The organism is Streptomyces fulvorobeus, from assembly GCF_013167895.1.
Lineage (GTDB): Bacteria > Actinomycetota > Actinomycetes > Streptomycetales > Streptomycetaceae > Streptomyces > Streptomyces fulvorobeus.
Genome location: NZ_BLWC01000001.1, coordinates 6,048,409 through 6,105,711, shown reverse-complemented (window position 1 = coordinate 6,105,711; position 57,303 = coordinate 6,048,409). Strand labels below are relative to the sequence as shown.

Sequence of the window (57,303 nt, the reverse complement as noted above, 5' to 3'; positions counted from 1 at the left end):
TCGTCCCCCGAGAGTTCCTCTCCGATCATGTCCCGCGTCTGCGGAACATGGACGACTGTCCCCATGAGCCCTCTCCTCCGACTGCCGGCCCTGTTGTGCCGACCCGACCGCACAGTAGTTCGTGAAGAGGGATCAGAGCCATCCGCCCGGGTCCTGGCGTGAGCGCCGCGGGCCCGGGCAGCCGCGAAGGGGCCGCGCGCTCAGCGGTCATCGGCCCGCCGGGGGGGTTGACCGCACCGTGGAGGTGCGGTCCGGGGTGCGACCAGATCGCCACGCCCACCGCACCGCACACCGTGGCGGCGAAGGCGCCTGCCGCCGCCCCGCAGACCGCACAGGCGGTGGCGGGACGGCGGCAGGCGCCGCACGGGAGCAGGGGTGAGGGCGGTGTCTCCCGTTGGCAGACACCGCCCCCTTACCCGGCTTCCGGAGTGCCGGACCGGCCCTTCCACGAGGTCCCGCGCCGCCTGGGGTCAGTCCGCTGTGAGGCGGTCCGGCTCCAGGAGACGGAGGCGCGGTGACGTACGGTCCGGGTGGCTCCCGGTCAGCGGATCTCGGTGGTCCGGCTTTCCTTGCGCGCCGCACAGTTGGAGTTGTCCACCGACACGTACACGTTGGAGATGTGGCCGCCCCAACTCACGCAGTGGCCCTTGCCGTAGACGTAGCCCGGCCCCGCGTACGAGGTGAAGAGGCCGTCGTCACCGGCCGACGCCTCCGTGGCCGGGACGTAGATGTACGTGGACATGACCTTGGCAGTGCCCGGGTCGGTGCGGATGGTCGTGACGCAGTTCTTCCCGTTCGAGGAGTTGTACGTCAGGTAGACAGTGCCCAGCGAGCCCACGGCCACGGAGTTCACCGTCTTGTAGGCACTGCCGCACACGCCCTGCGGTGTGACGTTGGGCGCGGCAGAGGCCGTCGCGCCGAACACGGCGGTGGCGCCCACCACCATGGTGGCCAACGCCCCGACAGTCGCGATGTTACGGACACTTCCCATATTTCCCCCTTGTGTACCCGAGAGCGGTTTGCTCGCACTTGATATGACCCTCGAACGACACAGATGGTTGTACGGGGGTCCCAAAGAGTCGCCGGGGCGGGTGAGTTGCCACCCCGGCGGGCGGTGGGCGGCCCCGGCAGCCGAGGAAGGGGAGCGCAGGTCGGCCGGTCATCCCTCGACGCGGCCACCAGGGGTTCTTCTAGGCTAGGAGCATGCGGAAAACGATCCCCCTGACGCCCACCCCGCGCCTGCCTCCGCACGACCGGCTCCTCCTGGGCGAGACCCTGTCCGAGGCCGTGGACACCGCTGACCCCGAGGCGTGGGTCGACCTCGACCGTCGGATACGGTCGGCGACCGCACGTCCTGGCGGGGGCCAGCCGCGCGGAGCCGGGCTCCCCCAACGACGCGCCGACGAGCCCGGGGCCGGCGACTGGGCGGCCGCCCCGCGCTGGGACGAAGAAGCCCTGGACGTCACCTGGTCGCGGTTCCCGCCCTCCGAGCCGGAGAACGCGATCGTCCTCTGCCACGACCGGTGGCAGGCGCGTGAAGCCGCTCTGGCCTTCACCGCCGGGCGGCCGGCCCTCCTGCCTCTTCTTCTCACGCGGTGCGCCGACAGTCATCCGCGAGTGCGGGAGCGGGCCCGTCGCATGGCGGTCAGGGCCCTCGACGCGTCCGGATCATCGGCGTCGCGGATGGTGCCCCTGGCCCTGCGTCTGAGCCTGCGCCCCCACGGCGGCTGGGCACTGGAACACGTCATGGCCGCGGCCGGCCCGCTGCCGACCGGCCCGGCCGCCCTGATCCGCACCAGCCCGCTGCCGCCCGTCCGCGTACGGGCGGCGCGGCTCTGCCTGGAGCGAGGGCTGCTCACGGCTGCCGATCTGGCAGAGCTCGCCCTCGGGGCTCCCGACCGGGCCGTCCGGCACCTCTGCCTCGCCGCGCTGCTGGCCCAGGTCACCGCCGATGCGTCACGGCAGCTCCTGGCTCCCCTGCTCGCTGCCTCCTCCGCCGTGGCGCGGTCCTCCGGCGTCATGGCACTGCACCGGGTCGGCCGGGGCCGGGAAGCCGCGGCCCACCTGACCGACCCGTCGGCCCGGGTGCGTTCCGCCGCCCGTCTGGTGCTCACGATGGAGGGCGAGGACCCGCCGTCGCACTACCGCGCCCTGTGCGCGGACCCGGCCGCTCCCGGCCTGCCACCGGGAGCCGTGTTCGGTCTGGCCGAAACCGGGGCACCCGGCGCGACAGCTCTCCTGCGTCCGCTGGCCGCACATCCGGAGGGCCGGGTGCGCGCCGCCGCACTCGCCGCTCTCCTCATGACGGACACGCTCTCCCCCGACGAGCTGATGGCCGCCATGGAAGACCCCCACCCCCCTGTGGTGCGTACCGCCCGCAAAGCACTCGTCCCCTACGTGCTGCTCGTCCCCGAGACGTGGCTTGCCTCTCTGCTGGCGCCTGCACGCCCTCGTCACGTACGCCGGGCCGGACTCCGGCTGCTCTGCGCCCACGGCCTGGAGTTGCGTAAACGCCTCCTGGCCCCACTGGAGCTGGACGATGACCCCGAGGTCGCCCACGAGGCGCAACGCGCCCGCTACGAACCGCTGCCGCCGGACGGTTCCCACAGCTGACGCCTGGTCAGGTGGCGCCCGGCCGTGATTCCCGCGGTCCACCGTGAACCGGAGGCCGTACGCCCGGACTTCGGCCGGGCGGCATGTGAGACGCGCGAACGCAGGCGCAGGGCCGCCCGCCGGATCGACGTGGTGGAGCGGGGCGGCGTCGTGGCGCCCGGTATGACAGGCTCACCTGCACGTCGCCCCATGACCTCTCGCTCACCGCCGGCTTCACGGGGGAGACCACCAGCGGCGAGCCCGCTCTCATCGCGCGGAGCGATATCGAACAGCGGCAGCCCAGCGGTACGCGACAACTCAACACGTGAACCCAGCAGCGCCGGCACCCCAGTTGTGGGGTCAGCGGTGCACAGTTGCCCCGCCTCCGATGCCCCCATCCGATCGGGGTAACCGTACGGACAGTCGCCGCCCGTCGATGCCCTACCGGAAAAGGAACACGCTCATGCGCCTCTACGCCCAGACCCCGGCACGTCGGAGCCGCCAGCTCCTCGCGGACCTGATCGCGGCGGCCCTGATCTACGCCGCGGTGAGACTGGCCTTGGCCGTGCGCGACGCGATCATGCTGCTGGCCGATCCCGGCCGCAAGGCGGAAGGCGCCGGCACCAGTCTCTCCAAGGGGCTCGGCGACGCGGGCGACGCCGCGTCGAAGGTCCCGTTCGTCGGGGACCAGTTGCAGAAGCCGCTCAGGTCCGCCGCCGAGGCCGGAAACGGGCTGGCCGACGCGGGCCGTTCGCTCCAGGACGCGGTGAGCCACCTGGCGACGCTGACCACGGTCGCCCTCATCGCCATCCCGGTGGTCTTCGTGCTGCTGCTGTGGCTGCCCCCTCGCCTGCGCTGGATCCGCCGCAGCGGCGTCACCCGGCGGATCACCGAGGGCCCGGGCGGCGCCGATCTCCTCGCGCTGCGCGTCCTCACCGGCCCGCCCCGCGATCTCGCGGCACTGCCCGTGCCACCCGGCGGCTTCGCAGCGGCTTGGCGGCGCGGCGACGAACAGGTCATCGCCGACCTGGCGGCCATCGGCCTGCGGAAGGCGGGGCTGCGCGCCTGACGGACAAGGAGCGGACGGCACGTCCGGTCCTCACCGCGACAGCCGCTCAAGCCGGCCCACGGACAGACCGGGTGCGGGTGTCGGGCGACGGCGGCGGGGCGCTTCGGCGTCGCGTCCCACCGCCGTCACCGGCCCGGTACCGCGGCCGGTTCCGTCGTCACCGTCCTCCACGGCGACGACGGAGTCATGTCCGCGCGGCCCAGTCGGGCGGGCGCTGAACGCGGGCGCGCGCCGTCACACCGGGAACACGGGAGTCCGGCGCGGGAGGAGTGGGACGCGCCGAGCTCTGGTTGTCCCGTACAGGTCAGAAGGTAATGGCCTTTTCACCGGCCAGGAAGCCCTTTGACGCCAGAGATCGCAACTTTCTCCAGTGAAGGGACAAAGCGCCTGGACGTGAGAGCGAACTCCTCGGCAGGGAGCCCCAGGGAGCGGTGACATCGCCCTGGCGCCGAAGCGGACCGGCAGCCGAAGGGGAAACGGAGCCACCGTGAGGAAGCGCGACAGAACTTTGCACACTTCGGTGACAAAGTATGGACGGCTCCATCACAAGTCCCTACCGTGTCCGACGCGACGGTCCGTACTTCACGGTCCCCGTTCGCACTTCTCCGTGTCCGGGACGACGGCGCGCCCCGGCAGCGGTGGATCTCCCGCTTGCCCGAATCGTTCCCCGACTCCGGGGATCGAACTGGAGGTTACGTGTATCCACGGCTGTTCTCCCATCCGCTCGGCAGACGCCTGGCCGGCACCCTCGTCGCGTCGTTACTGACGCTCGGCCTGTCGTCCCCCGCCGTCACGGCCGCCCCGGCCGCTCCGTCCGCCGCCGCGCTCCCGCCGCAGCAACCCGGCGTCACCTTGCGCGTCTTCGACGTCCAGGTGCCGCTGAACGAGCTCTGCACCCTCAAGCCGGGGCAGACACCCAACGTCGACAAACTGATGCCGGTCATCGACTGGTCCACGGACGCCGACTTCGGCCTGGGCTCCAACTTCGTCTCGCAGACCATCGCCAACCTCAACGCCTCCGCTGCCGGGACCTACACCTTCCGGCTCACCAGCGACGACGGCTCCCGGCTGCTCATCGACGACAAACCGGTCATCACCCACGACGGGCTGCACGGCGCGGAGCCCAAGGACGGTACGGCCGACCTCACCGCCGGCCACCACTCCCTGCGCATCGAGCACTTCGAGCGCGCCGGCGGCCAGCAGGTGACGCTGGCGTGGAAGCCACCGGGCGCCTCCGGCTTCACCACCGTGCCGAACTCCGTCCTCAGCACCGACGCCGACGTCGTACGGGTGACCTCACCCGGCCGCAAGGAGTGCGAGGGAGGGGCCGACTCACCCGGCGACGGCCTGCCGCTGACCGGCGTGCACCCCAACTACACCCTGACCAACCTGCGGCCCAGCGGCTTCGAGCCGCAGGTCTCGGCGATGGACTGGCTGCCCGACGGCCGCCTGGCCGTGACCACGTGGGGCGGCAGCAACAACACGACCGGAGAGGTGTACCTGCTGAGCAACGTCACAGGGAGCACCGGCCCGGACAAGGTGACCTACAAGAAGGTGGCGTCCGGCCTCAAGGAGCCGATGGGCGTCAAGTACGTGGACGGCAAGCTGTACGTGTCGCAGAAGCACGAGCTGACGGAGCTCAACGACACCAATGGTGACGAGGTCACCGACCAGTACCGCCGGGTCGCCACCTGGCCCTTCGGCAACAACTTCCACGAGTTCGCCTTCGGTCTGCTGTACAAGGACGGGTTCTTCTACCTGAACCTGTCGGTCTCGATCAACTACGGCGGTGCGACGACGGACCCGCAGCCGGCGGCGAACCGCGGCACCACGATCAAGATCAGCAAGGCGACGGGAGCGGTCAGTTATGTCGCCGGTGGCCTGCGCACACCCAACGGCATCGGATGGGGCCCGGAGGGTGACATGTTCGTCACCGACAACCAGGGCGGGTGGCTGCCCTCGTCGAAGCTGGTCCACATCAAACAGGACCGCTTCTTCAACCACTACACCAACCCGGACGGCCCCTTCGACTCCAGGGCGGTGACCAAGCCCGTTCTGTGGCTGCCGCAGAACGAGATCGCCAACTCCCCCAGTACGCCACTTCAGTTGCAGAGCGGTCCGTTCGCCGGCCAGATGCTCTTCGGTGACGTGACCTACGGAGGCATACAGCGCGGGTTCCTCGAGAAGGTCGGCGGTGAGTACCAGGGCGCGGTGTTCCGCCTCACCCAGGGGCTGGAGGCCGGTGTCACCCGCATCAGCGTCGGCCCGGACGGCGCGATCTACGCGGGCGGACTCGGTGCGGGCGGCAACTGGGGCCAGGAGGGCAAACTCAGCCACGGGCTCCAGAAGTTGACGCCCAACGGGACCGACGCCTTCGACATCCGCGCCATGCGCGCCGTGCCGGGTGGCTTCGCCCTTGAGTACACCCAGCCGGTGTCGACGGAGACGGCGGTGAATCTGGCCGGCCGGTACAAGTTCAAGCAGTGGCGGTACGTGCCGACCGCCGCGTACGGCGGCCCCAAGGTCGACGAGGAGACCCTCACCGCGCAGTCGGCCACCCTCTCCGCCGACCGCAAGACGGTCACCCTGACGGTTCCGGGGCTCAAGGCCGACCGGGTCGTGCACGTGCGCTCGGCCCGCCCGTTCAGTGCGAGCGACGGCAAGCAGCTGTGGAGTACCGAAGCCTGGTACACGATGAACCAGCTGCCGGGCGCCACGTCCCGGACGGGTGAGGTGAAGGGGGTCAACGCCAAGTGCCTGGACGTGGACCACGGCGTAACCACCGACGGCACGAAGATCCAGCTGTGGACCTGCAACGGCAGCGCCCCTCAGCAGTGGACGGTTCCCGGTGACGGAACCCTGCGCGCGCTGGGCAAGTGCCTGGACGTGGACAACGCCGGAACCGCCGACGGCACGAAGGTCCAGCTGTGGACGTGCAACGGCACCGCCGCCCAGACCTGGCAGCCCCAGGCAGACGGCACGCTGCGCAATCCGCTGTCCGGCAAGTGCCTCGACGCGTCCGGAGGAGTCTGGAACGACGGTACGGCGGCCCACTTGTGGAGCTGCCATACCGGCTCCAACCAGAAGTGGGTGCTCCCGTGATGCCGACCCGCAGGGAGTGACGCGGGATGCGTGAGGGGCCGGGGGCCGGGACGATCCCGGCCCCCGGCCCCGGGTACCTGGGCGCCGGGCGCCGGGCGCCGCTCCTCGGTGAGCCGGCCGGGCGCGGGGGCCGCGGCTCCGGCTCCCGTTGCGGCGATCTACGCGCACGATCACGGCCTGCTGTGACTACTCAGGCGCGCGGGTTCGCGGAGCCCTCCCGTTCACTCGAAGAACTTGATGCTCCATCCGGTGTCGGTGTTCGGCCCGGGCACGTTGGCCCGGCTGTAGGTGGTGTTGCCCCACCAGGCGAACGTGCCGGTGTACCAGTACCGGTTCTCCCACGCGTACGGCGTTCCCTTCGGGACCGCGTGGAACATCAGGGGGAACCTCGGGCCGGCGGGCGGGCTGGTGTTGATGTCACCGTCGAGCAGGACGAAACTGTGGTGTCCCGGGCCGTTGACGTACAGCGTCGGGTCCCAGCCGGCCATCATCGTCGCGCGGTTCGACCCGAACAGGCAGCCGTTCGACTTGTACCAGTCCCACACGTGGGTCGGGTCGCCACCGGCCCGCAGGCGCAGGTCGGCCAGGCAGTACTGCTCGCTCCAGCTCCCGTTGGCCGAGTACACGATGTGCAGCTGGCCGTTCGGGTCCCTGATCGGCTCGGGCGCCTCGTTGATGAACGGGTTGCCGACCACCCGCTCCCAGCTCTCCCTGGGCTGCGAGATGACGTAGCGTGCGCCGGTCGTCGTGGTCGGGCCGCTCATCCGGGCGATGTAGAGGTTCTGCTCGACGTTGGTGTCACCGGCCCAGCCCGACCAGACGAACCAGCGCTGGCCGTTGAAGGTGAACGGGGCGCCGTCGATCGCCCACTTGTCGTCGGGCAGAGCCATTCTCGTCTCGCCGCCGTATCCGCCGGCCGCGTCGGAGGAGCTGATCACGTACATCCGGTGGGCCGCTCCACGGCCTGCGGCGAAGTAGATGTGGTAGCGGCCTCCGTCCCTCACGATCTCCGGGGCCCAGACCTCCCCCAGATTGCGGGTGTCCGACCAGACCTGCCGTGCGGGAGCCGAAGCCAGTGCGGCCGTCGATGAAGCCTGGCGCACGGCGATGCCCCCACCGGCCACCTGCACCGATACGTAGGTGCCCCCGACCCGGATAACGCTGGGATCGGCGGCCCGGAGAGCGGTCTGGCCCGCCTGGGCGGGATCGGCCCCCGACAGCGAGAGCACTGCGACTGCGACGCCGGACAGCACGAAAGCGGCGGCACCCAGAAGTCGGCGTGGAGTCTTCATGGTTCCCTCCCTCACGGGTTTTTACATCGATGGAAGAATGCCGTCCAAGAATCGTGAATGGTTATGGGCATGTCAAGAGAGGGGCTCGACGCAGGTGGCCGTGTGGGGAAGGCCGGGCAGCCGGCCGTCTCCGCACCGAGGTGGCGCCAGGACCACCCGGTGAAGGTCATCGCCCCGATGGCCCTCACCGCGACCTGAGGGCGCCTGCCTCCCGCCGCCCCCTCGGTGTCACCTCCGGCGCTCCTGCTCCAGCAGCTCGTCGAGGTCGGCGAGCCGGTCCAGCCCTCGCACCGCCTGACTCATCCGCCCGTTGCGTTCGAAGCGGTCACGGTGGCGGTGCAGCAGATTCCAGTACCCCGCGGTGAAGGGGCAGGCATCCTCACCGACGCGTACGGACGGCTTGAACCGGCACGGGCCGCAGAAGTCGCTCATCCGGTCGATGTACGCGCCGGCGGACGTGTAAGGCTTGGTGGTCATGCGCCCGCCGTCCGCGTACTGCGACATGCCCACCACGTTCGGGACCATGACCCAGTCGTAGCCGTCGACGAAGCTGCGGTGGAACCAGTCGGTGACGGCATGGGGGTCCCAGCCGCGTTGCAGGGCGAAACTGCCCAGGATCATCAGGCGGGGGATGTGGTGCGTCCAGCCTGTCGTCCTGACCTGCCGCAGGACGTGGGCGAGGCAGTTCGCGTCGGTCGCGTCCGGGGACAGCTCCGTGAACCACTCGGGCAGCGGCTCGTGGTGGCGCAGGGCGTTGCTCGCGCGGTACTCCGTGCCGAAGTACCAGTAGACGTGCCAGACGTACTCGCGCCAGCCGGCGATCTGCCGCACGAATCCCTCCGCGCTGTTGAGCGGCACGTCACCCGCCCGCCACGCCGCCTCCGCCCGTTCGGCGCACTCCGCAGGGTCCAGCAGGCCGAGGTTGAGCGACGAGGAGAGCAGGCTGTGGCTCATCGTCGGGTCCCCTGTGAGCACCGCGTCCTCGTAGGCTCCGAACGTGGCGAGCCGGTGCCCGACGAAGCGCCGGAGCGCGGCGAGTGCTTCGCGGCGCGTGGCGGGGAACGTGCGCGGTGCGTCCTCACCGACGAACTCGACGTCCCCGTCACGCGCCCAGCGGTCGAGGTCGTTCCGCACCTCGGCGTCGATGTCGTCCTCCTTGGCGCGATACGGCGCCGGCACCGCCAGCTCGGTGGCGCCGCGCGGCGGGGGCCGCCGGTTCTCGTGATCCAGATTCCATCGGCCGCCTGCGGGACGGTCCCCCTCCATCAGCAGGTCGTGCGTCTGGCGCACCCACCGGTAGAAGTCCTCGTGCCGCAGGTGCCCCGTGCCGTGCCCGTCCGCCCAGAGCTTGAACTCGTCGTGGGTCACGAGGAAACCGCGAGCCGGCAGGACACGTACGGAGGGCAGCGCGCTGACGAAGGCGCGGGCCGCGTGTGACGTGGGATGGTGCACGGTCACCGGCGCCTCCCCGACCGCCTCGCGCAGACCCTGGCGATAGGTGTCCGCCTTGACGTACCGCACGCGGTCGCCTAGTTCGGCGGCTCGGTGGCGCATCGCCGAGAGGACCAGGTGGGCCTTGGCACGGTGAAACGTGCGCCGGCGGAAGACGCTCCTGGCCTCGATCATCAGCAACGGCGCGTCCCGGCGCGGGCCGCCCCGTGCCGGATCGACGAAGTGCGGGCCGAGCTGGTCGCCGAACAGCCAGTGGACGGTGCCGGACGTGTCGGTCACCACGGGCCCAGTGCCGCGCGGGTGGTGAGTCCGATCCCTACGACGAGGACGAGGGCGGCGGTGGCGACGGGTCCGTAACGGGCCAGGCGCCTCACCCCCGTCCAGCGGTCGGCCGCGGCGGTGCGCATACCGGCTTCGACGCGGTCACGCAGGCGTACGAGCAGCAGCCCGGCGAGGGTGAGCGTGCCGGCCATTCCCAGACCGTACGCGACGACGAGGAGGACCCCGAAGACGGTGCGCCCCAGTGCGACGGCGCCGAGGAGGACGACGAGTGCGGAGGGGCTCGGCACGAGCCCGCCGGCGATGCCCATCCCGACCAGGCCGCCACGGTTGGTCCGGGCAGGCGAGGGGGTTGGCTCAGGGGGGTGAGGGTGAGCCGCGTGCTGTCTGGTCAGCAGTGCGACGGCGGCGGGTTCCTGCTCGTGGTGTGGGTGGCGGCTGCCGGGGAGGACCGGCGGTGACGCGTCGGCGCCTGTGTGGGGGTGTTCGTGCGGGTGGTGGCGGCCGTGGGCGAAGCCGTGATGGTGGTGGTGGCCGTGCCCGTGGTGGTGACCTGTCTTCCGGTCGAGCAGGCTGCCGCGCAGGAGCCACAGGCCGATCGAGGTGACCAGCAGGCCGCTGGCGATGCCGAGCCAGGTCAGGACCGTCTCGCCGGCCAGGTGCGTGGCCAGGGGCAGGGCGAGGCCGAGGATCAGTACCCCGGCGGTGTGGGTGACGGTGACCGTGGCCCCGACGGTGAGGGCGTCCCTGGGTGTGCCGCGGCGGCCGGCCAGATAGGCCGCCATGAGTGTCTTGCCGTGTCCCGGCAGGACGGCGTGGGACGCGCCCAGCACGATGGCGAGGGCGAGGGCGAGCAGGCCGACCGGGACGGTCAGTTCGCGCGTACCGACGAGCGAGGTGAAGGACGTGGAGATCCTGTCGGCGACGCCCGCGAGAGGGCCGGTGCCGCCGAGGCTGTCGCTGATCGACGTGGTGGCGCTGCCGTGGCCGGGCCCGGTGCTCACAGTCGCCGTCCGCCGGTCGGGCGGAGCGGCGAGCGGGTCCTCGGGATAGCGGCGCAGCTCGTCGGTCGGTGAATCGGCCGGCACGTCGGACGCGGTGAGCTGCACGCCGTCGCCGCGGGCAGTGATCTCCTGCCATCCGACGCGTCGTGTGTCGTAGGAGGTACGCAGCTCGACGGCGGCGGTGGAGCGGAGGCCGGCCGTGGCCGTCAGCGAGCACTCCAGGCGGCTGGTCTCCAGTCCGGCCTCGCCGGGATGGTGGCTCAGCGCGCTGCGGACCGGTGTCCACCGCAGGGGGCTGCCCCCTGCGGTCGCGTGCACCTGGCGGGCCAGCTTCGCGCAGTTGGCGGTGGCGTAGGCCGTGGACTCCTGTGGGGCGAGGCTGCCGTCGCGGTCGCGGTCGATGTCCGCGAACTCCTGGACGGCGGCGATCTCCGCCCGGTCCACGACCACCAGGGCGTCGACGCGGTCCGGTCGCAGGGTCAGCCCGGTGTGATGGTTGACGGTGAAGTTGCCAAGGGGGTGGGCGAGGGCTGCGGGCGCCGCGGCGCCGGTGAGGACGAAGGCGGTCACCGGGCCTGCCACGGCCCGCAGAAGAGTGCGGATCATGCGGTGTCGTCGATTCTGCTGAGGGCGCTGTCTGCGGCGGGAGCGTGCAGGGGATGAAAGCGCGGGTCGATGGAGAGCGCCCGGCGAAGGTCCTGCTGGGCCGGGGCGGTCCGGCGGAGCGCGTGGTGGATCATTCCGCGGTGGTAGTGGAACAGGGCGCTGCGTGTGCCGAGTGCCAGGGCCTGATCGGCCTGTCCGAGCGCTTCGGTGTTCCTTCCGGCGCGGTGCAGGGCCCATGCGTAGGCGTCGTGGACGGCGATGAAGGGCCGGGCAGCGAGGGTCGTGCGAGCCATGGTGACGGCCTTGCGGGGGTCGCCGTGGTCGGCTTCGAACAGGATGGCGTCGACGTCGGCGGGACCCCCGTTCGCCTCGCGGATCGTTTCCTGGGCGCGCAGGACCGCGTACTGCGCTTCGGCCTGCTCCGGTCGGCGCAGTGACTGGTGCAACTCGCCGAGGCCGAGCAGGTAGTGGGGCAGAGGGGCGATCGCGAGAGCGGCGGTGTAGTCGCTGACGGCCTGCCGGTGGTGCCCGAGGGCGGTGTGGGCGCGTGCGCGTACCTCCAGAAGCGCGCTGTCCTGCGGAGCCTCGCGCAGCCCGGCCCCGGCTTCGCGCAGCGCGGTGCGGTGCTCTCCGCTCTCCAGGGCGAGGAGCGCCAGATGCGTCCGGGCGAAGGACCTGTCCGTGGGGGTTGCCGCTGCCTTGAGGGACCTGGACATCAGTTCGCGGGCCCGGCGGCGGTCTCCGCGCAGCTCCCAGGTGTAGGAGGCCCTGGCGTAGGAGGCGCTGTCGGGTCGCAGGTCGACCATGCGCTGTACGGCGCGGTACGACTCGTCGTACCGCCCCAGTTGGGTATGGGCGTCGGCGAGCACGCCGTGGGCCGAGGCGCTGAAGGGATTGGCCGCCGTGGCCTTCTCGGCCCAGTCGAGCGCGCGGGGGAAGTCGTGGCGTGCCGCCGCGAGGGCACCCATCGCGGTCTCCGCCTGGTGGTTGCCCGCCGGCTGGAGTTCCAGGGACCTGCTCAGGGCGTCTTCGGCTCGGTCGTAGGTGGCCGGATCGGCGGTCGCGCGGGCCCGCTGCACGTAGGCCATGCCCAGCGACGCCCACGCCGGGGCGTCACCGGGCAGACGCCGGACCCGCTCGCGCAGCGCTTCGACGGCGTCGGTCCTGTCCACCGTGCCCGATGCCCCGCTCGGCGTCGTGGCTCCGGTGGCCGAGGGGGCGTCCGGGGAGAGTCCGACCGCTCCGACGGTGAACAGGATCGCCCCGAGACCGAGGGCGACCACCGCGCTGCGCAGGTACCCGCGCTGACGAGGCGGTTCGGGTGGGGCGGTGTTCTGGCCGGGCACGGGTCCTCCGGTCGTGCGGGGGCGGACGGGCGCGGTCCTGGTGGGCGCGGCCGTCGCCGTGCCCACCAGGACCCCTGGGTCAGGAGGTGGCGCGGCGGCGCCAGACGCGGTAGCCGCCGACACCGAGCAGCAGCGCGCCCGCCGCACCGAAGGCGGATGCCTGGGCGGGCTTCAGCGAGGACTGCTGTACGCCGCCGCCGGAGCGGTTGACGTTCTTGGTGTGCGGAAGGGCCAGGTAGGGGAACGACGTGCCGAACCGGACCTCGTTGGCGTTGACCTTGTCACCCTCGGCCAGGGCCGGGACGAGCTTGCCGGTCCGGGCGGCTCCTTCGACGGCCTGGAGGGAGATGTCGATGACGTCGTCGGCCAGGCGGCGGCCGTTGGGGAATCCGGCCAGGTCACCGGCGAGTACGCCGAGGCGCTTGGGCTTGCCGGTGGGCGGCACGGCCATGTTGAGGCGCAGTTCCTCGGCCGGGACGATCTGCCGCCGGTCGGCGTCCTTGTTGAGGCTGTGCGCGTTGAGGTCCGCCTTGATCGGGCCGCACGCCTTGCAGATGCCGGTGAGGTAGATCTCGGCGAGGTCGTCACGCGGGGTGGCCGGCGCCGGAATGCCGTAGACCTTCTGGATGAGCTTGGGCAGGATCGGGTCGTAGACCTTGTCCACCACCGGCTGCACGGTGCGGTCCTGGTCGGGTGAGATGGAGTTGAACGCGTCCTTGAACTGGAGCGGTACGACGACCTCGTTGACGAGGGGGTTGCCGAGCCGCGAGACCTGCCGGTAGCCGTCCTGCGTCTTCGTCCTGGTCTGCGACCGGCCGCTGTGCACGTCCGCGCCGCGGCGCTCGGTGGTGGACCAGATACCGATGACGGGGTTGCGGCTGGTGTTGCCCCGGAGCGCGAGGTGCTTCTTGGGGATCTGCAGGGCGACCGTGTTGACGTTGTAGCCGGCCAGGGTGTCCTGGCCGCGCTTGCTCAGGTCGCCGCCGTACAGGAGGTCGAAGACGCGCAGGTCGGCGAAGAACGGGTCCTCGGTCTGGCCGGCGAACGCCTTGCCGCCTCCCGGCACGCCGAGCACGGCCTGGGAGCGCAGCTTGCCGTACTTGGGCATCGACGCCTGGCCTGTGCGCGACGGCGCGACGGGCGCGTCCCGCAGCAGCGTGCGGGTGCGGCCGTGGGTGTCGGTGACCGTGAGGTCGTAGACCTGGCGGAAGTTCAGGTCCGGGTCGTTCAGGGAGGTGACCTGTCCGGTGTTGTAGAGGAACTGGTTGGCGGCGTCGCGGACCTGGTTGCGGAACTTCCACGCGTAGGTGAGGTCGGCCCGCCCGTCCCCGGTGTTGTCGATCTTGACGGTGTAGCGGGCGTCGTCCGCGAAGGGGTAGAAGTTGGGACCGCCGTTGGGCTCTTCGAAGGGGATCCAGTTCGCGACCAGGGTCACCGTGTCGCTGCGATCGGGGCTGGTGAACGCGTACACGTCGGTGTTGTCCGCCCGCGGGTCCCCCGCGATCAGCGGAGCCTCCCGGTGGCTGGAGGCCATGCTGGTGCTCGGTGCGAGGGTGAGCACCGCGAGACCGGTGGCCAGGGCGCCGGTCCCCAGGACGAGGAGCGACTGATCGACGATGCGCTTGCCGGGCCTCTTGGAACGGGACATCTACAGCTGGTCCTTTCGGCTGCGGACCCTCAGCCCCGGCCCGTGGCACGCGGCTCGAGGAGGGGTCCAACGTGGGGGAAGGTGATCCGGCGACCTGACGGACGTGCCGTCCGAACGGGGCCGGGCCCTGACGTATCGTCAGCTGCCCTCACCGATCGCGCACATCACCACGCATGGGATGCGTGAGCCGAAGAAAACCATGAGCACCGCCTCACCATCACGCACACCGCCGTCACCGTTCGTGGCGCCTGGAGAGCGTGGAACACAAACGTGCAGGTGGCGCCAGTGGAGCACCCCGGTCAGGAGGCGCGAGAACAACACGCGACACGAACCGCATGCACTACGCCATCCGGGCAAATCTCTCTTAATGCACATTACGTGCAACAAGAGCGCCGCTGCGCTTCCCACCCGACGCACACCCGAACGAGGCTGCCACCCTGGGCCGACCGGCCCAACGAGTCCCACGGCGCGGAACCACTCAGCGCCCGGCCGCCCTCGCCACCCGGCCGACCGGGTCGTTCCGGTTCGGTCCTGAGGTCCTGTCAGCCAACCTGGCGCAGTCGCGCCGCGGAGGCGTCGATCACGGCCACCCGGCTCGCGGCCCTGCGCTCGGCCACCCACCCGGGGCCGGCCGCGGCGGGAAACGACGAAGGCAAGGAGTACGCACTCCTTGCCCTCCTCAAGGTATAGCCCACCGGGGGGCTTGCGGCAAGGCCCCGGTCACCGCGCAGAATGACCGCTCAAGGCCAGGACCTGCGGAAATGGCGGACGCACACCGTAGGTGTGCCGTCGCCCGCGTATCCGGCTCCCCGATGAGAGGGCTCACTGATGATCGACGTGATCGTGGTCGGCGGCGGACCGACCGGCTTGATGCTGGCAGGCGAGCTGCGGCTGCACGGAGTGCACGTGGTCGTGCTGGAGAAGCTCGCCGAACCGACCGAGCAGTCCCGTGGGCAGGGACTGCACGCGCGCAGCGTCGAGATCATGGACCAGCGCGGCCTGCTCGACAGGTTCCTCGCGGTCAGCGAGAAGTTCCAGGTCGGCGGCATGTTCGGCGGCATCATGAAGCCGTGGCCCGACCGGTTGGACACGGCTCACCCGTACGGGGTCGCCACCCCGCAGCCGGTCACGGAGCGGCTGCTCGACGAGCGTGCCATCGAACTCGGCGCCGAGATCCGGCGCGGCCGCGAACTGGCCGGACTCAGCCAGGACGAACACGGCGTCACGGCCGAGCTGGTGGACGGCGCCCGACTGCGCTCGCGCTACCTCGTCGGCTGCGACGGCGGGCGCAGCGTGGTGCGCAAGCTGCTCGGTGTCGGCTTCCCCGGCGAACCCGCCAGGGTCGAGACCCTCCTCGGGGACTTGGAGATCACCGCGGACCCGGCCACGGTCGCCGCCGTCGTCGCGGAAGTGCGCAAAACCCAACTCCGTTTCGGCGTAGCCCCGTTGGAGGACGGCAGGCACCGCATCGTCGTGCCGGCCGACGGCGTCGCCGAGGACCGTGCGACCGCGCCGACCCTGGAGGAGTTCAGACGGCAGCTGCGGGCCTGGGCGGGCACCGACTTCGGCGCGCACTCGCCGCGCTGGCTGTCCCGGTTCGGCGACGCCACCCGGCAGGCCGAGCGCTACCGGGTCGGCCGCGTGCTGCTGGCCGGTGACGCGGCGCACATCCACCCTCCGACCGGCGGGCAGGGACTCAACCTCGGGGTCCAGGACGCGTTCAACCTCGGCTGGAAGCTCGCCGCCGAGGTCCACGGATGGGCGCCGAAGGGACTGCTCGACAGTTACCACGCCGAACGTCACCCGGTGGGCGCCCGCGTGCTGGACAACACACGGGCACAGATCACCCTGCTCGGCACCGATCCGGGTGCCACCGCGCTGCGGGAGCTGTTCGCGAAGCTGATGGACTTCGAGGAGGTGAACCGGTATGTGACCGGGATGATCACCGCGGTCGAGGTCCGCTACGACGTGGGCGAGGGCCACGACCTGCTCGGCCGGCGGATGCGGGACGTACGGGTGGGGCGCGGGCGCCTCTACGAGCTGATGCACAGCGGGCGCGGCCTGCTCCTCGACCGGACGGGCCGGCTCTCGGTGGCGGGCTGGGCGGACCGGGTCGACCACGTCGTGGACGTCAGCGAGGAGGTGGACGCACCTGCGGTACTGCTGCGCCCGGACGGCCACGTGGTGTGGGCCGGTGAGGACCAGCAGGAGCTGCTCACCCCGCTGACCAGCTGGTTCGGCGCCGCGACAGCGGAGCCGGCCACCGACGTCGAGCGCGGTCCAGCCGTACCCGTCACCTGAGTCATGGCCCACGGGCCGGGCGCGCACCGCCCACCCGCCCGGTCGAACGTCCGCTCGGCACGGGCTGGGGTCGCACGAGCGCCCGCACCGAAATAGGATTCAGGCACTTACGCACAGCGGAGCGGCCATGAACCGGCGTCGGAACCCCCGCTCAGCGAGCGCCGAGGAGCTGCTCACCACGCTCCACCACCTGACGGCGCGTGCCCGGCAGGAAGTGGAGCTGCACCGAGCCCGGGTGGAGCTGGCACAGGCACTTCAGCGCGGGATGCTTCCTGCCTCGCTGCCCACCCTTCCCGGCCTCCAGACCGCCGCCCGGTACACCCCGGCGCACCACGGGCTGGACATCGGCGGCGACTGGTACGACGGGTTCGTCCTGCCGGACGGCTCGCTCGGTTTCGCCATCGGTGACGTCCAGGGCCACGATGTGGAGGCCGCCGCCTTCATGGGGCAGATCCGCATCGGCATGCGCGCCATCGCCGGCACGGAGCCCGATCCGGGCGAGGTCATGGGCCGCACGAACGACCTGCTCGTGTCGGTGGGGTCGACGCTCTTCGCCACCTGTACGTTCTTCCGCCTCGACCCCTCGACCTGGGAACTCCACAGCGCGCGGGCCGGTCATGTGGCGTGTGTGTGGGCCACCGAGGACGGGCGGACCGGCATCACCACCGACGAGGGTGGCATGCCCCTCGGTATCGCGGCGCACGAACGGTATCCGGTGACCCGGCACGCGCTCGACGCGGCAGGCGCTTTCGTCCTGCTCACCGATGGCGTGGTCGAGGGCCCGTCCTTGCGGATCGAGGAGGGGCTGGACCGGGTGCGCGGCATCGTCAGCGCCCATGTGGGGGCCTCGGCCGAAGAACTCGCGGACGAGATCCTGGCGGCGGCGGCGCTCACCGGCCACGAGGACGACGCCGCCGTCCTCGTCCTGCGGCACGAGGCCGCGCTCCGATCGCGGAAGTGACGCGGGGGCCGGCGAAGCGTGTCACGGCCGTACGGAGTGGCCGCCGGTGTCTGATGAGATCCGTGATCCGTAGCAAGGAAACGAGACGCCGGGCCGTTGCCGTTCTGCAGACGCTCGGCGTCGCCGCCGCCTACTACGCGTCCGCGCAGCTCGGCCTCCTCCAGGAGATGGCGGTGCACGGCTCCGTCGTCACTCCGCTCTGGCCGCCCACAGGCATCGCGCTGGGGGCGCTGCTCTGTCTCGGTATCAGGATCTGGCCCGCCATCGCACTCGGCGCCCTGCTCACCATCGTGGAGATGAGCGGATCGCTCTCCCTGTACGGGGCGGGGATCGCCGCGGGCAACACCCTGGCGCCCCTGTTCTCCTTCCTTGCACTGCGCAGGATCGGCTTCCGTGTCGAGCTGGACCGTCTGCGGGACGGTGTCGCGCTCGTCTTCCTGGGCGCGCTGCTGGGGATGCTCATCAGCGCGACCGTGGGCGCGGGGGCACTCATGCTCAGTGACAAACTTCCGCTGAGCCGGTTCTGGCTGGTGTGGTCGGCCTGGTGGGTGGGGGACGCGATGGGCGTTCTCGTGGTCACACCGGTCCTGCTCGTCCTGCGCAGGGCGCGGCCGACCCGGCCGACCGGCCGGTGGGCGGAAGCGGTGTTGCTGGCGGTCATCGCGGTGACGGCGACGGCGGTGGCGACCCGGGGCCCGTTCTCCATGATCTACCTGGTGTTCCCGGTCATCATCTGGGCCGCGCTCCGTTTCCAGCTGCCCGGGAGCGCCCCGTGCGCGTTGCTTGTCTCCGTGTTCGCGGTCGTCGGCGGACGGGACGGCGCGGGTCCCTTCGAGGATCACAGCGTGCTGGAGGTCATGGTGAACCTCGCCATCCTCAACGGCTGTGTGGCGCTCACGGCGCTGCTTCTGGCCGCGATCGTCACCGAGCACCAGAACATCCGGCGTGAGACGGAGCTGGCCTGCGAGGAGCTCGCCGCTCTGGTGGAGCAGCTGGCGCCCCTCCCCCCGGTCCCCCGGCCGGGCACCGGCACCGGACCGCGCGACGAGGTCGGGTGACCTCGTCGCGTACGGGAAGGGCCGGCCCGTTCAGTACGGGAGCGGGCGGCCTGACGGCGTGCGCAGGTCGAGCGGCGGCGGTCCTGTGGGCGGCGCGGGACGACGAACGATCTGGATGCGGCCCATGGCCACCACCCCCTCCTGGTTAACCGGTATGTGCCCACGGTGGCGTCCTTCACACTTCCTGCCGGGCTCGTCGAGTCGGTCCGGATGCGGACGCCACGGGGCGGGGTGACTCTGGAGGGGTACAGGTGCCGACTCCAGGAGGATCATCCATGTCCGCTATGGACAAGATCAAGAAGATGCTCAAGGGCCATGAGGACCAGACCTCGAAGGGCGTCGACAAGGCCGGCGACATGATCGACGACCGTACGCAGGGCAAGTACCGGGGCCAGGTCGACACCGCTCAGGACAAGCTCAGGCAGCAGTTCGGCACCGACCGCGACCAGGGCACTCCCCCGCCCCCGCCGGGGATGTGACGCGCCCCGTCCCGGGCGGCCGAGGAGGCTCCCCGGGACGGGCTCCGCCCGTCACCACGCCGGATTCCGGCGGGCTCCGCGCCCGCCGGAATCCGGCGTGGTGTGGGTCCGCGGCGGAATTCTTGTTATCTTCCCCGCCCCACGGCATCTCCCTGGTGTGGGACGCGACGAAACAGGACTCCGGAAGAGTGAGCACAGCATGGGCGAGGCACACGAGACGGCGTTGATCAGGGCCGCGCAGGCCGGCGACGAGCAGGCACAGGACCGGCTCGTCACCGCGTATCTGCCGCTGATCTACAACATCGTCGGCCGCGCGCTCAACGGGCACGCCGACGTCGACGACGTCGTCCAGGAGAGCGTGCTGCGGGTGCTCCGCGCGCTGCCCTCACTGCGTACGCCCGACAGCTTCCGCTCCTGGCTCGTGGCGATCACCATGAACGAGATACGAGGGCACTGGCGGGAGCGCCGGCCCGAGCACATACCAACGGTCGGTCTGGACGACGCCCATGACGTGGCCGACCCCGCCGCGGACTTCGTCGGTCTGACCATCATCCGGCTCGGGCTCTCCGGCCAGCGCCGGGAGGTGGCCGAGGCCACCCGATGGCTCGACGAGGGCGACGGCGCTCTGCTGTCGCTGTGGTGGCTGGAGACGGCCGGGCAGCTGTCCAGGTCCGAGGTGGCGCTCGCGCTCGAACTGTCCCCCGAGCACACGGCGGTGCGGGTCCAGCGGATGAAGGCCCAGCTGGAGACGGCCAGGCTGGTGGTCCGGGCGCTGGCGGCCGAGCCGCGCTGCGTCCTGCTGGAGTCGCTGGCCGCCGGGTGGGACGGGGTTCCCTCCCCTCTCTGGCGCAAGCGGATGGCCGGCCATGCCCGTGACTGCTCGGTGTGCGCTGGGCACCGGGTCGGTCTCGTACCGGCGGAAGGGCTGCTGGTGGGAGTGGCGCTGGTGCCCATGGCGGTGTCCGCCGGCGGCACGGCACCCGATCCGGTACTCGCCGCCGACGCGACGCAGGCCGGCCGGCCGGGCCGCGCGGAGCGCAGACGCAGCATGGTCCGGCGGCGACGGCGCGGCACGGTCCTGGCCGCACTGGCCGCCGTCGCCGTCCTGGGCGCGGGTGGTGGAGCGGTGCACCTGTACGCGGACGAGGAGAGCCGGGTGGAGGAGGCCGAGGACGAGAAGCCCGCGACGGCCGCCGCACGCGCAGCCCTGCCCAGCGCCTCGACACCCGCCCGCCCGTCACCGTCCGCCTCGCCCTCCTCCTCCACCTCGGCCTCACCTTCGCCATCGCCGTCGCCCAGCGCGTCCAGAACGCCGAGCGCCTCCCCCACGCCCGCGCCCGCGCCGAGCACGCGCAAGCCGTCCCCGCCGTCCCCCCGCCCCGCGCCGCCCGGCACCGTGCGGCCCGCCCCGTCCGGCGTGCCCGAACAGGTCACCGCTCTCGTCAACTCGGAGCGTGCGAAAGAGGGATGCGGAGCGGTACGGAGCAACCAGCGGCTCGCGACGGCCGCCGCAGGGCACTCCGCCGACATGGCGGCCCGCGACTACTTCTCGCACACCGCCCCGGACGGTTCGGACCCGGGCGACCGCATCACCGCGGCCGGGTACCGCTGGAGCACGTACGGAGAGAACATCGCGAAGGGCCAGCGCACCGCGGCGGACGTGATGGACTCCTGGATGAAGAGCCCGGGGCACCGCGCGAACATACTGAACTGCTCGTTCGAGGAGATCGGTGTGGGCGTGCGGGACACCTCCGCGGGCCCCGTGTGGACGCAGAAGTTCGGCGCCGCGATGTGACGGTCCCTGGGGCTCAACCACGGCGAGCCGGGGTGGTCGACACCTTGTGGAAATCGACGGGAAGCATTGCCTCCATGTCGGGCCCCTAGGCTGACGGCAGCGTCCAGGCCGAAGGCGTCCGCGCGCGTTCCCGTGTCCCGCGCACCTCAGGAGTCCGGTGTTCCCGCCCGCCTTCCTCACCCCGTCCTCCCCTCTCCCGCCGTGGCTCGGCCATGTACTGCGGACACAGCGCGGTCCCGTCCGGTGGAGCGCCGTTCTGCGTGGGGCGCTGGCCGCTGCTCCTCTGCTCGGGCTTGTGCTCGCCGGGCATCCGACCGCCGGAGTCCCCGTCGCGCTGGGGGCGATGTTCGCGGGCATCAACGACAGGCCGGGAGGCAGACGGGCCTCGGTCGCACGGATGGGGATTCCGGCCCTGGCGGGCGCCGCCGGCCTGCTGCTGGGGACCGCGACGGCGGTGGCCGCCGGGAACGAACCGTCCCTGTTCCTGCTGCCGCTCGTCTTCGGACTCCTCGGGCTGGTGGCGGGAGCGGTCAGTTCGGCCGGTCCGGTCGCTTCCGCCTGTGGCACGCAGGTGATGGTGGCGGCCGTGATCGGCGCCGGCATGCCCCTGCCGGAACCCGGGTGGCTGCGTGCCCTGCTGTTCCTCGCCGGGGCGGGCTGGCTCGCCTCGCTCCGACTGGCGCTGCCCTCGTCCGGTAGGCCGGGAAGCGGCCCCTACCTGTTCGACGGTGAATGTGAAGCGGTGGCAGCCGTCTACACGGCCGTGGCGGAACTGCTCGTCGCGGCCGGCGGACCCCGGGCCCTCGCGTGCCGTGCCGCGCTGACCGCCGCCCTCGACCACGCCCAGGACGCGCTGTCCGGCCCCCGGCTGCGGCGGTACGCGAGTTCCGCACCCGAACGCCGCCTGCACGCGCAGTACGCGGCCGCCCTGCCGCTGGCCGAGGCGGCGACCGCTCTGGCCTGGGCGGGAGATCCGCTGCCCGCCCGCACAGCGGAAGGACCCCGCCGTCTCGCCGCGGCGGTGCGCACCGGCGGACCGTCCGGCCCTCTTCCCGCCCCCGCCCGGGGTGACGCAGGGCTGCGCGCCCTGGACGAAGCCCTCCTGCGGGCAGCCTCGGCCTTCGACCGGCCCTCCGGGCAGCGGCCGCGCACGCGGCGCCGTGGCGCGTGCGTCTCCCTGGCGCGGAAGGCGTTCGGCGCGGCGGGCCGTGAGTACGGCATCCGGGTCGCACTGTGCTGCGCGGTGAGTACGGCGGTGGCGCAGAGCCTGCGCCACGACCACTGGTACTGGCTGCCCGCCACCACCGTGTTCCTTGTGAAGCCCGATCTCGGCCCGCTGGTCTCCCGGGTGCTGTGCAGGGCCGCGGGGACCGCGGTGGGTGCCGTCGTGTTCGCGGTACTCGTGGTGCCGATCTCCGGTCAGCTGGCGCTGGTCGGCCTGGTCGCCGTGTGCGGCGCACTGATCCCCGTGGCCACCCGGCACTTCGCGGCGCAGACGGCGGTGGTCACCGTGCTCGTACTCTCCCTGGTCCTGCTGGCCGGGGAGCCGCAGGCGGCCCGCGAACGGTTGGTGGAGTCGCTCCTGGCGTGCGCGACCGTTCTCCTGGTCGGCCATCTCCCCCTGCCGGGGCAGCGCGGCCACACCGTCCGCGCCGCCCTCGATACGGCGGTGAGCGCGGCACACCGCTACCTCGGGCACGTCCTCGACTCCCCCGAGGACCACACCGGGCGTGGCGCGCTGCGTCGGGACGCGTACCGGTCGCTGGCGGCGGCGCGCACCGCCATCGATCTGTCGGCCGCCGAACTCCCGACGGTGGCCCGGCGTACGGCGGGGTCGCGGGAGGTCGCGGGTGCGCTGGAACGCCTCGTCGACACGACGACGGCCTGCGCGGTTCACCTCGGCCACAGGAGCGCCCGACTGCCCGCCGCCCATGCGGAGGCGCTCGCCGAGCACGTGTCGGCGCTGGCGGCGAGCGTGCTCGACGTGGGTCCCGACGAGCGTGGCCGGCGCGCCTACGCGGATCGGCGGAGCGTCCCTTCTGCCTGATACGCCAGTGAACAGGCGGCTCACTCACCCCGCGTCGGCGCTCCCTGCCACGGACGGAGCCCGGGCACGGGCGGCTGTCCGTGCGCTCCTCAGGTGACCGGGCCGGTGGTCAGCGGGTGCCGGTGGTCAGCGGATGAGGAGGGCCAGTGCGGCGCAGGTTCCGCCTGCCGCGCCGAGAGACAGGACGACGGCGGCGACGCAGCGGATCCTGAGCGAGCGGTAGCGAGCGGCGTACTCGCCGCGGAGTTCGGCGGCACGCTCGGAGACGCGGACGAGTGACTCCCGGCACGCGGCGACCCGGTCAGCCGTGTAGACCCGTTCGACCTCTTCGCGCTGAGCGCGGGTCAGCCAGGGCAGCTCGTCGGTGAAACGACCGGCTCGTCTGCGGGCGTCCTCCACCTCGGCGTTCCACAACAGGTAGCCCTCCAGCTGGGCCAGGCCCCGGGCGCTGTCCTTGTCGAACTCCACGGCTTCCCCTTCTCGTCGAGCCGTCCCTCGGTATCGGCGGACCGGTGCGAGGACGCTGTGTCGGCGGGGCGGAACGGGGTCGCTCCGGCGTACGCCGGGGGTCGCGGCACCGGCGACCAGGATGGCGCTCCGGCCGCCCGCACCGGGGGACATCCGCCCCGGCAGCTCGACGGTGTCGGCGAAGGGCACTCCTTCGGCCGACAACGCCCGGCCGTGCCGGACAACGCCGGGCGGCGTCACCTCATCGGGGCAGGGCGCGGTGCTTCCTGTCCACCGGCCCACTCGCGCATGGCCTGCCGCGAGGGGAAGTCCGCGACGTCCTTGTCCAGCGGGTGGTCGGTGTACTGGTGGATGCGCCACGCCGCCTCGATACGGGGCTTGCCCGCCGTGCCGTAGTCGGCGATCCACAGTCCGTCGCCCGCGTTCGAGGTCGTGTCATGGTTGAGCCAGAAGTGGCGGTTGCAGTACAGCAGGACACGACGACCGGGCCGCAGTCGCTTCAGCGCCCGGATGAAGCGGTCCTTGTCCGCGCAGTCGGCGCGGGTGCCTTCACCGGTCTGCTCCCAGTCGACGGCCAGCACGTCGCCGGCTTGCTCGGGAGACTTGCGCACGAAGTATTCCGCCTGCTCGTCGGCGTCTCCCGGCCAGAGGAAGTGGTAGAAGCCGACCACGCAGTCGGCGTCCCGCGCCTGCTCGGTCTGACTCGCCAGGCGTGGATTGACGTAGGAGCGGCCTTCGGTGGCTTTGATGAAGACGAAGTCGAGACCGTCCGTTTCGAAGGACGTCTGGTACGCGCTGACGTCGACGCCGTGCAGCATGGGGCGCCACCTCCAAGTGGGGGTAAGAGGTTCCGGTTCTTGCTCGCTACGTGCCCGGGCCGTCGTCCTCCCATCCACCGTGGGTGAGAAGAACCGATCCGCCGGCCTCGGAATAGCGTCCGGCTGCGCGCCGTTGGTCACCCAACGAGACTGATCGCACCACGTACCCCTTCATCGGAACGCATCGGAACGCATCGAAAGGTCGGAGCCATGAAGATCGGCATCATCGGAGCGGGCAACATCGGCGGCAATCTGACCCGTCGACTCACGGCTCTCGGGCACGACGTCTCCGTGGCGAACTCGCGCGGCCCCGAGACCCTCACAGGGCTGGCCGAGGAGACAGGAGCCCGCCCCGTCACCGTCGGCGAGGCCGCGCGGGACGCCGAGGTCGTCGTCGTGACCGTGCCGCTCAAGGCCGTCCCGGCGCTGCCGGAGGACATCCTCGACGGAGCCGCGCCCGGTGCGGTGGTCATCGACACCGGCAACTACTACCCGCAGCGCGACGGCCGGATCGACGCTATCGAGAACGGGCTGCCGGAGAGCCGCTGGACCGAACAGCAGATCGGCCACCCCGTCGTCAAGGCGTTCAACGGGACGTACGCGCAGGACATCCTCGACCGGGGCCGCCCGCAGGGCACTCCCGGCCGTCAGGCACTCCCCGTCGCGGGTGACGACCCGGCCGCCAAGCGGACCGTGCGGGAGCTCATCGACGAACTGGGCTTCGACACCGTGGACGCGGGCGGCCTTGACGAGTCGTGGCGCCAGCAGCCGGGCACACCGGTGTACGGCAACCAGGGTGATGTGGACGCCGTCGTCAAGGCCCTCGCCGAGGCGTCCGGGGAGCGAACCGCCGAGTGGCGGGCCTGAGCTCTTGGGGACCGCCCTCGCGGCGGGCGGTCCCCTCGTACGCCTGTGGGCCGCCGTCCCTGAAGGCCGCCGACCGGTCCGGCACCCGCCGCCGCGACGCGGAGCGCAGGCCCCGTCGCTACCGCTGAGTAGGGTGTGCCTTCCGGGGCGTCGGCCCCACGGCCCTGACCGGCTCCCGGAAGGTGTCCACGACGGGCCGTGAGAAGGAGCCGCCGTATGCCCCGCACCATGACCGTCTCGGACAGCATCGTGGTCGACCGCACCCCGTCGGCGGTGTACGAGCAGCTCAGCGACCCCACGGCGATGGGGCGGTGGAGCCCGGAGAACACGGGGGCGACCGTCGCCGGAGGGCCCCGCGCCGCGTACGTCGGCATGGTCTTCGAAGGGCGCAACAAGCGCGGTGCGCTGCGCTGGACCACGAGGTGCACGGTGACGGCCGCCGAGCCCGGGAAGCGTTTCGCGTTCCGGGTGCACGCCATCGGGGCACGGCGCCCTCGGCTGCCCGGGGCGATAGCCACCTGGGAGTACCGCCTGGAGCCGGTGGACGGCGCCACGCGCGTCACCGAGACGTGGACCGACGACCGGCGCGCGTGGCCGGACCTCCTCGCCAACGCCTTCGACCGGATCGCGACCCGGGGGCACACCTTCGCCGCGTTTCAGGCCCGCAACATCCGGAGCACGCTGGAGCGGCTGAAGACGGAGCTGGAGGCCGGCTGAGAGGCGGAGCGGGCGCGTCCCGCCCTCTTCCGGATGTCGGGTGCCGTCTGCCGGTAAGGGGCGGCCGCCCGCACCCGGCTCATGGACCCCAGTGCGAGGGGCGGGTCAGGGAAGGCGGCAGCCTGGTGGCCGCGTCTCCCCTGGCCGCGTTGAGCTGGGCCTGGGTGAGGAAGAGACTGCCGGTGAGGTCCGCGCCCGCCAGTTCGGCGTCACGGAAGTCGGCGCCGATGAGATCGGCCACCCGCAGGTCCGCCCCGGTGAGGTCGGCCGCGATGAGATAGGCGCCCCGGAGGTTCGCCCCGTGCAGGTCGGCCCCCCTGAGCCGTGCTCCGATGAGGTCGGCTCCACGATGGTCGCGCTTCCTGCGGCGGGGAACGGCGGCGCGGACGAGCTGACTGGTCCGCAGGAGCAGGGCAGCCACCGCGTCACGGTGCGCGGACACGTCCAGCTCGGCCAGGGTGCCGGCCGGCCGGTCCGTCAGGTGTTCGGTGGCATCGCGGGCCTGACCGAGGTCCGCGTGGAGAGGCGCCGCCGCGGGCAGCGCGAGCGCTTCGGTGAGATACCAGAGCAGTTCGTGGAGCTGTCGCATGACGGGGAACACCTGGAACATCTGCTGGGCGGTACCTGGCTCCCGCCGCCAGTCGCGGCCCCCGTACGTCTCCTGCGAGACCTTCTGACCGGCACCGAAGCAGTCGTACACCGTGCAGCCGGAGAACCCCTCGGACCTCAGCCGGGTGTGGATGCCGCAACGGAAGTCGTCCCGCAGATTGTGGCAGGGCTTCCCGGCCTCCTTGCTGATCGCGAAGTCCGCCGAAGCGGTGAGCGTCAGAGCGACGCAGCACAGCCCGAAGCAGTTCGCGCAGTCGGCGCGCAGAGCTGGGCGCTCGCCGGCGGGGACGGCAGCCGGAACGTGGTCGGGCACAGTGTGTGGCTTCCTCTGGTGGGATGTGCTGAAAGGGTGAGCTTAACGAAGCGTCACCCGTATGTGTCGCCACATGATCATCAACTTGACGGACCGGCCGCCGTACCGTCCCTCTCCGCCCTGCCACCGAGGCGAACGGATCACGATGGCCGGCATGTCTCCCGAGGCGGTCGCGCTCCTGGAGGCCCGCGACATGTCAGTGGGACGGAGCACACTTGTGCTCACGCAGGTCACCGCGGAACGGGGGCACGGATGAGCACGGATGACGGGACGGGGTTCGAGCCCGCGACCGGGGACGGTCCGCCGCCCCCCGAAACGGCGGAGCGGCGTGCCGGGTCGCTCAGAACCGCGTACGAGGGAATGCTGCAGATCCGGCGGCTGACCAACACGGAGCATGCCGACCCGGAAGCGGTGCCCGCCCCCTGGGAGGTCCACCGCACGGTCCGGGCCGTGGCGCTGGCTCTGGAGGCCGCCGGAATACCGCCGTCCGCCCTCGACGCGTCCGGTGCGCGGGTCGCTCTCGGCTATCGCGTGAGCCCGGCCGGGTCCCCCGGTTCCGTCCGGGTGGAGTGGCTGGGCCCTTCCGGGAGCGGGGCCGCCCAGGACGAGGAGGAGGCGCTGCCGCGTTGTGCCGAAGTGCTCCGGCGGCTCGGCTGGACGGCCCTGCTGTACCGGGGGCCGCGCCGCCGGCGCTTCCTGGAGGTCGAGGCTCCGGCGGGCCCTTCGGGCGGGGGCTGATCCCGAGCGGGCTCGCCCCGCCGTGCCGCCTGGGGCGTGTTGTCAGACCGGTGGGGAATCCTTGACGGTCCGACACCTCTGACCGGGAGATGCTGAGATGCGAAACGACGAGCTGGCGGCGGCGCAGGCGTATGTCCGTCTACTGGAGGCGACCCGGGCCGCGCTCGCCGACCCGGATGACGCCCCGCTGTACATCCCGCTGCTCGCTTCGCCGATCGCGGAGGCTGATGAGGCGCTGCGCGGAGCGGGACTGTCGGGCAACGAGGAGCGGCTGTTCTCTCTCGTACGGGCACTGCGGCCGACGCTGACTGACTCAGCTCGCTGACGAGCCGTCGGGGTACCCCCCGTAACCGGGCCTGGACCGGGTCGGGGCACCGCGATGCGGCGCCTTCCTGACGCACCCTGGCCGGACTCCGCCGGAACGGCCCGGGCGGCTGTGTGCGGTGCGTGCTGGAAAGTTTGGTGCCGGCGCATCGCAGGACCTTGCGGCAGGCAACCGAGCTGGCGGGCAGAGAGCTGACTCGTGTCCGTTTGGGGGGCGGTTCGCGCAATGAGCTGTTCTGCCAGTGGACCGCCGCCGCGACCGGCCTGCCGGTCACGGCGGGGCAGGCCGAGGCGACGGCCCCGGGGCAACATCCTGCTCCAGGCGCGCGCCCACGGGCTGGTGGGCGACCTCGCCGACATGCGCCGGCTGGTCGCCCGCACGCAGGATCTACGGCACTACACCCCCCGGGGCGGTGAGCGGGACTGGGACCGTGCGGCGGCCCTGCTCGAAAGCCGTTGAGGGGATCGATCTCCTGGGTTGTGTCCTCGAACCGCCGTCCTACGGCCGGCCGGTGGCCGGGCCGCGCGGCGTCTGGTGGGTGTGACCGGGACGGCCGAGCGCGGCCCACAGTCTCGGCGATGTGCCAGGCGCCGCGCGGCGGACGGCCGTGCGAGGACACGTCGTCAGGCGGGAGAGCCGAGGCCGAGCTCCCGGCCCTCCAGCGGCGCGAAGTAGCGGGCCACGTCGGCCTCGGTGACGTCCGCCAGTGCTGCCGGGTACCACTTGGGGGCGCGGTCCTTGTCGATGATCTGTGCGCGTACCCCCTCCACCAGGTCGGGCGCGGCGAAGGCGCGGCAGGAGACTCGGTACTCCTGGTCGAGCACCGCTTCCAGACTGCCGAGCCGGCGAGCCCTGCGTACGGCGGCGAGCGTGACCTTGAGCGCGGTGGGTGACTTGGCGAGGAGCACCTCGACGGTCTCCTTCGCCGGGGTGACACCGCTGCCGTTGAGCCGGTCGATGATCTCCTCGACGGTGTCCGCCGCGTAGCAGGTGTCGATCCACTCGCGGTGGGCGGCGAGCTCGCCCTCGGGCGCTTGGGAGGCGTGGGTTCGCACCGTGCCCACGACCTCGTCCCGGTCGGTGCTCCCGGCAATCGCCGCGGTGAGGTCGCTCAGCCGCTCGGAGGGTACGAAGTGGTCGGCGAGCCCGCACAAGAGGGCGTCCGCCGCGCCGATCACCTGTCCGGTGAGCGCGAGATGCGTGCCGAGCTCACCGGGGGCCGACGCCAGGAGGCGGGTGCCGCCGACGTCGGGGACGAATCCGATGCCGGTCTCGGGCATGGCGACGCGCGAGCGCTCGGTGACGACACGAATATCGCCGTGGGCCGACACGCCTACGCCGCCTCCCATCACGATGCCGTCCATGAGGGCGACGTACGGCTTGGGGAAGCGAGCGATGCGGGCGTTGAGGTGGTACTCGTCGCGCCAGAACGCCAGGGACGCCTCGCTCCCGGCGCGCGCGTCGTCATGGAAGGAGCGGATGTCCCCGCCGGCGCACAGCCCGCGCTCCCCCGCTCCACTGAGCACGACGGCGACTACCGCGTCGTCCTGCTCCGCGATGGTGAGCCCTTCGTCGACCCGCCGCACCATGGCGTGGGTCAGCGCGTTGAGAGCCCGTGGCCGGTTGAGGGTGATGTGGAGGGTGTGGCCCTCGGTGTGCAGCAGGACCGTGTCGTCGTTCATCTGTGCGCTCCCGGTCGGGGCCTGGGCGGGTCTTCCGCCGGTCGTGGGTGATCTCTCCGCCTCATTCTGCGACGGCCACCGCCCGGCCCGGACAGCGGGTGACCGCCCCGCACCTGCTCAGAGGGCCTTGTGCATGACGTGCAGCCCGACGTAACCCTCGACCGGGTGGTTGAAGCCCTCGGGCAGCGTCCCCAGCACCTCGAAGCCGAGCTTCCTGTACAGGCGTACCGCGTGGACGTTCGTCTCCACCACGGCGTTGAACTGCATGGCCCGGAAGCCTGCGGCGCGCGCCCACTCCACGCTGTACTCGCACAGTGCCCGGCCCACGCCTCTCCCCGAGTGGGCCGGGTCGACCATGTAGCTGGCGCTGGCGATGTGCGAGCTGTTGCCCAGGTGGTTCCTGTTCATCTTGGCCGTGCCGAGGACGGTGCCGGAGTCGTCCACGGCGACCACGACACGGCTCGGCGCCGGCACGAGCCACCACTCGCGTGCCTCCTGCCTGCCGAGGTCCGGCGGGTAGGTGAACGTCTCTCCCGCGGCGACGATTTGGTGGAAGAACGGCCAGATGGCGGGCCAGTCCTCGATGGTGGCTTCCCTGATCAGCATGGTGATCAGAGTGCCTGTTCCCCTGTCCGGGCGCGAATCCTTTGCGGGGGAGGGCACGACAGGGCATCCGGTGAACACCGCCGCACCGAGCGGGGCGGCTTGCGAGCGGGGACGGCGTCCGAGCGGCTTACGGGGAGGCCACCCGCCTGCGGAGCCCGAGCCGGGTCAACAGACCCGGCCCCGTGCCTCGTTCCGGCAGCGGGTCAGGTGCCGGGGTCGCCTCGGGCGCTTCGCCCAGCGCTGTGAATCCTCCCGCCGGCCCTCGCCACACCGCCTCCGTCGCCCCTTCCTTCGGCGCGCCCGCCCTCCTGGGCATGGCGCTGCCATCTCGCTCCTCACCCGGACGCGGAGCGGGCCTGGCCTCACGCGCCCGGTCGAGCTCCAGGGCCAGACTGATCCGTCGCCACAGAATCTCGTCCGGATCATCGGCGAGCATCAGCTGCGCCATGATCTCCCGCCCGCTCACCGAGCCCGGGCGTCCGAAGACCGGCTCGGGCCTGGCCTTCACCAGGTAGGCGCGCTCGTACGGATCGTCGACGACTTCCGCGAGCTGGACCGGATCGAGCGCTGACGCCTCCACCGATGCGCGCACCCACGGGTCCTCGGTACTGCTGAGCAGCCTGTCGATCCTGCACGTACGCCAGTTGCGCGCCCGCCAGTCGGTCCCCGCCGTCAGCATCGTGCGCATTCCGACCGGACTCTTTCCCGCGAGCAGCCCCGGCTCCCGGATGGCGAACCGGGCGAGGTCCTCGGCGAGATACAGCCACACCACCGCGCGGTAGCGGTTGAGATAGAAGGAGACGGGTGAGAAGCACCCCACCCGGGCCAGCCGTGTGAAGCGGACGGGGCTGATTCCCAGCAGCCCGGCTCCCTCCGCCGTCCCCAAAGTGCGCACCCGGTCGCGCAGTACTTCCGGGAAACCAGCCTGTGCGCGCAGACGGCCGATCTCCTCGCTGCGGACCCGCGGCCGCCCGCCACCCTGCCCGACGGTGACGCCGATCAGTCCGAGGTGCACAGCCAGTTCGAACTCGCCGCGCCTGAGCTCCAGTTGTTGTGCGGCTCGCCCCGCGGCCACGGTCACCGCCGGCTCCGCGCCCCGCTCTGCCACATCAGCCGCACCGGACGTGCGAGCACCGCCGACTCCATCGACCACGCGCACACGCGGCGCTTCCCTGACAGCCATGACTGTCCTCCCCCGTGAGGCTCGAATACTCTGTGTGATCACGGTAGCCCGGAGGAGGCTCTCCTCGTCCGGCCTGTGGACAACTCCATCGGCCGAACGATAAGCGCAGGTCAGAGAAGGTCTTGCCCTTCGGCGCCATCGTTACGCATCGCTACGCCGAGGTGCTCGCCCACTCGGTTCACGAGCAGGGTCATCTCGTAGGCGACCTGGCCGACATCGGCTTCAGCCGCGCTCAGCACACACAGACAGCTGCCCTCGCCCGCGGCCGTCACGAACAGCAGTGCCTCGTCGAACTCCACCATGGTCTGCCGTGCCCGTCCGGCCCTGAAATGCCGGCCCGAGCCGCGGGCCAGGCTGTGCAGACCCGACGACACGGCGGCGAGGTGTTCCGCGTCCTCGCGTGCGAGCCCGGTGCTCGCCCCGGTCACGAGACCGTCGTTGGACAGCACCAGTGCGTGCCGTACGTGCTCCACCCGGCCGGTCAGATCGTCAAGGAGCCAGTCAAGTCCCCGGTCCAACGCCATACGTTCGTCCTCCCCGCTCATACGTTCCCCACATCGCGCGTAAGCCTCGCGTACGGCTTCCGTACGGGCAAGCGCCTGCCCTGAGCCGGGGCGACGCTTCGCGCCATGTCCGTCCGGGGGTGAGCACCGGCGGGGTCGGCCCGCGGAGTCGAGGAGCCGGGCCGTGTGCATCCGCCCGGCGTGCTCGACCATACGGATCAGGACCTCCTTTCCGGAGCCGCGGTCACGCGTGTCACCGAGCACGGCCGGGTTTCCCGGGTCGAGGCCGCAGGCGCGGGACACGTTTCGAGCCGCATCGGTGCGAGCGCCCGGGAGGCGGTTCACCGCGACGACGAAGGGGATGCGGCGGTGCTCGACGTGGTCGAGGGCGGGGAAGCAACGCCGAGCCGCCGGGAGTCGGCGGGAACCTCCGCGCCGCGCGCGCCCGGCGACAGCGCGCCTCAGAGGAACGGGAGCGGTCGTGGACCGGTGTGCCGAGGCAGCTGCAGACACAGCCCGGACCTTTTGGGATGCGGCCGAAATCCATCGCCACGGTCGGGGTGGTCTTCCGGTCCACGCCGCCGGGGTCGTCGACGGTCCGCCCGGCCTCGCTGAGCAGTTCCTCGTTGCGCAATGGCCGGATTTCGCTGACCGCTCCCCTGGGTCGCGCAGGGAAAGGGGGCGCAACGGGGGTTCCTCCGACGTGTGCGCGCCGCCTACGCGTCAAGAGAGGTTCCCGAACGCTCACGCAGTGCTCGGACCTGACCGGCTGCTCGTCGTTCCGGTCGCTCACGGGCTGCGCGATCATGTCCGTATGGCTGACGACCGCACACAGGTACAGGACTTCTTCGCCGCCCGGGCCGCCGACTGGGACAGCCGCTTTCCCGATGACGGGCCTGCGTACACCGCCGCCGTCGAAGCGCTCGGGCTGCGGCGGGGCGACGCGGTGCTCGACGCGGGCTGCGGTACGGGGCGCGCACTCGACGCCCTGCGCCAGGCGGTCGGCCCCGAAGGCACCGTCCTGGGTGCGGATCTCACACCCGCCATGCTGGAGACGGCGGTGCGGGCCGGACGTGACCGCAGCGGCTTTCTTCTCCTCACCGACGTGACGCGGCTGCCGTTGCGGAACGGCGTACTCGACGCGGTGTTCGCCGCCGGTCTGATCTCCCATCTGGCGCAGCCGGGGTCGGACGTACGGGAGTTGGCGCGCGTGGTGCGGCCTGGCGGGCTACTGGCCCTCTTCCACCCGGTCGGCCGGGCCGCCCTCGCGGCCCGGCACGGCCGGGCGATCACCGACACCGATCTGCGGGCCGAGCCCGTGCTCCGACCTCTGCTGGCCGCCGCGGGATGGCGTGTGGACACCTACGTCGACGTGGACGACCGCTTTCTCGTGGTCGCCGCACGCGTCGGCTGATTCACACCCGCCCACGCGTCGGCTCCGGCGGGCCCGTCCGGGGGGGGCACCAACGGGCGCCGGGGCGTCTCACGACCTCCCGGGCGACGACCGAGGCGGAACCCCGCCACCCCCACGCCACGCCGGAGTCATTCGCCGGGAGCACCTGCCCCCGTACGTGGGCGACCGGGCAGCCTCGGACACCCGGGGTGGGGAACGTACCGAGCGCGGCGACCTGGTAGCCGTCCGGATACCCTTTGATCTCCGGGTTCTGACGGGCGTAGTGGGCCGTGGATCGGGGCGGCAGAAGGCGTACCGTCCGGGCTCGCAGGCGCAGCGCCGTCCGGGTCAGGCCCCGGGTGGCGGGCCCCGGCCTCTCGTAACGGAAGGCCCGGAGCAGTGAGTCGTCCAGGAGGGCGAGGCTCGCCCCGCGGACGACGCGGGCGAGGGGCCGCGGGTACCAGGAGGCCATCAGGGCGAGCGTGGCGTCGGAGACCTTGCGCGCGCCCTCGTCCCAGCCGAAGTGTGCTTCCTCGTAGGCGTCGAGCGTGCGCTCGAAGTCCTCGTACGTCGTGGGCACGTCCTTGATGCCCATGTGGGCGCCGAGCGTGCGGTAGTAGACGGCGGAAGCCGTCAGCTCGTGCTGCGAGAGCCGCCGCCATCCGTAGGTGTCCAGCCAGCGCTTCGGCATCACGACGAACGTACACAGCACATAGCGCATGTCGTCGTTGCTGATGTCGTAACTGCGATGCATCTGGTTGATCCGCCGGACAGCGGTGCGCCCGGCCTCGGCGGCGAAGCCGTGCTCGACGACGGTGTCCAGGAGCAGTGTGGTGTCGTCGTAGCGCTTCTGCGGACGGTCCGTCAGTTCGCTGGTCTCCGCGAGGAGCCGTCCGATGCTGGGGACCGCATAGGTGCGGTAGACGGCGAGCTCGAGCGCGCGTGTCATGTCCCAGGGGAACTCGTACGCGACGGTCAGCCGGTAGATCTCCAGGAAGTCCCTCTCGGGATCCATACGCTGGATTTCCTTCAGCCGGTCGAACCGCTTCGCCATGCCGCCCCCATCTCCCGTGTGCGCCCAGCCTATGAGGCGACGGCCCGAGGGCCATGCGTGCGGTGCGTTTCCGCCGCTCTCAACCGCGGGTCCCGCGTATCGCCTTCCGGTCGCGGACAGTTGCCCGCCCGTGGGCCCGGCACGACTGGCACGGCATGTGACAGGGCTTCGTACCGGCGGTCAGGGCCTCGACGACGGGGTTACCCGCTGGTTAAGGTGCGGGCCGACGCACCACGCCACGACGAGGACGAGGAGGGTGCTGTGGCCGGGACGCCAGACACGGTCGCCGATGACGACGCACTGTACGTGCTGACGGCGGTGCTGTTGACGCCCACGCAGTTCCCGAGCGTGCTCGGTGACGACTACGTGGCCGCGTGCGCAGTCCTGGGCCTGGAGCCGTATGCCGAGGGTTACGGCCTGGTGCTGGGCCAGGACGGCGGCGGGGCCCGCTGGACGGTGGTCGTCGACGACGTGTCGCTGGTGGCGGTGGCCATCGCTTCCTGGGACTGCGGGATGGCGTACGACCTCTCGCCCGACGACCGTTCGGTGGTCTGTGCGCTGCCCGGCTGGCCGCTGGCCGTCGCCGTGGCGGCACCGGGCGTCCCCGCCCCGCACGACCCGCCGCCCGACCCGGAGGCCGGGGGCGGGGGACCGCTGCCGCTGGCGCCTCCGGACACGGAGAGCTGGGGACCTCCGCAGCGGCGCCTGGGCGCGGACGAGGTCGCCGCACAGTGGGCGGCGTGGCGCGAGCAGGTCGACGACGGGACGGCTCACGGCCCGGCCGCCGGCCATGCCGGGGAGGCTGTCGGCGAATCCGGACGGCCCGGAGGTGGTTCCGCCGGCCCCGGAGGTGGTTCCGCCGCGCCGCCGGGGCGCCACCCCGGCGTACGCAGGGTGCTGGCCGAGGCCCGCGCCTACGTCGTCGATCCCCCGCCGCCGGGCCGCATCCGCTCCGCGTTCGCGCCGGGCGGCGCCCGGACCCTGCGTGTCGACGGTCCCGGCTGGTCGCTGGTCGCCAGGACCGACGACATGGCGTTCGCCCTGCTGGACGAGGAGCCGGGTGAGGTGCTGCCGATCGGGCGCGGTCCCGAACTGCCCGGTCTGCTGACCGCCCTGGACGGCTTGGCCCTCCGGCCGGCCTGAGCGCGCCCGGGCCTGCGGGCGCCGGGTCAGCGGCCGATCTGCTTGCGGCTGACCCGGCGGAGCCGGCGTCGCTGGGACGGGTCGAGCATCAGATACCCCGCCACAGGCACGCCGATCAGCACGAGCAGGGCCCACCAGAATCCTATGAGCGGCCACAGGACGGCTGCCGCGACAACTCCCCCGAGGGCGATCTTCGCACCGTTGGACATGGTCCACGCCTCCTTCGCGGCCGGAGCCGCTCCTGCTGTGAGAACGCTCTCAGGCGCCCATCGGTTCCAGGAACCGCCGCTCATCGCAGCGGTTCTCCGACCTCGTGCATGTGACTCAGCGCCTGCCGGTAGGACTCGATGAGCCCTGTCTCCGCGTACGGCATGCCGATCGCCTGGCAGTGGGCCCTGACCAGCGGCTGGGCGAGGCGGAGGTGCGGGCGGGGCATGCTCGGGAAGAGGTGGTGCTCGATCTGGTAGTTCAGCCCGCCCAGGAACCAGTCGTTGAGGGCCGTGCCCCGGACGTTGCGCGAGGTGAGGACCTGACGCTGGAGGTGGCCCCAGCGCTCGCCTTCCGGGTCGGGCATCTCCATGCCCTTGTGATTCGGCGCGAAGGCCATGCCCAGGTGGAGGCCGAAGAGCGCGTGGTGCACCAGGGCGAAGACGACGGCCTTGCCGAGCGACATGGTGGTCAGGAGCAGCGTCACGTACAGCGCGAGGTGGCTGACCATCAGCGCGCCCGATACGAGGCGTTCACGCATGGGCTGGCTGCGCAGGAACTGGAAGCCGGAGACCTTGAGCGCGATGCCTTCGAGCAGCAGCATCGGGAAGAAGAGGCCGGCCTGGTTGCGGGTGAGCCAGCGAGCGAACCCCTCGCGCTGCGCCGCCTGCTTCTGCGTCCACACCAGCGCCCCGACACCGACGTCAGGGTCCTTGTCGATGTGGTTGGGGTTGGCGTGATGGCGGTTGTGCTTGTCGTTCCACCATGCCTCGTTCATTCCGAGGAGCAGGTTCGAGTGGACGAGCCCGATGTTCCGGCTCGTCCTGCGGTTGCCTGATATCTGGGAGTGGCCCGCGTCGTGTCCGACGAAGGCCATGCGGGTCCACACCAGGGCCAGCGGCAGGGCCAGGAGCAGGGACCACCAGGTGTCGCCGAGGAGTACCAGGCCGGTGAGCACCGCTCCGAGCGCGAGGAAGTTGACGGTGATGCCCGCGGCGTACCAGCCGGTGCGGCGCTCCAGGAGCCCCTGGCCCCTGACTGCGCGCAGGAGGGGCGCGAAATCGCTGCCGGCGGTCCCGGAAGCTGTGGAACCGCCGAGGCCCGTGAGGTCTCCGGGCACCTCCGATCCGTCGCGAGTGTGTTCAGCAACGGTGGCTACCGCCTGGGGCATGACGTCTCCGGTCTCTGGACTGCGCTGACCTCATGAAACGTACGGAAGGGAGGCTCGTGGCAGCCATGGCGCCACCACCCGGGGCCTTGGGGGGCTTGCCCCCGGCGCCGGTGGTGGCACTGACCGCACCACGAGTCCCTGAAGGCAGAAATGAGTGACCTGGATCACAGCGCATCTCTCCCGGAAGGTGCCTCGGGTGGAGTACCCTCGGCGACCCCGGCCCCACTAGTCAAATTTGAGGAATCTGACATCGCTGTGCACAGGCTTCCTGCGGCAACGCTTTCCGAGATCTCTGACCTGTCCCGCTGCTCCGCAGTCTTCCTCCCCGCGGACCCGGCCCGTACCGGCCTGATCGCGTTCTGGAACCCGGACGGTAGCACCCCTCCCCGGACCCCCGGGATTCCGCGGGAACTGACCGTCGTCGGGGCGGACGCACAACCGTACGTGGTGCCGACGTCGCTGCTGTCCGTGGAAGAGGCTCTGCCCGTGCTCACGCGGGCGCGGGCGAGCGGGCACGCCTCCCCCGCCACCGCCTTCTGGGGCGCCGCCGGTCTGCTGGCCCTGCAGCTCGCCGCGCGTGGACTCCTGTTGCCCGGACTGAGCGCCGGCGAGCACGACGCCTGGCGGACCGGCCCGCTCACCGCCGAGGACTTCGACCGCATTCGGACGCTCGCGGCAGCCATGCCTCCCACCGCGCACGCGGTACCGCTCGACGCGACGCACGAGCCCCTTCTGCTGGCTGAACCGGAATCACTTCTTCGCGCGTTCCTGGACGCCGTGGCCGACTCGCTTCCGCGTACTCCGGCCGCCGCACTCGCGACCGGAAGCCCTCTCTTCACTGCCGAGAAACCGCAGAGCTGCGCTGATCATCAAGGATGGGCGGCCGATGTGGCGGCCGGCCACGACGCGGGCGTACGGCTCTCTCTGCGCATCGAGGTCTCGGGGATCGAGGAGTCGCCCCGGAGCCTAAGCGGAATGGACAGGGAAGCAGCAGCCGGGCCCTCGTTCCTGGCCGTCCTGCAGATCCACAGCGTCAGCGATCCCACCCTGGTCGCCGATGCGGCCGACGTCTGGGCAGGCACCGCTCCGATGTCCGCGGCCTTCGGCCCGCGGGCCCGGATGGACGCCCTGCTCGCCCTGCGCCGCGCCGCGCGCGCCTGGCCGCCGCTGGCTCCTCTGCTGTCGGCCGCGGTGCCGCACTCCATCGACCCGGCGGACGAGGAGGTCGCGGAGCTGCTCGGTCCCGCCGGGCGTGCGCTCGCCGCGACCGGCGTACAGGTCCACTGGCCCAAGGCGCTGGCCCGGAAGCTCACCGCGCGCGCGGTGATCGGTCCGGTCGGCCCCCATGAGGGCGACGAGGGCCGGGACGGTGCCAAGGGGCCCGGCGGCACGGAGTCGGACACCCCGTCCTTCCTCTCCGCCGGCGCACTCCTCGCCTTCAACTGGTGGTTCGCTCTCGGTGACCAGAAACTCACCCGGGAAGAGCTCGACCGCCTCGCGGAAGCCGGCAGGCCCCTGGTCCGCCTCCGCGACCAGTGGGTGCTCATCGACCCGGAGGAGGCCCGGCGCGCCCGCGAGACGCAGGACCGCGAGGTGACACCGATCGACGCGCTCGGCGCCGCGCTGACCGGCTCCACCGAGGTCGACGGCCGCCGGGTCGAGGTGGTGGCGACCGGCTGGCTCCAGCAGCTGCGGGACCGGCTCGCCGACCCGGAGTCCGGCGGGAACCAGACGATCGGCCAGCCGGGCGCCCTCACCGCGACGCTGCGCGACTACCAGCTGCGCGGGCTGAACTGGCTCAGCACCATGACCTCCCTCGGCCTCGGGGGCTGCCTCGCCGACGACATGGGCCTCGGCAAGACGATCACGCTGATCGCCCTGCACCTGCACCGCCAGGATGACGCCTTGACCGCGGGCCCGACGCTGGTGGTGTGCCCGACCTCGCTGATGGGCAACTGGCAGCGCGAGATCGAGAGGTTCGCGCCCGGCACTCCCGTACGCCGCTTCCACGGCGCGGCGCGCTCGCTGGAAGCACTGGCCGAAGGCGAGTTCGTCCTCACCACCTACGGCACGATGCGGCTGGACGCGCCACGGCTAGCCCGGTCGGAGTGGGGCATGGTCGTCGCCGACGAGGCCCAGCACGTCAAGAACCCCCACTCGTCGACCGCCAAGCAGTTGCGGACCATCGGAGCCAGGGCCCGCGTCGCACTCACCGGGACCCCGGTGGAGAACAACCTCTCCGAGCTGTGGGCGATTCTCGACTGGACCACACCCGGCCTGCTTGGCCGGCTGAGCACCTTCCGCACCCGGTACGCGAGCCCCGTCGAGGGCGGCAACGACCCGGCGGCGGCGGAACGGCTCGCCACGCTGGTGCGCCCCTTCCTGCTGCGGCGCCGCAAGTCGGACCCGGGCATCGCCCCGGAGCTGCCGCCCAAGACCGAGACGGACCGCGCGGTCTCCCTGACCGCCGAGCAGACCGGCCTGTACGAGGCAGTGGTACGGGAGACCATGGCCGAGATCTCCGGCGCCGAGGGCTTCGCGCGCCGAGGTCTCGTGATGAAGCTGCTGACCGCGCTCAAGCAGATCTGCAACCACCCGGCGCAGTACCTCAAGGAGGAGCGTCCGCGTATCGCGGACCGGTCGGGGAAGGTCGAACTGCTCGACGAGCTCCTCGACACGATCCTCGCCGAGGACGCGAGTGTCCTGGTGTTCACCCAGTACGTACAGATGGCCCGGCTGCTGGAACAGCACCTGGCCGTGCGCGGCGTCCGCACCCAGTTCCTGCACGGCGGTACGCCGGTCGCCGCGCGCGAGGCCATGGTCAACCGGTTCCAGGCGGGCGAGGCACCTGTCTTCCTGCTGTCGCTCAAGGCCGCCGGGACGGGGCTGAACCTGACCCGGGCCGGCCATGTCGTGCACTTCGACCGCTGGTGGAATCCGGCCGTGGAGGCGCAGGCCACCGACCGGGCCTACCGGATCGGTCAGACCCAGCCGGTCCAGGTGCACCGGCTGATCGCCGAGGGCACGGTCGAGGACCGGATCGCGGAGATGCTGGCCCGCAAGCAGGGGCTCGCGGACTCGGTCCTCGGTTCCGGGGAGATGGCACTCACCGAACTCACCGATGCGGAACTGGCCGATCTGGTGGAACTGCGAGGGGGCGCCCGATGAACGAGCGATACAGGACGGACGACGACGAGCGGTACGGGAGTGGCGAGGGTGACGAGGAGCAGACCGGCGTGGTGGGACAGGAGCCGGAGCGCACCTTCGCCGCCCTGCCGCCCGCCGGCGGCCGGGGCTTCGCGACGTCGTGGTGGGGCCAGGCGTGGCTGAAGGCCCTGGAGGACACGGCCCTCGACGGCGAGCAGCTCAAAAGGGGGCGCAAGCTGGCCCGCGAGGGCGGGGTCGGCGCGGTCTCGGTACGGCCCGGCCGGATCACCGCGGTCGTCCAGGACCGGGACTCCACGGCCTACCGCAGTGACGTGCTGCTCCAGCGGCTCGGCGACGAGGAGTGGGACCGCTTCCTCGACATGGCGGTCGACCGGGCGGGACACATCGCCGCGCTGCTCGACCGGGAGATGCCACCGCACCTGGTGGAGGACGCGGCGGCTGCCGGTGTGGACCTGCTGCCGGGAATCGGGGATCTGGAGGCGGAGTGCACCTGTGAGGCGTGGGACCACTGCCCGCACACGGGGGCGCTCTGTTACCAGGTGGCGCGGCTGCTGGACCAGGACCCGTTCGTCCTGCTCCTGATGCGTGGCCGCGACGAGCGCCGGCTGCTCGACGAGCTGCAGGCCCGCAGCATGGCCCGGGCCGCCCGGGAAGCGCCCGGTTCGCCGGAGGCGAGGGAACGGTCCGGGCCGGGGGCGGGCGCCGGCGTCGATGCACGGGAGGCGTTCGCGGCGCGGGACATACTGCCGCCGCTGCCCGCCGCTCCCCCGCTGCCTCCGGAGCCGGGGCAGCCGCCGTCCCTGGACACCGAAGCCGGCCCGGCGCCGGGGGTCGATCCGGGGGCGCTGGAGTTCCTGGTGGCCGGCACCGCCGTACGGGCCTACCGGATGCTCGCCGAGGCGCTGGCCCAGGGGCACGGACAGCAGCCGGTGCCGGACCCGCTGACCGTCGCGCAGGACGCGGTGCGGCTGGCGGCCGATGTCCGGCCCGAGCCGCGGATCGCCGCACGCATCGCCCAGGGGGCGGGGCGGCAGCGGGCCGACCTGGAGGCGGCGGTGCGCGCGTGGCAGTACGGCGGGCCCGCGGGGCTGGCCGTACTCGACGAGGAGTGGGAGCCGGACGCGGAGTCGCTGGCACGGGCCCGCGCCCAGCTCGCCGAGGTGTGGGAGGAGGGTGAGCGGCCACGGCTGAGGGCCGGGCGGAACCGCTGGACGGTGGCGGGCACCGACGTACAGCTCCGGTACGGGCCCGATGGCCGCTGGTGGCCCTACCGCAAGGAGCGGGGGCGCTGGATGCCGGTGGGCCCGGCGGACGACGACCCGTCCGGGGCACTGGCGGTGGCCCTGCCGGAGGCGTAGGGCGGTGCGGGTGACCCGGCCCGGTGCGGCGGTCGGCCGCCACCGGGCCCGGGCGCCGGTGAGGTATGCGGGGCGCTGCGGTCGCGTCGGGTGAACCGGATGCGCCGCGTCGGCCCGCCGCCCGGAGCCCCCGGCCGCTACGGAGCGGTCGGCAGCTGACGCTTGTGCTCGGTGAGGCGGTAGCGGCCGACGATCGTTTCGAAGACCTGCTCGTCCACCGGCTTGCCTTCCAGGAAGTCGTCGATGTCGTCGTAGGTGACGCCGAGGGCGTCCTCGTCGGTCTTCCCCGGGGCGAGGCTCTCCAGGTCGGCCGTCGGCGCCTTCCGGACCAGCTCGGCAGGTGCTCCCAGCAGGTCCGCGACGGCCCGCACCCGGCGCTTGGTCAGTCCCGCCAGCGGCACCAGGTCAGCGGCCCCGTCACCGAACTTGGTGAAGAAACCGGAGACCGCCTCGGCCGCGTGGTCGGTACCGACGACGAGACCGTCGTGCGCGCCTGCCACCACGTACTGCGCGATCATGCGCTGCCGCGCCTTGAGGTTGCCGTGCACGAAGTCCTGGTGGTGTTCGTCGCGGAAGCTCACACCACCGGCCAGGGCAGCCTCCAGCGCGGCGTCCCCCGCAGGCTTGATGTCCACGGTCAGCACGTGGTCGGGCTGGATGAAGGAGAGCGCGAGCTGAGCGTCGTGCTCGTCCGCCTGGACGCCGTAGGGCAGCCGCATCGCGTAGAACCGGGCTTCGTGGCCCGCGGCCCTCGCCCGCTCCACGGAGAGCTGGCACAGGCGGCCGGCGGTGGTGGAGTCGACGCCGCCGCTGATGCCGAGCACCAGTGCGCGCAGACCGGTGGAGGTCAGCCGCTCGGTGAGGAAGGCGACCCGGCGCTCGCTCTCCCGCGCGGCGTCGAAGGTCTCGGCGACCTGGAGTTCCCGGGCGATCTCCTGCTGCAGGGCGGTGGACGCCGACTCGCTCACGTCTGCTCCTTGTTCCGTTTCACGGGGTGCCGTCTGGATGCTGTCCCATCCACCCTATCCAGGAGGCGCCGAACCATTCGGGGTGGTCCGGTCGGTGCCGGGCGGGGGTGCGAGGGCCCGGGGGCGGTGACGGGTCCTGACACCCTGGCGTCGGGCAACGGCAGCGACTTCGGGAGGAGGGACGGCGCGGGAGCCTTCGACGCGCGGAGAGTGCTCCGGGGAACCGAATCGCGGGCCCGGTCGTCATCTGCGGGAGACGGCCGCGCTGTTCCCTCGCGGCCTACCTGCCCCGATGGAGTGCGCCGGTGGACCGGAGAAGAATCCTTCAGGGCGCCGCGGTCTGCGCCGCTGCGGCGTTCCTGCCCGCCTCGGTGCGCGCGGTGGCGGCCTCCACCGGGGAGACGGACTACCCGCAGGCATCCTGGGCACCGGCGTCGCCGTCCAACTACACGGAGGCGGAACGGCCTTCGTCCCGCCCCGTCGACCTCGTCGTGCTCCATGTCACCCAGGCCACGTTCGGTGACACGGTCGGAATCTTCGCGAATCCGGCCAAAAAGGTCTCAGCACATTACGTGGTGCGCTCGGCGGACGGGTACATCACCCAGTGCGTGCGGGAGAAGGACATCGGCTGGCACGCCGGGAGCTGGGAGTACAACACGCGCAGCATCGGCATCGAACACGAGGGCTGGGTGGATCAGCCGGCCTACTTCACCCACACGATGTACGAGCGTTCGGCGCGGCTCACGGCGCACGTGTGCGAGCGCCACGGCATCCCCAAGGACCGCGCGCACATCATCGGCCACCACCAGGTGCCGGGCAGCGACCACACCGACCCCGGGAGCAACTGGGACTGGGAGCGCTTCATGCGCCTCGTCAACCGCGTGTGAGCCGTCGGTCACTCGCCGGACGAGCGCGTGCGAACCGGCAGGCCCCGACGCCGGAGCGCCGGGGCCTGCCGGTCACGTCGTGGTCGAGCGGACCGCACGGCTCACGCGGTGTGGATCTCCAATGCGGTACGCACGGCGGACTCCACGGCTCCCTCGATCCACGCCGGCTTGACGGACGTGTGGTCGCCGGCGAAATGCAACGGCCCCTCGGCCGCGGGAATGGCGGTCAGCAACTCCGTGTGCTGCCCGGGCAGGAGGACGGACGCCTCCCCGTAGGCGTAGGGGTCGCGGAGCCAGCTCTGCGTGCGGCCCACGCCGGTGTAGAAGACCTCGACGCGCTGCCCGTAGACCTGCTGGAGGCCGCACAGAGCGTACGGGTACCGCGCCTCGTCCTCCAGTGAGTCCCAGCGGAGCGCGTCGTCCGCCCAGCTGTAGGAGGCCAGGACCACGCCCCCTCGCTGCCCGGAACCCGATGGGAGGGATGGAACATGAACCGATTGGCGTTGTCCGACATGGAGCCGCCTCCCACGACGTCGACCGCCTCCGGCTGATCGCGCACGATCGCACGGTTGGCCGCGTAGTGGGTGCGCTGATCCGCTGAGATGTGTCCGGCGGGCACGGAGGGGTGAGCCCCGAGCAGGCTGCCGTCCGCGGCGGCGCGGCCGGTGCGGTAGGCGTCGTAGAGACCCGGGTCGACGGCGTGCAACGCGCGTTTCCAGTCGGCCTCGTCAAACTCCCACCAGCGGCGGCTGAACTCCAGCAGCACCTTGGTGGCGCTGTCGTAATGCAGTTCGGAGACCGCCCGTCGCTTGCCGTACGACATGGGCGGGGTGATCTGTACGTGGCGCAGCCCGGAGAACGGCACCGTGACCACGGCGACGTCCGCGGTGAACTGCTCGCGTACGACGGGTCCGCCGCGGCCCTCCGACACGGTGTCCACCCAGACGTGCGGGCCCTTGCTCCGGACGTGCTCGACGTCCGGCGAGGAACGGTCGGGGTGGTGGTACTGGATGCGCGTGACCCTGCGGTCGAACCGTACGTCCTCGCGTACATGTTCCAGCAGGGCGTCCGGCAGCACGGCCGTGCCGCCCTCCAGTTCGTAGAAGGGGGTGTCGGGGCTGATGAGGGAGGAGCCGATGAAGCTGTGGATGAAGGAGAGAGGGAGGCGTGAGGTGAGGTTCTCCAGGGTGCCGATCAGGTCGATGGTCCGTTCGTCGAAGCCGGCGTGTTCGGTGAGGAAGCGGAACATCGACCAGTCACCGAAACGCTGCACCACGCGGGCCCAGCCCTGCAGCCGCTCCGGGAGCGGTTTGTCGACGCGCTTGCCGTTGCGGTCGACGTAACTGAACTCGTCGCGCACCGGGTCCAGCACGGAACGCAGAATGGTGCCGGCAGGGGTGTCCCAGTGTGCCCGGGGACACCGAACGACTGGTTCACGCGCCGGGGGGCGCGGGCGTACTCGGCGCGTCGCACGCGGATACCGTTGACGTGGATCCAGGTGCGATTGGCGGGAAGCCCTTCGCTGTCGACGTCGACGTAGTGAAAACGCCGTTTGCCGAGGCGGAACTGGTCGATCAGTTCCATCACCAGGGGATGGCTGCCCGGAATGCGCATCGCGCCGGCTTCCGCGTACTGGCCGGGATCGGCGAACGGCTGCTCGGCGCCTTCGTGGCCACCGGCCCGGAAGGTTTTGACGCGTCCGCCCGCGCGGTTGCCGTTGGCCTCCAGCACCGTCACACGGTGCCCTGCCTTCTTCAGCAGCCAGGCGGCCACCAGCCCGGCCGGGCCGGCGCCGATCACCATGACGTTCTTGGGCCGTGCCCTTCGCTGAGCCGGGAGTCCCTTCTTCAGCACAGTCTGGTAACGCGGGACGAGGGGGCGGTCGTCGGAGTCCAGTACGAGGAGTGCGCGGGCGACGGCGAGGCACCGGTCGAAGTCGATGCCAGTGCTGTCGCGCGGGGCGGCCTGTGCGGGCGCAGCCGCGGTGACACCGCTTGTCAGGGCCGTGGCCACCGTGGCCGTGCCGACCGCCGCCGCGAAGCTCCTCCGCGAGAAACCGCCTTGTGCACGCTCCACGGCGTGATCTTCAGTCATGTCAGCCTTTGTATCGGTTCCGTGACTGAGCGTTCGCCCTCTGCCCCGTAATTGACCCGAAGGAGCGAAGGAGCGACATGTGTAGACATCGCGACAGATCTGCTGATGTGAACGGCCCGGTGAACTCGAAGGAATGAACGCTGAGCGGACTGCGTCTGCCGCGGCGATCGGTCCTGAAGACTGCGGCCTACGTATCCGCATCCGTGCTCTCCGGCGGACCTGCGTGGCACGCCGCCTACGCGGTGCCGACGCGGCCTCGCGGAAGGTGTGTGGTGATGGGGGAAGGATGGCTCAGCGACGTACTCCGGTGGGTGACAGAGTCCGCTACTGGTTCGACAGCACGCTGGCCCGCGGTGCCCCCGCGCTCGTCGGCTGGATGGCACTGCTGTGCCTGGCCGTCGTCGTCCCGGCCAGTGCGGTGCTGGTGTGGACCGACCCCGACGTGCCGGCGTCCCCGACACACCGACTGGCTCAGGTATGGCACCTCACCGGGGAGACACTGCGGCTGGGCGGCGCCACGGGTACGCCGCTCCAGGTGATGATGTCGCTGCTGCTCGCGCTGGTCACCCTGCTGTACGTCTCGACGCTCGTCGGCCTGATCACGACGGCGCTCACCGAGCGGCTCACCGCGTTGCGACGCGGCCGTACCACCGTTCTGGAACACGGGCACGCCGTGGTCCTGGGGTGGTCGGAGCAGGTCTTCACGGTGGTGAGCGAGCTGGTGGCCGCCAACGCCAACCAGCAGCGCACGGCGGTGGCGGTACTGGCCGACCGCGACAAGACCCTGATGGAGGAGGCCCTGAGCACAAAGCTGGGCTTCACCGGCCGTACGCGGCTGATCTGCCGCAGCGGCCCCACCACCGACCCGGCCGTGCTCGCCCTCACCAGCCCGGCCACGGCCGGTGTCGTGCTGGTCCTGCCCCACGACGAGCCCGACTCCGACGCCGAGGTGGTCAAGACCCTGCTGGCCCTCCGGGCGGCTCTGGCCGGAGCGCCGACCCGTCCACCCGTCGTCGCGGTGGTCCGGGACGACCGGTACCACCTGGCCGCCTGCCTCGCCGCCGGATCGGGCGGCGTCGTCCTGGAGAGCGACACCATCACCGCCCGGCTGATCGTCCAGGCCGCCCGCCGTCCCGGCCTCGCCCTCGTCCACCAGGAGCTCCTCGACTTCGCCGGCGACGAGTTCTACCTGGTCGCCGAGGCGACGCTGGTCGGCCGTCCGTTCGGCGACGCGCTGCTGTCCTACCCGACGTCGAGCGTCGTCGGGATGATGCGGGGAGACGTCCCCCTGCTCAACCCCTCACCGGAGACGCGCATCGCTCCGGACGACCTGCTCGTCGTCATCACCCGTGACGACGACACAGCCGTGCTGGAGGACTGCGCGGACCTGGTCGAGGAGGCGGTAGTGGCATCCGGCCCTTCGGCGCCCGCGCAAGCCGATCGGGTTCTCCTGCTGGGCTGGAATCGCAGAGCGCCCCTGATGATCGACCAGTTGCGCCGCCGGGCCCGACCCGGATCAGCGGTCGACGTGGTAGCGGATCATGGAGAGGCGACAGTCCGGCAGGTGAACGAGGCCGATGCCGACAGCGGTACCGACCTCAGCCTGACACTGCACCACGGGGACGTCACCCGGCCCGAGACCCTGCGACGTCTGGACGTGCACTCCTACGACAGCGTGATCGTGCTCGGCCGGGACCCCGTTCCCGGACAGTCGCCGGACGACCCCGACAACCGCACGCTCGTCACCCTCCTGCTTCTGCGGCAGCTGGAGGAAGCCACCGGGCGCGAACTGCCGGTCGTCACCGAACTGATCGACGACCGGAACCGGGTGCTGGCTCCCATCAGCCCCGGAGCCGACGTCATCATCAGCGGCAAGCTCATCGGCCTGCTCCTGGCACAGATCTCCCAGAACCAGCGCTTGGCAGCGGTGTTCGAGGAACTGTTCTCCGCCGACGGCACAGGGGTCCGCCTGCGGCCGGCCACCGACTACGTGCTGCCGGACAGTGAGACGCCCTTCGCCACCGTGGTGGCGGCCGCACGGCATCGGGGCGAATGCGCCATCGGTTACCGAAGCCATCACGACGTACTGAAGAGTCCCCGCTACGGTGTGCGGATCAATCCGCCCAAAACAGAGCAGCGCCGCTGGGCGGTCGAGGACGAGGTCATCATCATCGGCACGGACTGACGGACAGCGTCACCGGGGTGGAGCCTTGCTCTCACTGCGCGCCGGGGCCGTTGTGGTGAGCCTCGAATGCGAGGGTAGGAGGAGGGGGAAACCCAAGTGAGGAGGGCCGATGACGAAGGACACGTCGCTGTATGCGGTGGGATGGGCGCAGTCGTTTCCCATATCGCGTGGGGTACGGGCCGGTCGCCGCTGGACACGGGACCACCTGGCGTCTATGGAATGGACGAGGAACGCTCCCGAAAGCGTGGACGCGATTCTGCTCAGTGTCTCCGAACTGATCACCAACGCGCACGTGCACGCGCGCAGTGACGCCCAGCTGGTCATCACCTGGGACAGCCGCTGCCTGCATGTGAGCGTGCACGACTCCGCACCCATGCCCCCCACTCAGCAGCCCGAAGACCTCACGACGACCGGTGGACGCGGCCTGGCCATCGTCGACGCGCTCGCCGACGGCTGGGCCACGCATCCCCAGGCGTCGGGCAAGACGGTCACCGCCTGCTTCGTACCCCCGGCGCTCCGAAGCCCTCGCATGGGGGGATATCAGCTGAGGTACCGGGTCCCGCACGAATCAGCTCAGTTGGTAGGAGCCGGCGCGGTCGTACCAGTTGACGGATGGGCAGTCTCCCGTTCCTGAACCGCCCAGGTGAGTGCACCGATCGATCCACTCCGAGGAGGCGCCGGTGTAGTTGGCGCCGTCGAAGAGCTTGATGTCGCAGGTCTGGGCGGTGTAGGTGCTCACCGAGCTGTAGGTGTTGTTCTCCAGGATCCCGCTGGGGTTGCTGGAAGTGTACGGATGGGTGAGACCCGGGATGTTGTAGTCGACGTCGCTGGTGGTGGCGGTACAGCCACGATCGCCGTAGTAGATGGTGTAGCCGCCGCCCTGCCCGTAGTTGATCCAGTTGTAGACCGAGACAAGGGGAACCGACGCCAGGGTGGAGCCGTAGGAGGCGAGATCCTCTTCCGTTCGGAAGCAGGTCGTCTTCTGATCACTGAGGTCGGCTGCGCAGTACTTCCCGGCGGGATGAGGCACCGGGGCGTGAGCGACCTGCGGGATAGGTGTGGCCGCGGCGGTGGAGGCCGAGGCGCCGAGCGCAAGGGCAGCGAAGACCGCGAACAGCGTCCTTACCGGTGACAAACTTCCGGGAGCCAAGTGCACGACATCCTCCTGAGACCGTGTCCGTCGAGCGGTCTCCATGGTGCCCGGCCACCGAGCCGTTGACCAGGGCGCGTCGGCGGATGCTCTCCCGTGGTGGACCACGGACATGCGTCACGTCGTCCTGAATTGCCGGACGGAGAGCGGGATTTCAGCCGTCCTCTGTCGCCTCGGGCGGAGCGGGCGGTGCTTCGACCGTCTGAGGCGATGGCACGGCCCGCTACGACAGGGCCGCGCCGATTTTTACCGGCGGCCGTCACCCCCGCCGCACTACACCCCTTCCTGCACCTCCTGGTCGACCGGGACCTCCTCGAACTGCGTGGCGGGTGCGTCGCCGGCCACGACCCCGTCCGCCGGGAGGATCACCGGAGGGAGGGAGGCGGCCTCCGGCATGACGAGCTCGCTTTCCAGCCCCGCCTGGCCCTTGAGCCCGCGGAAGTTCTCCTCCACCACACCGCCGAGCGCGGCACACCAGGTGCTCAGGTCCACCCGCCCGGTGACCCGGAGCCCGTGGAGCGCCTGCAGCTTGGCAACCGCGACCCAGGTCGCCCGGTCGAAGGTGCCGGTCGTCTTCACGGCGTACAGCTTGGTCGCCAGGATCGACTGGACACCGAGTACTGCGGCCCCGGTGGCACCCATGCCGATCTCCGGGGCCAGTGCCTCCCAGGCCGGCCCGGACATCGTGCCGTCCGGGGCGCTGGGGAAACCGTGCGCCGTCTGGAAGGCGCGCACCGCTGCCAGCGTGGCCGCGCCGAACGCCCCGTCCGCGACGAGGTTGAAGCCCTGGGTGTTCAGCAGGTGCTGCAGCGTCCGGACCGTGGCCCCCGCGCAGGAGGTGAACGTGTCGGGCCAGGTGCGGGCCGGGATGGAGCTCGGGTCCTGGCCGAGGCGCTTGGCGACGTGCAGGCGCAGCAGCGGGAAGGTGGAGTAGAACTTCGCTCCGGGGCACTGGGTGTTGTTCCAGTCCCAGTGGCCGGTGATGTTCTGGGCGCCGAAGCCGTACTGGGCGCAGATGGTGCTGGAGAGCTGGACCAGCGACCACCACAGCTTCCCGGTGGGCAGCTCGTCGATGTAGGTGCCTTCGTTCTCGATGCCGATCGACTGGGTGTTCTGGCCGACGGCGTGCGCGCTGACGACCTGGTAGCCGCCGTCCTCCAGCGCGTCCAGGCTGCCGTGGCGGCCTTCCAGCACATAGCCGCCGCGGCTGATGCTGAAGTGGTTGCCGGTGTCCGACCAGCCGTTCTTGTCCATGTGGATGTACTGGACACGCTCGGCGCAGGCGATGGCCGCCTCCATCGAGAAGTCCATGGTGTTCGGGAACGCCATGTGGTGCACCACGATCCGCCGGGTGGAGGCCGTACGGGTCGACAGCTCCCCGGCGGGCGGGCGGGCACCCCACTCGTCGCAGCTCATGATGTACGCGGTGTCCGAAAGGTCCGCCGGAGCGGCGGCCGCGACGCCGCTCGCGCCAGCCAGGTGGCCGGCCCCGAGACCGGCTACGGCGGCCGCGCCGGCGCCGGCCCGCAGAGCACTGCGACGGGATATGTACACGGGCTCGAAGGACATCAGGCGTACCTCTCCAGAGCTGGCCGGGGGTCTCGCGCCGTTACGCCACGCTGCTCCGTGTACGACGGCAGGCAGCCTTTCTTCTATCCCGTCAGCGGCCTCGGTGTCCAGGCTTTGTGAGGCCGTTGAGTATCTGTCAGCTCCGGCCCACGGCCTGCCGGGGCTCGCAGGAGCTCAGGTGGATTCCCGCACCACCAGCTCGTTCGGCATGATCACCGACTCCCCGGTCCGCCCTGCCAGCAGGCCGAGCAGGAGGCGGACGGCGGTCAGGGCCTGGTCCGCCATCGGACTGCACACCGTGGTCAGCGCCGGGGCGCTGTAGGCAGCGGCCTCGATGTCGTCGAAGCCGACCACCGCCACGTCGTCCGGTACGCGCCGCCCGGACTCCCTCAGTGTCCGCAGTGCGCCGATCGCCATCAGGTCGTTGGCCGCGAACACCGCGTCCAGGGTCGGCTCGTCGGCCAACAGCTGACGCATGGCCTCGGCACCGGACATCCGGGTGAAGGCGCCCAGTGCCACCAGCGGGCGTCGGCCGGTGTGACCCAGGGCCTCGCGGTAGCCCGCGAGCCGTTCACGGGCGTCGCTGAGATCCAGCGGTCCGGTGACGGTGGCGATGCGCTGTCGCCCTCGGTCCAGAAGATGGCGCACCGCGAGTCTCGCGCCGCCGGCGTTGTCCAGGTCCACGTAGGGCACGGTCGGGGCCGCGGTACGACCGAACGAGACCACCGGCAGCGATGTCCTGGCCAGCACGGCGGGCAGCGGGTCGGCGCCGTGCAGGGAGATGAGCAGCACGCCGTCCACGTGGCCGGCGGCCACATAACTCTCGACGCGGGCCCGGCTGCGGTCCGACTCCGCGAGCATCAGCACCACCTGCTTGCCGGCCGCCTCCAGCTCGCGGCTCGCGGCTCGCACCACGGTGGAGAACAGCGGGTCGTCGGAGAGCACTCCCTGCGGCGGGTCGGATACCACCATCGCGACCGCGTCCGTCCTGCGAGTCACCAGGTTGCGGGCCGCCGCGTTGGGGACATACCCCAGTTCGCGTACGGCGCGCATCACCAGGTCCCGGATCTCCGGTGCGACGGTGTGGGCACCGTTGACGACCCGCGACACACTCGACTTGGACACCCCGGCGCGCGCCGCGACCACGTCCAGTGTGGGCCGCTTCATCTCAGCGCGCTTCGCCGCCCCCGGTTCCATCCTCTGCCCCCGTCTGCTCCACCCGCACTGCCCCCGCGCCGGGTCTCGCCGGAGCTCTGTCCGGACGGGACCGCGTGGCGCACCGTCCCGCCTCGACCCTACGAGATGCCCGTGTGACCGCGACCCCCGGCCCGGAGGAGGCCGGCCCGCCTCTGGGGCCCGGGTCCGTCCTGGAGGCCGACGCGGTTCCGACGCAGGTCAAGTTCGGGGAGCGTTCCCTGAGCGAGAGGACGAGAGGTGCGGCCACACGTCAGGACGCACGCGGGCGCCCCGCACGGCAGCGCCTTGGATCGATTCCCTGAGGTACGAAGAATCGGGAAAGAGACCTGGTAACAGTCTTCTTGATGGTCAGTCAGCTAATGCGGGACTACATGTCGAAGCGAACCCAAACCCTTGACACCTCTCCCCGGCACCAGCAGGCTCCCCCTCCAGGGAGCGCTCCCTGGCACTCTCCCGCCCACCCATCCGATTCTAGGAGCCGCCGTGAATCCGCTGTCACGCCGCCTGGGTCTGTTCATAGCCCTCGCGGTCATCCTGCTGTCGTTCGCCGGTCTGCCCGGCCCTCCGCCCGCCCACGCCGCCGACACACTGCTCTCGCAAGGCAGGCCGGTGACGGTCTCCTCCACCGAGAACCCCTTCGCCGGTGCCAATGCCGTGGACGGTGATCCCGGCACTCGTTGGTCCAGCGGCTTCGCCGACCCCCAGTGGATCCAGGTCGACCTGGGCGCCTCCGCCAGGATCAGCGAGGCCGCTCTGAGCTGGGAGGCCGCCTACGCCAAGGTTTTCCAGGTCCAGGTGTCCGCCGACGCCCGTACGTGGTCCACGGTCCACGAGACCACCGCCGGCACCGGTGGAAATCAGCGGCTCACCGTCTCGGGAACCGGCCGGTACGTCCGCGTGTACGCCACGCAACGGGCCACCCAGTACGGCTACTCGCTGTGGGAGTTCCAGGTGTTCGGCACCAAGGACACAGGCAGCGACCCGGACCCCGTCCCCGGCGAGAAGCTCCTGTCGTACGGGAGGGCCGGCGCTGCCTCCAGCTCGCAGACCGACGGCAACTGCTGGGAGTGCACCCCGGCCCGCGCCTTCGACCGCGACCCGGCTTCCCGCTGGGCGACCAGCTCGACGACCGGATGGACCGACCCCGGCTGGATCTCCGTCGACCTGGGCGCGACCGCGCAGATCAGCAAGGTGGTGCTCCAGTGGGACCCGGCCTACGCCAAGGCGTTCCAGATCCAGGTCTCGAATGACCACACGAACTGGACCCCGGTCTACTCGACCACGGCGGGCACCGGGTTCAAGCAGACCCTGACCGTGTCCGGCACCGGCCGGTACGTCCGCATGTACGGCACCCAGCGGGCCACCCCCTACGGCTACTCGCTGTGGGAGTTCCAGGTGTACGGCACAGGCGGGGCCCCGAACACTCCGCCTCCGCTGCCGCCCGACCCGGCGAACCCGCCCCGGATCGTCTGGCAGGACGAGTTCAACACCCCCGCGGGCACCAAGCCGGACCCCGCCAAGTGGACCGCGGACCCCGGCACCGGCCCCAACAACGAGCTGGAGTACTACACCAACCACGACAACGCGAGCATGGACGGAGCCGGCCACCTCGTCATGGAGGCGCGTAAGCAGGCCACCCCCGGCACCTCCTGCCCGACCGACCCGCTCACCGGCAGCGGCACCTGCCAGTACACCTCGGCCCGGATGAACACGGGCAACAAGTTCGAGTTCACGTACGGAAAGATCGAGGCGCGGGTCAAGGTGCCCAAGGGCAACGGACTGTGGCCCGCCTTCTGGATGATGGGCGCCGACTTCCTCGACGGCCGGCCGTGGCCGTACAACGGCGAGGTCGACATCTTGGAGGTTCTCGGCAAGGACGTGAAGACGTCGTACTCGACCGTCCACGCTCCGGCGTACAACGGCGGTGGGGGATCGGAGCTCCCTACAAGCTCCCGGGGGACGCCGACTACTCGGACGACTTCCACGTGTGGGCCGCCCACTGGGACAGCAAGGGCATCGTCTACAGCCTCGACGGCCGGACCGTCCTCACGCTCGACAAGGCCCAGATCGAGCAGACCCGCGGTCCGTGGGTCTTCGACCATCCCTTCTACCTGATCCTCAACCTCGCCGTGGGCGGCGACTGGCCGGGGCCGACCGATGCCTCGACCCCGTTCCCGGCGAAGATGCTGGTGGACTACGTGCGGGTCTACCAGTGACACACCGTTCGTGACCGTCACCGGGTGAACCTCGCCGACTCCTCCTGGCCGGCGGGTGGCCGTGGACCTCGGGTGGCCGGGAACAGCGTTCCCGGCCACCCGAGCGCAGCAAGGCCGTAGCACGGGAGCCGCCACCGGCCGGCTCGCCTCACAGGGCAGGAGCAACGGCGTCGTCCGCAGCAGCGAAACCCTCGTTACTCTCTGGCTTGGCGGGTAGGCGGGGGTACATCTGTCAGTGGTGCGAAAGGGGCGATTGTGGTGGGAGCGTTGGTCGCGGGCGGGTGGGGCCTGTTCGCGGGTGCGGCTCTGCTCGTGGGAGCCGCTGTCGGCTCGCTGGTGCGGGTGCCGCCACGGCTGATCGCCCTGGTCATGGCGTTCGGCAGCGGCGTGCTGATGGCGGCGGTGTCGTTCGAGCTGATCGCTGAGGCGTACGAGCGCTCCGGGATATGGCCGGTGGTGGCCGGGGCGGTCGGGGGCGCTGCCGTCTACTCGGGCGCCAACGCCCTGTTGGCGCGGCGCGGTGCCCAGCACCGGAAGCGCTCCGGGGAGCAGCAGCCGTCCGAGGCCGAGGCTCCTGGGTCGGGCAACGCCATCGCCCTGGGGCACTGCTGGACGGGGTCCCGGAGTCCGTGGTCATCGGCACCAGCCTGCTGGGGGCGGGCAGCTGGGGGTGGCGACGGTGGGGGCGGTGTTCATCAGCAACCTCCCCGAAGGACTCGCGAGCGCCGCCGGGATGCGCAGCGCCGGTCGCAGCCGCAGGTATGTGTTCACCCTGTGGGGAGGCATCGCCGCGATCAGCGGGCTGGCCGCGCTGGCCGGATACGCCCTGCTGGGCGGAGCGCCCGAGGCGGTCCTTGCGACGATCACCGCTGTGGCGGGCGGAGCGATCCTGGCGATGATCGCCGACACGATGATCCCCGAGGCTTACAGCAAGGTGCACCTGTTGACGGGGCTGGTCACCGTGGTCGGCTTCTTGTCGGCGTTCGCCCTGTCTCACCTCTAGCGGTGCGGGACGTGGGGCTGTCGTCGCTCGAGGGGGGCGGCTCGACGTGGGCATCGAACCGCTCATGGCCTTCGACCTCACCGATCAGTACATCGTGGAGGTCAGGATGGGACCCCGCGACGCTCGACCAACGTCCGTGTGCCGCCAGGCCCGACCCCTGTACCCGGACTACCTGTGCTGACGAGGGCCGTCGTGGTGGGGATACAGGGCGGTGAGCTTGTGCCAGTACTGCTCAAGGTGAGCATCGGCTTCCCGCAGAGCCGGGTCCAGGAGCGACGTATGCATCTGAGCCACGCAATCGGGGACGGAATTCTCCCCGGCCGGTGCGGGCGCCGCGCGTCGCCGGGGTGACGCGGCAGCCCCGGCACCGCGCGTCTCGCGAGCCGCGCGAGTGGCCCACCAGCGGGCGAGCAGCACAGCGGTGGTGAGAGCGGCGGCTGCGAGGGCGTGCAGGCCGGGGTTGGCGGGCACGACTTCCTCCATCGTTTTCGGGGTTCGGGGTGTGGCGGCGCCGGCCCTCGGGGCACGGGACGGCGCCGCGTTGCTCTGTTCAGCCGGGCCAGGTGCCGGTCAGGCGCCGGGTGGTGGCGGCTCCAGACCGGTCGACGGCCGCCTTGACGACCGCGAAGATCGCACCTTGCAGGGCTGCGGCGATCAGGACTTCCTGCCAGGTGCGGTGCTCGTCGGTGGCGTCGGGCGCATCGTCCTCGTGGGCGATCATCTTCCACGCCTGCTTGAACGCCGCGCCGGCGATCATGCCGCCCGTGACACCCAGCACGAGGCCGACCGGCTTGTAGGCGATCTTGGATACCTTCACCGGCGCCTCCGGCCGCGACGCAGGAGCAGGATGACGACGAACGCGGCGGCCGCAGCGAGCAAGGGGGTGCGGTTGGCCCGTGCGATGGTCGCGGCCGACTCGGCCCTCTCCCGGACGGGTTCCGGGGTCTTCTCCGCAGCGAGCTGCCCGGCCCGGGCAGCGCTGTCGCGTACCTGAGCCACGGCCTGGGCCGCCTTGTCCAACACCGGATCAGGAGTCTTCTCCTTGACCAGCTCAGCGGCGTGCGCCGCCTTCTCGCGCAGCTGGTCGGTGACGAGGGCGGCCTTCTCCCCGGCCTGCTCCTTGATCTCGGCGGCCTTCTCCTTCGCCTGCGCCTTGACGTCGGCCTTGGCCGCCAGCGCCTCCACGGTCTGTCCGAGCCTGTCGCGGGTGTGCTCGGCCTGTTCCCGCAGCTCCTCGGGGGTGGGCGCGGCTTCTTCGCGGCCCTGGGAGGGGGTGCTCATCGGTGTACTGCCTCCTGGATCTGGGTCATGTCGGTCCTGGCGCCGTGGCCTGCCTGCTCCGGCGCGGGATGCCGACTGGCTGGGTTGTGCACGCTCCTGTCACGGCGCGTCTACCCCGCGTGCGGCCACTCACCCACTTGCGAACCGTGCTCGTCCCCAGCGGAGGATCAGCGGTCGGGGCGTTGCCCGCACCAGGGCGGCCGTGGCGAGGCCGATGGCGGCACCCGCCACGACGTCGGAGGGGTAGTGCGCGCCGCTGTGGACGCGCTCCAGGGCCACCAGCACCGTCGGGACCGCACAGGCGGCACCGACCGCCGGCCAGGAGGGCGCTACGGCCGCGGTGAACGCCACGGCGGCGGCGGTGTGCCCGGAGGGGAAGGAGGAGCTGTCGGGCCGGTCCTCCACGTCGTCGTGCGGTATCCACTCCTTGGGCGGCCGGCTCCGTCCCACCAGCTTCTTGGCGACCCCGTTGGCCAGCAGCTCCGCCACCGCCATGCTCGCGATCCCGGCAGCCGCTGCTTCGCGGCCCCTCCATCCGCCTCCGGCGGCCATGGCCAGCGCGACCGCCCACCACAGCTTCGTATGCTCGGCAGCTTCCTCCACCGGAGGCAGGAGCCGGCGGGCCCAGTCGGATTCCCAGGCGGCCATCCGCCGGGTCAGCCGATGATCACCATTGCGCACTGTGGTCAGCATTCCCATGGCTCCCCGCTTCCCCGCCGCAGCTGTTCCACGCATCGCTCAGTCCAGGCGGCGGCGGTCCTCATCACTCCACTTACGGGTGTCCCGGGGCTGGACGTAGGGCTCCTCGTCCTCGGGGTGGCCGCCGGCGATGGCACGCTGGCGGGCCATCTCGGCGTCGAACTCCAGGCCGAGCAGGATGGCCAGGTTGGTGATCCACAGCCACACCAGGAAGATGATGACGCCCGCGAGCGTTCCGTACGTCTTGTTGTAGGACCCGAAGTTCGCCACGTAGAACGCGAAGCCGGCGGAGGCGATCACCCAGACCACCAGGGCCAGGAGGCTGCCGGGGGTGATCCACTTGAACCCACGCCCCTTGGCGTTCGGCGCTGCCCAGTACAGGAGCGCGATCATGATCGTCACGATCAGGACCAGGACCGGCCACTTGGCGATCGACCACACCGTCAGCGCTCCGTCACCGATTCCCAGGGCCGTGCCCATCTGCCGGGCCAGGCCGCCGGTGAAGACCACGATCAACGCGCTGACCACGGCGAGGATCATCAGCGTGACGGTCAGCGCCACCCGTAGCGGAAGGACCTTCCACACCGGGCGCCCCTCGGGCATGTCGTAGACGGCGTTGGAGGTGCGGATGAACGCCGCGACGTAACCGGAGGCCGACCAGATCGCGACGGCCAGGCCGACGATCGCCAGGAACGAGCCG

46 protein-coding genes and 5 pseudogenes (2 of these 51 cut by a window edge) are annotated in these 57,303 nt (G+C 71.3%); 24 read left to right on the top strand and 27 right to left on the bottom strand.

The window, feature by feature from the left end; genetic code table 11:
* Together Sfulv_RS27655 and Sfulv_RS27650 are read right to left on the bottom strand one after the other, a co-directional pair.
* Window positions 1–65: the 5' end (the start) of a YihY/virulence factor BrkB family protein gene (locus Sfulv_RS27655; protein ID WP_173317162.1), read on the bottom strand. 901 nt of this gene lie to the left of the window's left edge; the window shows 65 of its 966 coding nt (coding positions 1–65); it begins with the start codon at window positions 63–65; the stop codon falls past the left edge of the window.
* Between the two features lie 476 nt (window positions 66–541).
* Window positions 542–991, bottom strand: coding sequence for a spore-associated protein (locus Sfulv_RS27650; RefSeq protein WP_173317161.1), 450 nt, complete (start codon window positions 989–991; stop codon window positions 542–544).
* A 212-nt stretch (window positions 992–1,203) separates the two neighbouring features.
* On the opposite strand from Sfulv_RS27650, the gene Sfulv_RS27645 reads away from it, so the two are divergent.
* The 3 genes from Sfulv_RS27645 (at window position 1,204) to Sfulv_RS27635 (ending at window position 6,763) form a co-directional block, all read left to right on the top strand.
* Window positions 1,204–2,613 (top strand): HEAT repeat domain-containing protein, encoded by a 1,410-nt coding sequence (locus Sfulv_RS27645; protein WP_173317160.1) that lies wholly within the window; start codon window positions 1,204–1,206, stop codon window positions 2,611–2,613.
* Between the two features lie 442 nt (window positions 2,614–3,055).
* Window positions 3,056–3,661 carry a hypothetical protein gene (locus Sfulv_RS27640; RefSeq protein WP_173317159.1) on the top strand — a complete coding sequence of 202 codons (606 nt, stop codon included), beginning with the start codon at window positions 3,056–3,058 and terminating at the stop codon, window positions 3,659–3,661.
* 696 nt (window positions 3,662–4,357) lie between these two features.
* Window positions 4,358–6,763: a ricin-type beta-trefoil lectin domain protein gene (locus Sfulv_RS27635; RefSeq protein WP_173317158.1), complete on the top strand. Its 2,406-nt coding sequence runs from the start codon at window positions 4,358–4,360 to the stop codon at window positions 6,761–6,763.
* 221 nt (window positions 6,764–6,984) lie between these two features.
* Here the strand turns inward: Sfulv_RS27635 and Sfulv_RS27630 are convergent, their stop codons facing one another.
* Complete coding sequence (locus tag Sfulv_RS27630) at window positions 6,985–8,055, bottom strand: glycoside hydrolase family 43 protein (RefSeq protein WP_173317157.1); 1,071 nt, start codon at window positions 8,053–8,055, stop codon at window positions 6,985–6,987.
* Between the two features lie 69 nt (window positions 8,056–8,124).
* Here Sfulv_RS27630 and Sfulv_RS30825 point away from each other — a divergent pair, with 69 nt between their 5' ends.
* Window positions 8,125–8,253: a hypothetical protein gene (locus Sfulv_RS30825; RefSeq protein ID WP_256669159.1), complete on the top strand. Its 129-nt coding sequence runs from the start codon at window positions 8,125–8,127 to the stop codon at window positions 8,251–8,253.
* 30 nt (window positions 8,254–8,283) lie between these two features.
* On the opposite strand, the gene Sfulv_RS27625 is transcribed toward Sfulv_RS30825, so the two are convergent.
* Genes Sfulv_RS27625 through Sfulv_RS27610 form a run of 4 tightly spaced genes read right to left on the bottom strand, consistent with a single transcriptional unit; the run spans window position 8,284 to window position 14,390 of the window.
* Window positions 8,284–9,789: a cryptochrome/photolyase family protein gene (locus Sfulv_RS27625; protein ID WP_173317156.1), complete on the bottom strand. Its 1,506-nt coding sequence runs from the start codon at window positions 9,787–9,789 to the stop codon at window positions 8,284–8,286.
* Window positions 9,783–11,396, bottom strand: coding sequence for a nickel/cobalt transporter (locus Sfulv_RS27620; RefSeq protein WP_173317155.1), 1,614 nt, complete (start codon window positions 11,394–11,396; stop codon window positions 9,783–9,785). Before Sfulv_RS27620 ends, Sfulv_RS27625 begins: the two co-directional genes overlap by 7 nt.
* Complete coding sequence (locus tag Sfulv_RS27615) at window positions 11,393–12,808, bottom strand: tetratricopeptide repeat protein (protein WP_256669158.1); 1,416 nt, start codon at window positions 12,806–12,808, stop codon at window positions 11,393–11,395. The genes Sfulv_RS27620 and Sfulv_RS27615 overlap by 4 nt, the downstream gene beginning before the upstream one ends.
* Window positions 12,809–12,821: 13 nt before the next feature.
* Window positions 12,822–14,390 (bottom strand): DUF4331 domain-containing protein, encoded by a 1,569-nt coding sequence (locus Sfulv_RS27610; protein WP_173317154.1) that lies wholly within the window; start codon window positions 14,388–14,390, stop codon window positions 12,822–12,824.
* An 828-nt stretch (window positions 14,391–15,218) separates the two neighbouring features.
* Here Sfulv_RS27610 and rox point away from each other — a divergent pair.
* The 6 genes from rox to Sfulv_RS27580 all read left to right on the top strand — a co-directional run bounded on the left by rox (window position 15,219) and on the right by Sfulv_RS27580 (window position 23,031).
* A complete protein-coding gene (gene rox / locus Sfulv_RS27605; protein WP_173317153.1) occupies window positions 15,219–16,691 on the top strand; it encodes a rifampin monooxygenase in 1,473 nt (490 codons plus the stop codon).
* Between the two features lie 127 nt (window positions 16,692–16,818).
* The gene (locus tag Sfulv_RS27600; protein WP_173317152.1) at window positions 16,819–17,652 is read left to right on the top strand and encodes a PP2C family protein-serine/threonine phosphatase; all 834 of its coding nucleotides are present in this window, start codon (window positions 16,819–16,821) and stop codon (window positions 17,650–17,652) included.
* 62 nt (window positions 17,653–17,714) lie between these two features.
* Window positions 17,715–18,710, top strand: coding sequence for an MASE1 domain-containing protein (locus tag Sfulv_RS27595; protein ID WP_173317151.1), 996 nt, complete (start codon window positions 17,715–17,717; stop codon window positions 18,708–18,710).
* Window positions 18,711–18,985: 275 nt separating this feature from the next.
* Window positions 18,986–19,189 carry an antitoxin gene (locus Sfulv_RS27590; protein ID WP_173317150.1) on the top strand — a complete coding sequence of 68 codons (204 nt, stop codon included), beginning with the start codon at window positions 18,986–18,988 and terminating at the stop codon, window positions 19,187–19,189.
* A gap of 199 nt (window positions 19,190–19,388) precedes the next feature.
* The gene (locus tag Sfulv_RS27585) at window positions 19,389–20,984 is read left to right on the top strand and encodes a sigma-70 family RNA polymerase sigma factor (protein ID WP_173317149.1); all 1,596 of its coding nucleotides are present in this window, start codon (window positions 19,389–19,391) and stop codon (window positions 20,982–20,984) included.
* Between the two features lie 157 nt (window positions 20,985–21,141).
* Window positions 21,142–23,031, top strand: coding sequence for an FUSC family protein (locus tag Sfulv_RS27580; protein WP_256669157.1), 1,890 nt, complete (start codon window positions 21,142–21,144; stop codon window positions 23,029–23,031).
* A gap of 126 nt (window positions 23,032–23,157) precedes the next feature.
* Here Sfulv_RS27580 and Sfulv_RS27575 read toward each other — a convergent pair whose 3' ends face one another.
* A complete protein-coding gene (locus Sfulv_RS27575) occupies window positions 23,158–23,499 on the bottom strand; it encodes a hypothetical protein (RefSeq protein ID WP_173318270.1) in 342 nt (113 codons plus the stop codon).
* Window positions 23,500–23,735: 236 nt separating this feature from the next.
* Window positions 23,736–24,317: a glycoside hydrolase family 25 protein gene (locus Sfulv_RS27570; protein ID WP_173317148.1), complete on the bottom strand. Its 582-nt coding sequence runs from the start codon at window positions 24,315–24,317 to the stop codon at window positions 23,736–23,738.
* A gap of 183 nt (window positions 24,318–24,500) precedes the next feature.
* Between Sfulv_RS27570 and Sfulv_RS27565 the strand changes: the two genes are divergently transcribed.
* A complete protein-coding gene (locus Sfulv_RS27565) occupies window positions 24,501–25,184 on the top strand; it encodes an NADPH-dependent F420 reductase (RefSeq protein WP_256669297.1) in 684 nt (227 codons plus the stop codon).
* 216 nt (window positions 25,185–25,400) lie between these two features.
* Entirely contained in the window at window positions 25,401–25,901 is a 501-nt protein-coding gene (locus Sfulv_RS27560; RefSeq protein WP_173317146.1) for an SRPBCC family protein, read from the top strand.
* Between the two features lie 79 nt (window positions 25,902–25,980).
* On the opposite strand, the gene Sfulv_RS27555 is transcribed toward Sfulv_RS27560, so the two are convergent.
* Window positions 25,981–26,823 carry a pentapeptide repeat-containing protein gene (locus tag Sfulv_RS27555; RefSeq protein ID WP_173317145.1) on the bottom strand — a complete coding sequence of 281 codons (843 nt, stop codon included), beginning with the start codon at window positions 26,821–26,823 and terminating at the stop codon, window positions 25,981–25,983.
* A 252-nt stretch (window positions 26,824–27,075) separates the two neighbouring features.
* On the opposite strand from Sfulv_RS27555, the gene Sfulv_RS27550 reads away from it, so the two are divergent.
* The 3 genes and pseudogenes from Sfulv_RS27550 to Sfulv_RS27540 all read left to right on the top strand — a co-directional run.
* Window positions 27,076–27,561, top strand: coding sequence for a hypothetical protein (locus tag Sfulv_RS27550; RefSeq protein WP_173317144.1), 486 nt, complete (start codon window positions 27,076–27,078; stop codon window positions 27,559–27,561).
* 97 nt (window positions 27,562–27,658) lie between these two features.
* Entirely contained in the window at window positions 27,659–27,886 is a 228-nt protein-coding gene (locus Sfulv_RS27545) for a hypothetical protein (RefSeq protein ID WP_173317143.1), read from the top strand.
* 95 nt (window positions 27,887–27,981) lie between these two features.
* Window positions 27,982–28,345, top strand: a pseudogene (locus Sfulv_RS27540) (FGGY-family carbohydrate kinase); the annotation flags it as partial.
* 164 nt (window positions 28,346–28,509) lie between these two features.
* On the opposite strand, the gene Sfulv_RS27535 reads toward Sfulv_RS27540, so the two are convergent.
* The 5 genes and pseudogenes from Sfulv_RS27535 to Sfulv_RS30820 all read right to left on the bottom strand — a co-directional run.
* Entirely contained in the window at window positions 28,510–29,568 is a 1,059-nt protein-coding gene (locus tag Sfulv_RS27535; protein ID WP_173317142.1) for an enoyl-CoA hydratase/isomerase family protein, read from the bottom strand.
* Window positions 29,569–29,685: 117 nt separating this feature from the next.
* A complete protein-coding gene (locus Sfulv_RS27530; protein WP_173317141.1) occupies window positions 29,686–30,174 on the bottom strand; it encodes a GNAT family N-acetyltransferase in 489 nt (162 codons plus the stop codon).
* A gap of 127 nt (window positions 30,175–30,301) precedes the next feature.
* On the bottom strand, window positions 30,302–31,357 hold the full coding sequence (locus Sfulv_RS27525; RefSeq protein WP_246353257.1) for a DUF6397 family protein: 1,056 nt from the start codon (window positions 31,355–31,357) through the stop codon (window positions 30,302–30,304).
* 110 nt (window positions 31,358–31,467) lie between these two features.
* Window positions 31,468–31,881 carry a roadblock/LC7 domain-containing protein gene (locus Sfulv_RS27520; RefSeq protein ID WP_173317140.1) on the bottom strand — a complete coding sequence of 138 codons (414 nt, stop codon included), beginning with the start codon at window positions 31,879–31,881 and terminating at the stop codon, window positions 31,468–31,470.
* A gap of 138 nt (window positions 31,882–32,019) precedes the next feature.
* Window positions 32,020–32,518, bottom strand: a pseudogene (locus tag Sfulv_RS30820) (ATP-binding protein); the annotation flags it as partial.
* A gap of 156 nt (window positions 32,519–32,674) precedes the next feature.
* Here Sfulv_RS30820 and Sfulv_RS27515 point away from each other — a divergent pair.
* Window positions 32,675–33,274: a class I SAM-dependent methyltransferase gene (locus tag Sfulv_RS27515; protein WP_173317139.1), complete on the top strand. Its 600-nt coding sequence runs from the start codon at window positions 32,675–32,677 to the stop codon at window positions 33,272–33,274.
* A gap of 1 nt (window position 33,275) precedes the next feature.
* Here the strand turns inward: Sfulv_RS27515 and Sfulv_RS27510 are convergent, their stop codons facing one another.
* The gene (locus Sfulv_RS27510; protein WP_173317138.1) at window positions 33,276–34,307 is read right to left on the bottom strand and encodes an oxygenase MpaB family protein; all 1,032 of its coding nucleotides are present in this window, start codon (window positions 34,305–34,307) and stop codon (window positions 33,276–33,278) included.
* Between the two features lie 261 nt (window positions 34,308–34,568).
* Here Sfulv_RS27510 and Sfulv_RS27505 point away from each other — a divergent pair, with 261 nt between their 5' ends.
* Window positions 34,569–35,450, top strand: coding sequence for a hypothetical protein (locus Sfulv_RS27505; RefSeq protein WP_173317137.1), 882 nt, complete (start codon window positions 34,569–34,571; stop codon window positions 35,448–35,450).
* Between the two features lie 26 nt (window positions 35,451–35,476).
* Here the strand turns inward: Sfulv_RS27505 and Sfulv_RS27500 are convergent, their stop codons facing one another.
* On the bottom strand, window positions 35,477–35,659 hold the full coding sequence (locus tag Sfulv_RS27500; protein WP_173317136.1) for a tail-anchor membrane protein: 183 nt from the start codon (window positions 35,657–35,659) through the stop codon (window positions 35,477–35,479).
* An 80-nt stretch (window positions 35,660–35,739) separates the two neighbouring features.
* Entirely contained in the window at window positions 35,740–36,828 is a 1,089-nt protein-coding gene (locus tag Sfulv_RS27495) for a fatty acid desaturase family protein (protein ID WP_173317135.1), read from the bottom strand.
* Between the two features lie 255 nt (window positions 36,829–37,083).
* Here Sfulv_RS27495 and Sfulv_RS27490 point away from each other — a divergent pair, with 255 nt between their 5' ends.
* Together Sfulv_RS27490 and Sfulv_RS27485 are read left to right on the top strand one after the other, a co-directional pair.
* A complete protein-coding gene (locus tag Sfulv_RS27490) occupies window positions 37,084–39,996 on the top strand; it encodes an SCO1167/SCO6262 family helicase (RefSeq protein WP_173317134.1) in 2,913 nt (970 codons plus the stop codon).
* Complete coding sequence (locus tag Sfulv_RS27485; RefSeq protein WP_173317133.1) at window positions 39,993–41,354, top strand: SWIM zinc finger family protein; 1,362 nt, start codon at window positions 39,993–39,995, stop codon at window positions 41,352–41,354. The genes Sfulv_RS27490 and Sfulv_RS27485 overlap by 4 nt, the downstream gene beginning before the upstream one ends.
* Window positions 41,355–41,491: 137 nt before the next feature.
* Here the strand turns inward: Sfulv_RS27485 and nadE are convergent, their stop codons facing one another.
* Window positions 41,492–42,322, bottom strand: a complete 831-nt coding sequence (nadE, locus tag Sfulv_RS27480) for an NAD(+) synthase (protein WP_173317132.1) — start codon at window positions 42,320–42,322, stop codon at window positions 41,492–41,494.
* 305 nt (window positions 42,323–42,627) lie between these two features.
* Here nadE and Sfulv_RS27475 point away from each other — a divergent pair, with 305 nt between their 5' ends.
* Window positions 42,628–43,209 carry an N-acetylmuramoyl-L-alanine amidase gene (locus Sfulv_RS27475; protein WP_173317131.1) on the top strand — a complete coding sequence of 194 codons (582 nt, stop codon included), beginning with the start codon at window positions 42,628–42,630 and terminating at the stop codon, window positions 43,207–43,209.
* A 101-nt stretch (window positions 43,210–43,310) separates the two neighbouring features.
* Here the strand turns inward: Sfulv_RS27475 and lgoX are convergent.
* Window positions 43,311–45,303 (bottom strand): annotated as a pseudogene (lgoX, locus tag Sfulv_RS27470) (L-glutamate oxidase LgoX).
* 286 nt (window positions 45,304–45,589) lie between these two features.
* Here lgoX and Sfulv_RS27465 point away from each other — a divergent pair.
* Both Sfulv_RS27465 and Sfulv_RS27460 read left to right on the top strand, forming a co-directional pair.
* Window positions 45,590–47,488, top strand: a complete 1,899-nt coding sequence (locus Sfulv_RS27465) for a CASTOR/POLLUX-related putative ion channel (RefSeq protein ID WP_173317130.1) — start codon at window positions 45,590–45,592, stop codon at window positions 47,486–47,488.
* A 109-nt stretch (window positions 47,489–47,597) separates the two neighbouring features.
* Window positions 47,598–48,122 carry an ATP-binding protein gene (locus Sfulv_RS27460; RefSeq protein ID WP_173317129.1) on the top strand — a complete coding sequence of 175 codons (525 nt, stop codon included), beginning with the start codon at window positions 47,598–47,600 and terminating at the stop codon, window positions 48,120–48,122.
* Here Sfulv_RS27460 and Sfulv_RS27455 read toward each other — a convergent pair.
* From Sfulv_RS27455 to Sfulv_RS27445, 3 genes are all read right to left on the bottom strand, one after another.
* Window positions 48,057–48,644 (bottom strand): hypothetical protein, encoded by a 588-nt coding sequence (locus Sfulv_RS27455; protein ID WP_173317128.1) that lies wholly within the window; start codon window positions 48,642–48,644, stop codon window positions 48,057–48,059. The genes Sfulv_RS27460 and Sfulv_RS27455 overlap by 66 nt on opposite strands.
* A 267-nt stretch (window positions 48,645–48,911) precedes the next feature.
* A complete protein-coding gene (locus Sfulv_RS27450; protein ID WP_173317127.1) occupies window positions 48,912–50,207 on the bottom strand; it encodes a peptidoglycan recognition protein family protein in 1,296 nt (431 codons plus the stop codon).
* Window positions 50,208–50,381: 174 nt separating this feature from the next.
* On the bottom strand, window positions 50,382–51,374 hold the full coding sequence (locus Sfulv_RS27445) for a LacI family DNA-binding transcriptional regulator (RefSeq protein ID WP_173317126.1): 993 nt from the start codon (window positions 51,372–51,374) through the stop codon (window positions 50,382–50,384).
* Window positions 51,375–51,887: 513 nt separating this feature from the next.
* Here Sfulv_RS27445 and Sfulv_RS27440 point away from each other — a divergent pair.
* Together Sfulv_RS27440 and Sfulv_RS27435 are read left to right on the top strand one after the other, a co-directional pair.
* A pseudogene (locus tag Sfulv_RS27440) lies at window positions 51,888–53,620 on the top strand (discoidin domain-containing protein).
* 255 nt (window positions 53,621–53,875) lie between these two features.
* Window positions 53,876–54,623 (top strand): annotated as a pseudogene (locus Sfulv_RS27435) (ZIP family metal transporter).
* Window positions 54,624–55,173: 550 nt separating this feature from the next.
* On the opposite strand, the gene Sfulv_RS27430 reads toward Sfulv_RS27435, so the two are convergent.
* From Sfulv_RS27430 to Sfulv_RS27415, 4 genes are all read right to left on the bottom strand, one after another.
* A complete protein-coding gene (locus Sfulv_RS27430) occupies window positions 55,174–55,440 on the bottom strand; it encodes a DUF4235 domain-containing protein (RefSeq protein WP_173317125.1) in 267 nt (88 codons plus the stop codon).
* The gene (locus Sfulv_RS27425; RefSeq protein WP_173317124.1) at window positions 55,437–55,904 is read right to left on the bottom strand and encodes a DUF3618 domain-containing protein; all 468 of its coding nucleotides are present in this window, start codon (window positions 55,902–55,904) and stop codon (window positions 55,437–55,439) included. Before Sfulv_RS27425 ends, Sfulv_RS27430 begins: the two co-directional genes overlap by 4 nt.
* 129 nt (window positions 55,905–56,033) lie before the next feature.
* A complete protein-coding gene (locus tag Sfulv_RS27420; RefSeq protein ID WP_305961391.1) occupies window positions 56,034–56,597 on the bottom strand; it encodes a phosphatase PAP2 family protein in 564 nt (187 codons plus the stop codon).
* A gap of 45 nt (window positions 56,598–56,642) precedes the next feature.
* On the bottom strand, window positions 56,643–57,303 hold the 3' portion of the coding sequence (locus tag Sfulv_RS27415) for a YihY/virulence factor BrkB family protein (RefSeq protein WP_173317123.1). The gene runs 380 nt beyond the window's last position; the window shows 661 of its 1,041 coding nt (coding positions 381–1,041); its start codon lies off the right edge, out of view; the stop codon is at window positions 56,643–56,645.

Coding starts and splice junctions, on each gene's coding strand:
- Sfulv_RS27650 (WP_173317161.1), bottom strand. CDS start 991: ATGGGAAGTGTCCGTAACATCGCGACTGTCGGGGCGTTGGCCACCATG.
- Sfulv_RS27645 (WP_173317160.1), top strand. CDS start 1,204: ATGCGGAAAACGATCCCCCTGACGCCCACCCCGCGCCTGCCTCCGCAC.
- Sfulv_RS27640 (WP_173317159.1), top strand. CDS start 3,056: ATGCGCCTCTACGCCCAGACCCCGGCACGTCGGAGCCGCCAGCTCCTC.
- Sfulv_RS27630 (WP_173317157.1), bottom strand. CDS start 8,055: ATGAAGACTCCACGCCGACTTCTGGGTGCCGCCGCTTTCGTGCTGTCC.
- Sfulv_RS30825 (WP_256669159.1), top strand. CDS start 8,125: ATGTCAAGAGAGGGGCTCGACGCAGGTGGCCGTGTGGGGAAGGCCGGG.
- Sfulv_RS27620 (WP_173317155.1), bottom strand. CDS start 11,396: ATGATCCGCACTCTTCTGCGGGCCGTGGCAGGCCCGGTGACCGCCTTC.
- Sfulv_RS27610 (WP_173317154.1), bottom strand. CDS start 14,390: ATGTCCCGTTCCAAGAGGCCCGGCAAGCGCATCGTCGATCAGTCGCTC.
- rox (WP_173317153.1), top strand. CDS start 15,219: ATGATCGACGTGATCGTGGTCGGCGGCGGACCGACCGGCTTGATGCTG.
- Sfulv_RS27600 (WP_173317152.1), top strand. CDS start 16,819: ATGAACCGGCGTCGGAACCCCCGCTCAGCGAGCGCCGAGGAGCTGCTC.
- Sfulv_RS27590 (WP_173317150.1), top strand. CDS start 18,986: ATGTCCGCTATGGACAAGATCAAGAAGATGCTCAAGGGCCATGAGGAC.
- Sfulv_RS27585 (WP_173317149.1), top strand. CDS start 19,389: ATGGGCGAGGCACACGAGACGGCGTTGATCAGGGCCGCGCAGGCCGGC.
- Sfulv_RS27570 (WP_173317148.1), bottom strand. CDS start 24,317: ATGCTGCACGGCGTCGACGTCAGCGCGTACCAGACGTCCTTCGAAACG.
- Sfulv_RS27560 (WP_173317146.1), top strand. CDS start 25,401: ATGCCCCGCACCATGACCGTCTCGGACAGCATCGTGGTCGACCGCACC.
- Sfulv_RS27550 (WP_173317144.1), top strand. CDS start 27,076: ATGAGCACGGATGACGGGACGGGGTTCGAGCCCGCGACCGGGGACGGT.
- Sfulv_RS27545 (WP_173317143.1), top strand. CDS start 27,659: ATGCGAAACGACGAGCTGGCGGCGGCGCAGGCGTATGTCCGTCTACTG.
- Sfulv_RS27535 (WP_173317142.1), bottom strand. CDS start 29,568: ATGAACGACGACACGGTCCTGCTGCACACCGAGGGCCACACCCTCCAC.
- Sfulv_RS27530 (WP_173317141.1), bottom strand. CDS start 30,174: ATGCTGATCAGGGAAGCCACCATCGAGGACTGGCCCGCCATCTGGCCG.
- Sfulv_RS27525 (WP_246353257.1), bottom strand. CDS start 31,357: ATGGCTGTCAGGGAAGCGCCGCGTGTGCGCGTGGTCGATGGAGTCGGC.
- Sfulv_RS27520 (WP_173317140.1), bottom strand. CDS start 31,881: ATGGCGTTGGACCGGGGACTTGACTGGCTCCTTGACGATCTGACCGGC.
- Sfulv_RS27515 (WP_173317139.1), top strand. CDS start 32,675: ATGGCTGACGACCGCACACAGGTACAGGACTTCTTCGCCGCCCGGGCC.
- Sfulv_RS27510 (WP_173317138.1), bottom strand. CDS start 34,307: ATGGCGAAGCGGTTCGACCGGCTGAAGGAAATCCAGCGTATGGATCCC.
- Sfulv_RS27500 (WP_173317136.1), bottom strand. CDS start 35,659: ATGTCCAACGGTGCGAAGATCGCCCTCGGGGGAGTTGTCGCGGCAGCC.
- Sfulv_RS27495 (WP_173317135.1), bottom strand. CDS start 36,828: ATGCCCCAGGCGGTAGCCACCGTTGCTGAACACACTCGCGACGGATCG.
- Sfulv_RS27485 (WP_173317133.1), top strand. CDS start 39,993: ATGAACGAGCGATACAGGACGGACGACGACGAGCGGTACGGGAGTGGC.
- Sfulv_RS27465 (WP_173317130.1), top strand. CDS start 45,590: ATGGCTCAGCGACGTACTCCGGTGGGTGACAGAGTCCGCTACTGGTTC.
- Sfulv_RS27460 (WP_173317129.1), top strand. CDS start 47,598: ATGACGAAGGACACGTCGCTGTATGCGGTGGGATGGGCGCAGTCGTTT.
- Sfulv_RS27450 (WP_173317127.1), bottom strand. CDS start 50,207: ATGTCCTTCGAGCCCGTGTACATATCCCGTCGCAGTGCTCTGCGGGCC.
- Sfulv_RS27445 (WP_173317126.1), bottom strand. CDS start 51,374: ATGAAGCGGCCCACACTGGACGTGGTCGCGGCGCGCGCCGGGGTGTCC.
- Sfulv_RS27425 (WP_173317124.1), bottom strand. CDS start 55,904: ATGAGCACCCCCTCCCAGGGCCGCGAAGAAGCCGCGCCCACCCCCGAG.
- Sfulv_RS27420 (WP_305961391.1), bottom strand. CDS start 56,597: ATGCTGACCACAGTGCGCAATGGTGATCATCGGCTGACCCGGCGGATG.